Annotated in this window: 28 protein-coding genes; 22 read left to right on the forward strand and 6 right to left on the reverse strand. The window is 71.3% G+C overall.

Translation table 11 applies throughout. From position 1 onward, the window contains the following. On the reverse strand, nt 1-976 hold a 976-nt coding region (locus ABT116_RS10040), incomplete at its 3' end, for a methionyl-tRNA formyltransferase (protein WP_351630414.1). Between the two features lie 250 nt (nt 977-1,226). Here ABT116_RS10040 and ABT116_RS10045 point away from each other — a divergent pair. The 8 genes from ABT116_RS10045 (at nt 1,227) to ABT116_RS10080 (ending at nt 21,351) form a co-directional block, all read left to right on the forward strand. Then, complete coding sequence (locus ABT116_RS10045) at nt 1,227-2,582, forward strand: lysine N(6)-hydroxylase/L-ornithine N(5)-oxygenase family protein (protein WP_351630417.1); 1,356 nt, start codon at nt 1,227-1,229, stop codon at nt 2,580-2,582. Nucleotides 2,583-2,746: 164 nt separating this feature from the next. Next, a complete protein-coding gene (locus tag ABT116_RS10050; protein ID WP_351630419.1) occupies nt 2,747-3,808 on the forward strand; it encodes a FecCD family ABC transporter permease in 1,062 nt (353 codons plus the stop codon). Next, the gene (locus tag ABT116_RS10055; protein WP_351630422.1) at nt 3,805-4,866 is read left to right on the forward strand and encodes a FecCD family ABC transporter permease; all 1,062 of its coding nucleotides are present in this window, start codon (nt 3,805-3,807) and stop codon (nt 4,864-4,866) included. The genes ABT116_RS10050 and ABT116_RS10055 overlap by 4 nt, the downstream gene beginning before the upstream one ends. 39 nt (nt 4,867-4,905) lie before the next feature. Continuing rightward, complete coding sequence (locus tag ABT116_RS10060) at nt 4,906-5,760, forward strand: ABC transporter ATP-binding protein (protein ID WP_351630424.1); 855 nt, start codon at nt 4,906-4,908, stop codon at nt 5,758-5,760. A gap of 91 nt (nt 5,761-5,851) precedes the next feature. Further along, the gene (locus ABT116_RS10065; protein WP_351630427.1) at nt 5,852-6,910 is read left to right on the forward strand and encodes an iron-siderophore ABC transporter substrate-binding protein; all 1,059 of its coding nucleotides are present in this window, start codon (nt 5,852-5,854) and stop codon (nt 6,908-6,910) included. Nucleotides 6,911-6,914: 4 nt separating this feature from the next. Next, entirely contained in the window at nt 6,915-8,702 is a 1,788-nt protein-coding gene (locus ABT116_RS10070; protein ID WP_351630430.1) for an ABC transporter ATP-binding protein, read from the forward strand. A gap of 57 nt (nt 8,703-8,759) precedes the next feature. Further along, a complete protein-coding gene (locus ABT116_RS10075; protein WP_351630432.1) occupies nt 8,760-19,661 on the forward strand; it encodes a non-ribosomal peptide synthetase in 10,902 nt (3,633 codons plus the stop codon). Continuing rightward, nucleotides 19,651-21,351, forward strand: coding sequence for an ABC transporter ATP-binding protein (locus ABT116_RS10080; RefSeq protein WP_351630435.1), 1,701 nt, complete (start codon nt 19,651-19,653; stop codon nt 21,349-21,351). The genes ABT116_RS10075 and ABT116_RS10080 overlap by 11 nt, the downstream gene beginning before the upstream one ends. Nucleotides 21,352-21,489: 138 nt before the next feature. On the opposite strand, the gene ABT116_RS10085 is transcribed toward ABT116_RS10080, so the two are convergent. Then, nucleotides 21,490-22,596, reverse strand: coding sequence for an alpha/beta hydrolase-fold protein (locus tag ABT116_RS10085; protein ID WP_351630437.1), 1,107 nt, complete (start codon nt 22,594-22,596; stop codon nt 21,490-21,492). A 93-nt stretch (nt 22,597-22,689) separates the two neighbouring features. On the opposite strand from ABT116_RS10085, the gene ABT116_RS10090 reads away from it, so the two are divergent. From ABT116_RS10090 to ABT116_RS10100, 3 genes are read left to right on the forward strand one after another with little or no spacing between them, the layout of a single operon-like run. After that, nucleotides 22,690-22,902, forward strand: a complete 213-nt coding sequence (locus ABT116_RS10090) for an MbtH family protein (protein WP_104780493.1) — start codon at nt 22,690-22,692, stop codon at nt 22,900-22,902. Between the two features lie 8 nt (nt 22,903-22,910). Further along, nucleotides 22,911-24,485, forward strand: coding sequence for an amidohydrolase (locus tag ABT116_RS10095; RefSeq protein ID WP_351630441.1), 1,575 nt, complete (start codon nt 22,911-22,913; stop codon nt 24,483-24,485). Nucleotides 24,486-24,515: 30 nt separating this feature from the next. Continuing rightward, a complete protein-coding gene (locus tag ABT116_RS10100; protein WP_502983846.1) occupies nt 24,516-25,037 on the forward strand; it encodes a GNAT family N-acetyltransferase in 522 nt (173 codons plus the stop codon). Here ABT116_RS10100 and argB read toward each other — a convergent pair. Continuing rightward, a complete protein-coding gene (argB, locus tag ABT116_RS10105; RefSeq protein WP_351630482.1) occupies nt 25,024-25,866 on the reverse strand; it encodes an acetylglutamate kinase in 843 nt (280 codons plus the stop codon). The two genes, ABT116_RS10100 and argB, sit on opposite strands and share 14 nt — an antisense overlap. 186 nt (nt 25,867-26,052) lie before the next feature. On the opposite strand from argB, the gene ABT116_RS10110 reads away from it, so the two are divergent. Next, a complete protein-coding gene (locus ABT116_RS10110; protein ID WP_351630443.1) occupies nt 26,053-26,478 on the forward strand; it encodes a hypothetical protein in 426 nt (141 codons plus the stop codon). A 30-nt stretch (nt 26,479-26,508) separates the two neighbouring features. Here ABT116_RS10110 and ABT116_RS10115 read toward each other — a convergent pair whose 3' ends face one another. Genes ABT116_RS10115 through ABT116_RS10125 form a run of 3 tightly spaced genes read right to left on the reverse strand, consistent with a single transcriptional unit; the run spans nt 26,509 to nt 28,802 of the window. Continuing rightward, entirely contained in the window at nt 26,509-27,684 is a 1,176-nt protein-coding gene (locus ABT116_RS10115) for a threonine aldolase family protein (RefSeq protein ID WP_351630446.1), read from the reverse strand. 9 nt (nt 27,685-27,693) lie between these two features. Further along, entirely contained in the window at nt 27,694-28,332 is a 639-nt protein-coding gene (locus tag ABT116_RS10120) for an ATP-grasp domain-containing protein (RefSeq protein WP_351630448.1), read from the reverse strand. Continuing rightward, a complete protein-coding gene (locus ABT116_RS10125) occupies nt 28,284-28,802 on the reverse strand; it encodes an ATP-grasp domain-containing protein (protein WP_351630451.1) in 519 nt (172 codons plus the stop codon). The genes ABT116_RS10120 and ABT116_RS10125 overlap by 49 nt, the downstream gene beginning before the upstream one ends. A 396-nt stretch (nt 28,803-29,198) precedes the next feature. Between ABT116_RS10125 and ABT116_RS10135 the strand changes: the two genes are divergently transcribed. The 10 genes from ABT116_RS10135 to ABT116_RS10180 all read left to right on the forward strand — a co-directional run. After that, nucleotides 29,199-31,229: an extracellular solute-binding protein gene (locus ABT116_RS10135; protein WP_502983847.1), complete on the forward strand. Its 2,031-nt coding sequence runs from the start codon at nt 29,199-29,201 to the stop codon at nt 31,227-31,229. Nucleotides 31,230-31,291: 62 nt separating this feature from the next. Continuing rightward, nucleotides 31,292-32,251 (forward strand): carbohydrate ABC transporter permease, encoded by a 960-nt coding sequence (locus ABT116_RS10140; RefSeq protein ID WP_351630454.1) that lies wholly within the window; start codon nt 31,292-31,294, stop codon nt 32,249-32,251. After that, entirely contained in the window at nt 32,251-33,129 is an 879-nt protein-coding gene (locus tag ABT116_RS10145) for a carbohydrate ABC transporter permease (protein WP_351630457.1), read from the forward strand. Before ABT116_RS10140 ends, ABT116_RS10145 begins: the two co-directional genes overlap by 1 nt. A gap of 17 nt (nt 33,130-33,146) precedes the next feature. Further along, nucleotides 33,147-34,118 carry a glycoside hydrolase family 1 protein gene (locus ABT116_RS10150; RefSeq protein ID WP_351630459.1) on the forward strand — a complete coding sequence of 324 codons (972 nt, stop codon included), beginning with the start codon at nt 33,147-33,149 and terminating at the stop codon, nt 34,116-34,118. Between the two features lie 58 nt (nt 34,119-34,176). Beyond that, nucleotides 34,177-36,102, forward strand: a complete 1,926-nt coding sequence (locus ABT116_RS10155) for a glycoside hydrolase family 2 protein (protein WP_351630465.1) — start codon at nt 34,177-34,179, stop codon at nt 36,100-36,102. Between the two features lie 88 nt (nt 36,103-36,190). Next, a complete protein-coding gene (locus ABT116_RS10160) occupies nt 36,191-37,216 on the forward strand; it encodes a LacI family DNA-binding transcriptional regulator (RefSeq protein WP_351630467.1) in 1,026 nt (341 codons plus the stop codon). Between the two features lie 227 nt (nt 37,217-37,443). Further along, the gene (locus ABT116_RS10165; protein ID WP_351630470.1) at nt 37,444-37,773 is read left to right on the forward strand and encodes a hypothetical protein; all 330 of its coding nucleotides are present in this window, start codon (nt 37,444-37,446) and stop codon (nt 37,771-37,773) included. A gap of 407 nt (nt 37,774-38,180) precedes the next feature. Beyond that, nucleotides 38,181-39,770, forward strand: coding sequence for a TIGR02677 family protein (locus ABT116_RS10170; RefSeq protein WP_351630472.1), 1,590 nt, complete (start codon nt 38,181-38,183; stop codon nt 39,768-39,770). Further along, a complete protein-coding gene (locus ABT116_RS10175) occupies nt 39,770-41,107 on the forward strand; it encodes a TIGR02678 family protein (RefSeq protein WP_351630474.1) in 1,338 nt (445 codons plus the stop codon). The genes ABT116_RS10170 and ABT116_RS10175 overlap by 1 nt, the downstream gene beginning before the upstream one ends. Continuing rightward, nucleotides 41,104-44,947 (forward strand): TIGR02680 family protein (locus ABT116_RS10180; protein ID WP_351630477.1); only part of this gene is annotated, 3,844 nt, incomplete at its 3' end. The genes ABT116_RS10175 and ABT116_RS10180, both read left to right, overlap by 4 nt.

A 44,947-nucleotide genomic window follows, 5' to 3' on the forward strand; every position in this document is an offset into this window, starting at 1 on the left:
CCTGCTCGCGGGAACCTCGCCGAAGCAGGCGCGCACCGAGCGCGAGGCGCTGCTGGCCGAGCTGGGCCTGACGGGCAAGGAGCGCAGCATGCCGGTCCTCGGTGCGTACGCGCGTGATGGCCAGGCCGCGGTTGCGTCCGGTGCGGGCGTCGGCACCGGCGACGATCACCACGCCGTCGCCCTCGCGGTAGAAGATCCGGCCGGGAGTGCCGCCGTAGCGGCCCTCGGAGACGAACGCGGCCAGGACGTCGAGCCGCTTGCCCCGGTGGAAGGTGTAGGCACTGGGGTACGGCTCCGACTGGGCACGCACCAGGCGCTCCAGGTCCTCCGCGGGCCAGCTCCAGTCGATGCGGCTGTCCTCGTCGGCCCGCTTGTGGAAGAAGGACGCCTGGGAGCGGTCCTGTCGGGTGAACTCGGTCTGCCCCGAGGCGATCAGGCCGAGCGCGCCGATGGTGACCGGGGCGATGAGGTCGACGGTCTTGTGGAAGAGGTCGGTCGCGGTGTCCGTCGGGCCGACCGGCACCGCCTCCTGCCGGACGATGTCGCCGGCGTCGAGTTCGTCGTTCATCATGTGCGCCGTGACGCCCACTTCGGGCTCGCCGTTGATGAGCGCCCAGATCAGCGGGGAGAAGCCGGCGTACTTCGGCAGCAGCGAGTCGTGCACGTTCAGCGTGCCGTGGCGGGGCAGTCCGAAGATGCGCGGGGGGATCCAGGTGCGCCAGTTGTTGGCCACGATGATGTCCGGGTCGGCCTCCTTGAGGCGCTCGAACAGCTCCTCGTCGTCGGGGCGGTTGCGGATCAGCACCGGGACGCCGTGCTCCTCGGCGAGGTCGGCGACCGAGTCGCTCCAGATCTTCTCGTAGGCGTGCTCGCTCTTGGGGTGGGTCACGACCAGCACCACGTCGTGCTCGGACTCCAGGAGGGCTTGCAGGGTGCGGTGCCCCCAGGTCTGGTAACCGAACATGACGACCCGCATGGGGTTCCTCCTCAGAGCAAGGTGTTGGCCGATGCAAGTAAAGCAAGGCTTACCTTAGTGTGCAACGGGTGGGCGGGGCGGGTCAGTTGACGGAGCCCGCCGCCGAGGGCTGTCCGTTTTGCCCTGTCGACACCTCAACGGGTTTAGCTTAGGCTCACCTAAGTTCGTTGGCCTGCCGCGTCGTCGGCATGCCCGTCTCCCGTTCCCTCCACACCTGACACGCGCGGCTGCCCCGCACGATGGGAGTGACATGTCGCAGGTTCTTCCTGGTGACGCATCACCGGTCCACGACCTGATCGGTATCGGCTTCGGGCCGTCCAACGTGGCCATGGCGATCGCGCTCCGCGAGCACAACGACCGCGTCGGAGGGCAGGAGGCGATCACCGCTCACTTCTTCGAGCAGCAAGCCCGCTTCGGCTGGCACCGCGGCATGCTCATCGACGACGCCACCATGCAGGTCTCCTTCCTCAAGGACCTGGTGACGCTGCGGAACCCGGCCAGCGAGTACAGCTTCCTCTGTTACCTGCAGAGCAAGGGCCGGCTGATCGACTTCATCAACCACAAGAACCTGTTCCCGCTGCGCGTGGAGTTCCACGACTACTTCGAGTGGGCCGCCGCCCGGGTCGAGGACATGGTCTCCTACGGCCACGAGGTCGTCGGCGTCGCGCCCGTGACCCGGGACGGCGTCGTGGACCACCTGGAGGTGACCGTCCGGTCGGGCGGCGGCCTCGAGGTCCACCGGGCCCGCAACCTCGTCATCGGCACCGGCCTGCGCCCCCTCATGCCCGAGGGTGTGGAGCGCGGCGAACGCGTCTGGCACAACTCCGAACTGCTGGCGAAGGTCGACGAGTTGGAGGGAACCTCGCCCTCCCGGTTCGTCGTCGTGGGCGCCGGCCAGAGCGCCGCCGAGAACGTCGCCTACCTGCACCGCCGCTTCCCCGACGCCGAGGTCTGCGCCGTCTTCTCCCGCTACGGCTACAGCCCGGCCGACGACAGCAGCTTCGCCAACCGGATCTTCGACCCGCAGGCCGTCGACGAGTACTTCGCCGCGCCCGAGGACGTCAAGCGCCGGCTGATGGACTACCACGGCAACACCAACTACTCCGTGGTGGACATCGACCTCATCGACGATCTCTACCGGCAGTCGTACCAGGAGAAGGTGCTCGGCACCGAGCGGCTGCGGTTCCTCAACGTCTCCCGGCTCACCGGCGTCAAGGAGACCCCGTCGAGCGTCCGCGCCACGGTGACGTCCCTGGTCACCGGCGAGGAGACCGATCTGGACGCGGACGTCGTGGTCTTCGCCACCGGCTACAGCCCCGTCGACCCCACGAGCCTGCTCGGGGAGGTCGCCGACCGCTGCCTGCGCGACGACGAGGGCCGCGTCCGCGTCGAGCGCGACTGGCGCATCGCGGCCGACCCCTCCCTGCGCTGCGGCATCTACCTGCAGGGTGGCACGGAGCACACACACGGCATCACCTCGTCGCTGCTCTCCAACACCGCCATCAGGGTGGGCGAGATCCTGGACTCCCTCCTCGGCCGCGGCGCCGAGCCCGCCGCCGACCGGACGCGCGCGGTCGCCGACGGTACGGGCAGCGCCGCCCGCTAGGTGTTCCGCCGAGGGCGCCGGGGGTGGCGGTCGGCCCCGGCGCGCCCGGGATTCCCATCGGCCACAACCGTCGTGGCCGGTCGCGCCGTTCCCCGAGCCCCTTCGGGCGTCGCAGGCACCGTCCGGTCAACTCGCCCACCGCGCAAGGGATAACGTACGTCGACATGGGCACGACTGCTGCAGTGGAGCGCCCCCCGGTCAAGGGCTCGACACCGACCCGCCGACGGCGGGTCGTGGGTCTGGGCACCCTTCTGGCGGTCCTCGTGATCGCCGCGGTCCTGTCGCTGGCCGTCGGCGCACGCGCCCTGAGCCCCGCCGAGGTGTGGCACGGACTGTTCGGCGCCCCGGACACCGACCGGCGGCTCACGGAGATCAGACTCATCGTCGAGACCGTACGGGTGCCCCGCACGGTCCTCGGGATCGTCGCGGGCATCGCCCTCGGCGTCGGCGGGGCGCTGATCCAAGGGTTCACCCGCAACCCGATCGCCGACACCGGCCTGCTGGGCGTGAACTCCGGTGCCTCGTTCGCGGTGGTGGTGGCGATCTCCGTGTTCGGGCTCGGCAACCCGTTCCAGTACGTCTGGTTCGCCTTCGCCGGTGCGGCCGTCGCCGGTGTCGTGGTGTTCGGTCTGGCGAGCATCGGACGCGGGGCCGGCAACCCGCTGACCCTCGCCCTGGCCGGCCAGGGCGTCACGGTCTTCCTCGCGGCGATGACCACCGCCGTCGCGCTGTCGGACCAGGCGGCGCTGAACGCCCTGCGGTTCTGGAACGCCGGCTCCCTCGCCGGTGCCGGATTCGACGTCATCTGGCCGGTGACCGCGTTCATCGGCGCCGGTCTCCTGCTGGCCCTGACCACGCTGCCCTCCCTCAACCTGCTCAACCTGGGCGACGACGTGGCCAGGGGTCTGGGCGTGAACATCGCGCTGAGCCGGACCGTCGGCATCACCGCCATCACCCTGCTGGCGGGCGCGGCGACGGCCGCGTGCGGCCCCATCGCCTTCCTCGGCCTCATGGTCGCCCACGTGGCCCGGTACCTGACCGGCCCGGACTACCGCTGGCTGGTGCCGTACGCCGGTCTGCTCGGGGCCGTCGTGCTGCTGCTGTGCGACATCGTCGGCCGACTGGTGGTGCGGCCGGGCGAGTTGGACGCCGGCGTCCTCGTGGCGCTACTCGGCGCCCCCTTCTTCGCGGTGCTCGTGTGGCGCGGAAAGTTCAGGAAAGCATGAACCTGACCGATGTGAAGCCGTCCCTGCCGCCGGGCGTGCGGCTCGGCCGGGTGTCGTTCGTCTGGCGGCCCTGGCTCCTGTGCGTCACGCTGCTGCTCGCGGCGGCGGCCTTCCTGGTGTTCTGCGTGTCCATCGGCGTCGGGGACTTCCCGATCGGCCTCCCGCAGGTGATCGCCACGCTCTTCGGGCGGGGTGAGCAGGTCGACGAGTTCGTCATCATGGACCTGCGGATGCCGCGCGCGCTGGCCGGACTCGTCGTGGGCGTCGCCCTCGGCGTGTCCGGGGCGCTCACGCAGGCCATCGCGCGCAATCCCCTGGCCAGTCCGGACGTCCTGGGGATCACCCTGGGGGCCAGCGCCGTCGCGGTGTTCCTGGTGACGGTCTCGGGCGGGACCGCCGCGGCGGTCGTCAACTCCGTGGGCCTGTCGGCCGCGGCGCTCGCGGGCGGGCTCGGCACGGGCCTGCTGGTGTACCTCCTGGCCTGGCGGCGCGGAGTGGACGGTTTCCGGCTCATCCTCATCGGCATCTCGGTGAGCGCCGTGATGGAGGCCATCACGACCTGGCTGCTCGTCACGGCCGACATCAGGGACGTCGCCCGGGCCCAGGCGTGGCTGGTCGGCTCCCTGGAGAACCGCTCCTGGGGCGAGGTCTCGACGGCTCTGTGGTGCGGACTCGCCCTCCTGGCCGTCGTGTCCTGCGTCGCCTTCCAGTTCAGGCCGATGCACTTCGGCGACGAGGTCGCCGCGGGCCTGGGCGTCCGGTACGCGAGGGTGCGGGCGGTCCTGCTGCTGTGCGCGGTGCTGCTGGCCGGTGTGGCGGTGAGCGCGGCGGGCCCGGTGCCGTTCGTCGCGCTGGTGGCACCGCAGGTGGCGATGCGTCTGGCGCGCTGCCCCACACCGCCGATGGTGGCCTCGGGGCTGACGGGCGCGTTGCTGCTGACCGGCTCGGACCTCGTCGCCCGCACGGCGCTGCCGGTCTCGCTCCCGGTCGGCGTGGTCACCGCCGCGATCGGCGGGCCCTTCCTCGTCTATCTGCTGGTACGGGCGAACGTGCGGTAGATGTACAAAAGTCAGCTGAACCTGAGCAAGGGGGGACCCGTGGTCGCACAGTCCGTCACCGAGGCCGCGGTCGGCGGCACTTCGCGGCTCGCAGCCCGAGGCGTCACGGTCGGCTACGGCGGCCGGGTCGTCATCGACGAGCTCGACGTGGCGATACCGCCCGGCGTGATCACCACGATCATCGGCCCCAACGGCTGCGGGAAGTCCACCCTGTTGCGCACGCTGTCGCGGCTGCTCAAGCCGACCAGTGGGACGGTCGTCCTGGACGGCGAGGACATCGGCAGGCTCCGGACCCGGGACGTGGCGAAGAAACTCGGACTGCTGCCGCAGGCGCCGGTCGCGCCGGAGGGGCTGACCGTGGCCGACCTGGTCGCCAGGGGACGTCACCCGCACCAGAGCTGGCTGCGGCAGTGGTCGTCCGACGACGCCGACGTGGTGGAACGCGCCCTGGCGATGACCGGGGTGTCCGACCTCGCCGACCGCCCGGTCGACGCGCTGTCCGGCGGGCAGCGCCAGCGCGTCTGGATCTCGATGACACTGGCTCAGGGCACCGACCTGCTGCTGCTGGACGAGCCGACGACCTATCTGGACCTGGCACACGCCCTCGACGTCCTCGACCTGGTCGACGATCTGCACGAGTCCGGGTGCACCGTTGTGATGGTGCTGCACGACCTCAACCTGGCCACGCGCTACAGCGACCACCTCGTCGTGATGCGGGAGGGCTCGATCCTGGCGCAGGGGCATCCTCGTGACGTCGTCACCGCCGAACTGCTGCACGAGGCCTTCGGGTTGCGCGCCCGGGTGATCGACGACCCGGTCGGCGACCGGCCGCTCATCGTGCCGATCGGGCGGGCCCATGTGCAGCCGGGACACCTTCCGCCACAGGACGATTAGTAAGGCTAGGCTAACCTCACCCTGGCACGGTAAGGTTTGGCTGCCCTTAGGCGAGGGTGCAGCGAACTGGCGCGAAAGCAAGGGGATTTGGATGCTCCTCCATCGAACGACGTCCGGAAGGCCATGGCGGCGGCTGACAGCGGTACTGTCCGCGGCCGCCCTCGGCGTCGGTCTCCTCGCGGGATGCGGTTCCGGCTCGTCGGACACCGCGGGCAACAAGGGCGAGGGCACTCAGGCCGCGGCCGCCGGCGACTTCCCGGTCACCGTGGAGCACGCGTTCGGATCCACGACGGTCGAGAAGGCGCCCCAGCGGGTCGTCTCCGTCGGCTACACCGACGACCAGACCGTCCTGGCCTTCGGCATCAAGCCCGTCGGCATGGTCGACCAGTACCCGAACCCGCCCGGCAAGAGCCCCGACATCAACACCCAGTGGCCCTGGGTGAAGGACAAGTGGGGCGACACCAAGCCCGAGGTCGTCATGGAGAACGGCGACTCCGGCCCCAACTACGAGAAGATCGCGGCCCTTCGCCCCGACCTGATCGTGGCGGTGTACTCCGAGATCGACCAGGCCGCCTACGACAAACTCTCCAAGATCGCCCCGACGGTGGCCCGCACCAAGGGCGAGAAGGAGCCCTTCAGCGCTCCGTGGCAGGACAACGCCCTGCACATCGCCAAGGCCCTCGGCAAGGCCGACGAGGGCCAGAAGATGGTCGACGACATCCAGGGCCAGCTGGACGCGGCCAAGAAGGCACACCCCGAGCTCGCCAAGGAGAGGGCCGTCGCGCTGTCCTGGTACAAGGACTCGGTGGCACCCTTCACCTCCACCGACGTGCGCGGCCGGCTCGTCACGGGCATCGGCTACAAGTACCAGACCGAGATCGACAAGGTCGCGGGCGGCAACTTCTACACCACGCTCTCGCCCGAGCGCATCGACCTCGTCGACGTCGACCACATCTTCGTCATCAACGACAAGGCCGACACCGACGCGTTGAAGAAGTTCAAGCTGTTCGCCAACCTCGACGCCGTGAAGAAGGGCAACGTGTCCTACCTGCTCGACAGCGAGGGACCGGCGGTCGGCGCGGCCATCTCCCAGGGCACCCTGCTGTCCATGCCGTACGCGATCGACGAGCTCGTCAAGTCGGTCGAGTAGGGAAGTGAGCACCACCGACACGCGCGTCGCCCCGGCGGCCCTGCGCACGACGACCGGACGCGAGGCCGCCCGCTGGGTCGCGGAGCACTGCCGCGCGATGCCCGGGCTGACGATCGCGACCGCGCTCACCACGGTCGCGGGGGCGGCGCTCCAGGTGCTCCCGGTGCTCCTGCTCGGCCGGGTGGTCGACGGGGTCGTCGGGGACGAGGACCGTTCGGTCCTGGTCACGATCGGGGTGCTCATCGGTGCCGCCGCGCTGCTCGGCGCGGCGGCCACCGCGGTCTCCACGTACCTGATCGGGCGGCTGGGCGCGGATCTGCTCGCGCGGCTGCGCGAAGGCGCCGTCCGCGCGGTGCTCGGCATGCCGAGCGCACGGATCGAGCAGGTCGGCCGGGGGGACGTGCTCTCCCGGGTCGGAGACGACGTGGCCGTCATCTCCAAGGGCATCCGCACGGCCGTCCCCACGGTGTTCTCGGCGGGCGTGCTGGTCGTCATCGCGACCCTCGGCATGTTCGGGCTCGACTGGCGGCTCGGCCTGGCCGGTGCGGGCGCGCTGCCCGCGTACGCGCTGGCGCTGCGCTGGTACCTGCCCCGGTCCGCCCCGCTCTACCGGAAGCAGCGCGTCGCCCAGGCCGACCGAGCCCAGGCGTTCATCAGCGGCCTGAACGGCATCGACACGGTCCGGGCCTACCGCCTGGAGGGCGCCTTCCGCGAGAAGGTCACCACCGAGTCGTGGCGGGTGCGCGAGCTCGGTATCGAGGTGTTCCGGTTCTTCGGCCGGTTCGTCGGCCGGGAGAACCGTGCCGAGTTCATCGGTCTGGTCCTGATCCTCGTGGTGGGGTACGCCCTGCTGGAGGCCGACGCGGCCACCCTGGGCGAGGTGTCGGCGGCTCCGCTGCTGTTCCACCGGCTGTTCACCCCGCTGGGCGCCATCATGTTCACCTTCGACGAGGCACAGAAGTCGGGCGCGAGCCTGACCCGCCTGGTCGGGGTGCTGGGGGAGTCCGCCGAGGAGCGGCTGGTCGGCGACGAGTCCGTGACGGCGGCCCGGGCGGGGGTGTACCCGGTGACGGTCGAGGGGCTCACGTTCCGCTACCCCGGCTCCGAGGAGCCGGTGCTGCGGGATGTGGACCTGTCGATCCCGGCCGGAGGCTCGCTCGCCCTGGTGGGCGCCACGGGCGCGGGCAAGACGACGCTTGCCGCGCTGATCGCCGGGATCGGCACCCCGCAGGCCGGGTCGGTGCGCGTCGGGACGACCGATCTGGCCGACCTGGACGAGGCCGGGGCGCGGGCCCTGGTCAGCATCCTGACGCAGGAGACGCACGTGTTCTCCGGCCCGCTCGCCGACGACCTGCGGCTGTCCGCGCCGGGGGCGACCGACGGGGAGCTGATGGACGCGTTGCGCACGGTCGGCGCGGAGGGCTGGGTCGCCGCGCTGCCCGACGGGCTGAACACCCCGGTCGGTGAAGGCGGTGAGCGCCTGGACGTCACCAAGGTCGCCCAGATCGCCCTGGCGCGGCTGGTGCTGGGCAGGGCGCCGGTGGTGGTGCTCGACGAGTCGACCGCGGAGGCCGGCAGCGAGGGCGCCGCCGAGCTGGAGCGGGCCGTACTGGCCGCGTGCGCGGGCCGCACCACGCTGTTCGTGGCGCACCGGCTGACCCAGGCGATGGCCGCGGACCGGATCGCCGTGCTCGACGCGGGACGGGTCGTGGAGCAGGGGACGCACGAGGAACTGGTGGCTCTGGGTGGCCGGTACGCACGACTGTGGCGGGCCTGGCGAGAGGGTAGTTAGGCAACCCTTATTTAGGTTAGCCTAACTCCACATTCTGGAAGGGACGCTGAGTCTTCGATGATGGAACCGCGCGCTCGTCTCGCACTGCTTTCCCCCACACGCCTGGCCGATGTGCGCCGGCGGATCGGCGACTACCCGGACCGGACCATCACCGAGGCCTGCGCCATCGGCCTGTCGTACTGGGCGACGGGCAGCAGCCCCGAGGGCATCGACCTCGCGCCCGGCACGCTCTTCGCCGACGTCCTCGGCTGGGTCGACAACGGCGGGACCGCGTCCGGCGGTTGGGACGTCACCCCGGACGGCCGCGGCATCACCGTCCCCGAGGGCGTCACCCCCGAGGACGCACAGCTGGCGCTGGACGACCTGGCCGACTTCCCGGACCGGCCGCTGGGCACCATCGGCCCGTCCAGCGTGGCGGCCAGACTCCGGGTTCTGGCCGAGTGGAACGACAACCGGGCCGACCGGGACCGCCCCACCATCGTGGAGATGTTCCACCGTCAGGCGAGCGCACGACCGGACGCCGTGGCCGTCGTCGACGAACACCGCACGCTGACCTACCGTGAAGCGGCCGAGCACGCCGCCCAGTTGGCCCATCACCTGCTCGCACGCGGACTCGGCTCCGAACAGGTCGTCGGCATCTCCCTGACCCGATCCGCCGACATGGTGATCGGGCTGCTCGCCGTGCTCCAGGCCGGCTGCGCCTTCGTACCGCTCGATCCGCAGTGGCCCGCCGCGCGCCGGGCCGTCGTCATCCAGGACGCCCGGGTCGTCGTCCAGCTCAACGCCTCCGGCGAGCACGACCCGGCCGAACCGGACGCCGTGGCCGTCGACCTGGGTGACTGGCGGTACGGCTCGTACCCGGCGGAGGGGCCCGGCGTCACCGTCCTCGGTGACGCGCTGGCCTATGTGATCTTCACGTCCGGCTCGACCGGGCGGCCCAAGGGCGCGATGATCCGGCACGAGGCGATCAGCGAGCGCCTGCTGTGGCAGGTGAACGAGATCCTCGGCTTCGGCCACGACGACGCCTCGCTGTTCAAGGCGCCGCTGTCCTTCGACATCTCCATCAACGAGATCTTCCTGCCGCTCGTCTCCGGCGGACGCCTCGTCGTCCTGCGGCCCGGCGGCGAACGCGACCCGCACCACCTCCTGAGCGTCATCGCCGAGCAGCGCGTCACCTTCACGTACCTGGTGTCGTCCATGCTGGACGTGCTGCTGGAGATGGCCGGCGACTCCGGCCGCCTGGACAGCCTGCGGCACGTGTGGTGCGGCGGCGAGGTCCTCACCCCCGAGCTGTACGAGCGCTTCCGCACCAGGCTCGACATCCCCATGTACCACGGCTACGGCCCCGCCGAGACCACCATCGGCGTCTCCCACGTCATCTACCGGGGCGCCGCGGAACGCCTGTCGACGTCCATCGGCAAGGCCAACCCCAACACCCAGCTCTACGTCCTGGACGACGAACTGCGCCCGGTCCCGGTCGGCGTCGGCGGTGAACTCTACGTCGGCGGCTTCCTCCTGGGCCGCGGCTACGTGGGCGCGCCCGGCCTGACCGCGTCCCGCTTCGTCGCCAACCCCTTCGCGAACGACGGCTCCCGTCTCTACCGCACCGGGGACCTCGCCCGCTTCGCCCCCGACGGATCGCTGGACTTCCTCGGCCGCGCCGACAACCAGATCAAGATCCGCGGCATGCGGCTGGAGATCGAGGACGTCGAGGTCGGCCTCGCCGAGCACCCCCGAGTCCGGCACACCTGCGTCGTCGCGAAGAAGAACACGGCCGGCGGCACCTACCTCATCGGCTACGTCATACCCACCGCCGGCAGCGAGGACCTACGGGCCGACGAGGTCAAGGCGTGGGCCGGCGCGCACATGGTCGAGTACATGGTGCCCCCCCACATCGTGGTGATGGAGGAGTTCCCGCTCACCGCCAACGGCAAGCTCGACCGCAACGCGCTCCCCGAGCCCACGATCGGCACGAGTTCCCTCGCCCGCCCCACCACCGACGACGAACGGGCGGTGTGCGCAGCGGTCGCGGAGGTGCTGCGCCTCGAAGAGGTCGGCGTCGATCAGGACTTCTTCCAGCTCGGCGGCGACAGCATCCTCGCGATCTCCCTGCTGAGCGCACTGCGCGAGCGGGGCCTGCACGTCACGGCACGGCAGATCTTCACCCACGGCACGGTGGGCGCGCTGGCAGCGGTCGCGAGCCGCGAGGACGTCTCCACCGTGGACCACGCCGATGTCGCCACCGGCACCGTCGTCGGCTCACCCATCGTGCAGTGGCTCGGCGAGACCACGGACGCCGTCGACGGCTTCGTCCAGTCGGTCGTCCTGAACACCCCCGCGGGCCTGACCGCCGACGCCCTCGACACGATCCTCACCGCGCTCGTCGCCCGACACGACATGCTCCGCGCCAGACTGGTGCGCGGCAGCCGCTGGAGCTTCGACATCCCCGAGGCGGACCGGGCCGAGCCCGGCTGGCAGCGCAGCGACCGGCCGCTCGACGAGTGCATCGCCCTCGCCACGGCCGGACTGGACCCGGCGAACGGCGTGATGCTCCGGGCCGTCTGGCGCCCCGAGGCACGCCAACTCGTCCTCGTCGCCCACCACGTGGTCGTCGACGGCGTCTCCTGGCGCATCCTCATGGAGGACCTGGCCACCGCCTGGCGGCAGTTCGGCTCGGGCGAGCCCGTCGAACTCCCCCCGACGGGAATGTCGTTCCGGCGCTGGACCCAGCTGCTGGAACGTGCCGCGTTCGACGCCGACAGCTCCTGCTACCGGCGCCCCCTGCCCGGCGAGGACCAGCCGCTGGCCCACCGCGCCCTGTCCGACACGGACACCGTCGCCGGCGAACGCCTGCGGACCGTCACGGTCGGCCCCGAGGTCACGGCCGCGCTGCTGGGTGAGATCCCCGCGAAGTTCCACGCCGGCGTCAACGACGTCCTCCTCACCGCCCTCGCCGTCGCCCTCGCCCGGCGGCGGCGCGACCTCGGCCAGGACCAGACCTTCGCCCACATCGAGCTCGAAGGCCACGGCCGCGAAGGACAGTTCGTGGCGGGCTCGGCCGGCTTCGAGCCGGAGCTGTCGCGGACCGTGGGCTGGTTCACCACCCTCTTCCCGGTGACCGTGGACCCCGGCACGGCAGCCGACCTCACCACCCCCGCGTACCTGACCGCCGCCCTCAAGGCGGTCAAGGAGGACCTCGCCCGGGTACCGGACAACGGCGTCTCCTACGGCGCCCTGCGCTACCTCACCCACAGCGAGTTCGACGCCCCCGCGCCCCAGGTGCTCTTCAACTACCTCGGCCGCTTCGCCGCAGGCGCACCCGGCGACTGGCAACTGGCCGGCACCACCGGCCAGCTGGGCGAGAAGCGCGACCCGCGGATGCGCCTGCCGCGCGCCCTGGAGTTCAACGCGATCGCCGAACCCGCCGCGTCCGGCGCGTACGAGCTGGTCACCACCATCTCCTGGCCCGACGGCCTGTTCACCGACGCCGACATCACGACACTCGCCGACTACTTCCGCACGGCCCTGACCGGACTCGCCGCACTCGACCAGGGCGGCCACTCGCCCAGCGACTTCCCCCTCGTACCGCTCACCCAGGCCGACGTCGACGCCCTGGACAGCCCGGGCCTGCGGGACATCCTGCCGCTGACCCCGCTCCAGGAAGGCCTCTACTTCCACTCGGTCTTCGACGACGACTCCGCGGGTGCCTACGTCGAGCAGCAACTGCTCACCCTCGACGGCGAGGTGGACGCCGGCCGGCTCGCGACGGCGGCCACCCGGCTGCTCACCCTGTTCCCGAACCTGGCCGCCCGCTTCACGGCACTCACCGACGGCCGCGTGGTCTCCGTCCTGGAGAACGGCCTCCAGGCCCCCTTCACCACCCTGGACCGCCCCGGCATCACCGACGAGGAGATACGCGACCTCGCCGAACGGGACCGCCGCACCGGCTTCGACCTGGCCACCGGCCCCCTCATGCGATACACGCTCGTTCGCGCCGGCTCCGGACGGAACGTCCTGGTGCAGACCGTGCACCACATCATCGCCGACGGCTGGTCGGTGCCGCCCATGCTCCGCGCGCTGCTCGCCGAGTACCACGCGCCGGGCACCGTCCACCCGCTGGGCGGCTTCGCCGACTACGTGCACTGGCTCGCCGGACGCGACGCCGACGAGAGCGACCGCGTCTGGCGCGAGGAGCTCGCCGGACTGCCCGGCCCCTCACTGATCGCCGAAGGACACACGCCCTCAGACCGGTTCGCCGACACCGCCATGGAACCCGAGGGCGACCTCGACGCCGCCGCCCGCGAGGCCGGCGTGCCGCTGAGCGTCGCCGTGCACAGCGCCTGGGCCGTCACCCTGGGCGGCATCCTCCAGGGCCGGGACGTCGTGTTCGGCTCCACGGTCTCCGGCCGCGACGCCGACGTGCCCGGCATCGGGGAGATGGTGGGCCTGTTCATCAACACCGTTCCCGTACGTGCCCGTTGGACCCCCGCGACCACCGCGGCCGACCTGCTCACCGCCGTACGCGACCACCAGAGCGCCGTCCTGCCGCACCAGCACGTCTCCCTGGCACGCATCGGCCGCCAGGCGGGCTCCGGCTCCCTCTGCGACACGCTCGTGGTGTTCGACGTGGCCACCGACGTGACCTCGCTCCGGCGCCCCGGCGACACGCTGGCCATCACCGCCCTCGTCAACGAGGGCGCTCCGCACTACCCGCTCACGCTCGTGGTCGAGCGCACTCCGGACGGCCGGCCGCGCTTCAACCTCATCCACGACAACGAACTGCTGAGCGAGTCGACCGCCCGGGCGGTCCTGCACACCTTCAGCGGGACCCTGACCCGCCTCCTCACCCGGCCCGACACCCCCGTCGACGACCTGACGCCCGACAGCGAGCGGCGCCCCGCACCGATCACCCCGACCACCCTGGGCGCACTGTTCGACACCGCCGCCCGCCGCGACCCGGCAGCCACCGCCGTCACCCAGTGCGGACTCGACGGCACCACCCGTTCCCTGACCTACGGCGAACTGTCCGACGCGAAGACCAGCCTGGCCTCGGCCCTGCGCGCGGCCGGAGCCGGCCCGGGCAAACGGGTCGCCGTGGCCGTCCCGCGCTCCCTGGAGCAGGTCGTCGCCCTGGTCGCGATCATCGGCGCGGGCGGCGCGTACGTCCCGCTGGACCTGGCGTACCCGGACGAACGGCTGGAGTACATCCTCGCCGACGCGGCCCCCCAGGTCGTCCTCGTGGACCGCGACCAGCGCGACCGCTTCACGCGACTCCTGGCCCGGGCCGGGGTGCCCGCACGCGTACTGGTGCAGGGCGAAGAGGCCTCGCCCGTCCTCACGGAGCCCGGCCCCGAGCCCGACTGGCACACCCCCGCCTACGTGATCTACACATCCGGCTCGACCGGCCGCCCCAAGGGTGTCGTCGTCCCGCACTCCAGTGTGGTGACCCTGCTCGCCAACACCCGACCCGCCATGGACTTCGGCCCCGACGACGTCTGGGTCCAGTTCCACTCCTTCTCCTTCGACTTCGCGGTCTGGGAGCTGTGGGGCGCGCTGGCGCACGGCGGTGAGCTGCTGGTGCCCGAGTACGGCCTGACGCGGTCCCCGGTCGACTTCCACCGGCTGGTCCGCGAGCACGGCGTCACCGTCCTCAACCAGACCCCTTCGGCCTTCTACCAGTTCATCGAGGCCGACCGGCTCACCGGCGAACCGCTGCCCGCCCTGCGCCGCATCATCTTCGGCGGCGAGGCACTGGACCTCGGGCGGCTGCGCGGCTGGGTCGAGCGGCACGGCACGGCCGCCCCCGAGCTGGTCAACATGTACGGCATCACCGAGACCACCGTCCACGTCACCCACCGGGTGCTGACCGACGAGGACTTCGCCCCCGGGGACGACGTCAGCCCCATCGGCGGCCCGATCCCCGGACTGGTCACCTACCTCCTCGACGACCGGCTGCGCCCGGTGCCGCCGGGCCGGGAGGGCGCCATCTACGTCGCCGGCGACCAGGTGTCGCTCGGCTACCTGGGCAGGCCCGGCCTCACCGCGGGCCGCTTCGTGGCCGACCCGTTCGCGGCCGACGGCTCCCGCATGTACCACACGGGCGACCTCGCCGTCCGCACCCTCGACGGCGAACTGCACTTCACCGGCCGCGCCGACGGTCAGGTCCAACTCAAGGGCTTCCGTATCGAGTCGGGCGAGGTGGAGTCGGCGATCAGGGCCTTGGACGGCGTGACCGACGTGGCGGTGACGGTGGCGGACACCGGGGACCATCTGGTGGCGCATGTGGTGGGCCGGGTGCCGGACGACTTCGAGAGCCGGCTGTCGGAGAAGCTGCCCGTACACATGGTCCCGGGCCGAGTGCTGCCGATCGACGCCCTACCGCTGACGGTGAACGGCAAGCTGGATCGAAAGGCTCTGGCTGAGCGCCCCTTCGAGGGCGCGGGGAACTGCGCGACCAGCCACAAGGCACCCGCAGAAGAAACCACCGCGGTCGCCGCACTCACCAAGATCTTCACCGAGACGCTGACCGATACGGAAGTGACCCCCGACACCGACTTCTTCCACGCCGGAGGCGACAGCATCATCGCCATCACGGTCGTGAACAGGGCCCGAACCCTGGGCCTGCCCCTCACCCCGAGGGACGTCTTCCTGCTCAAAACCCCCCGCGCACTGGCCGAACACCTGGAAACGAACACACCCCGGGCCACTCCGGAGACCACCCACCGCGAAGACGGCCCGCTGCCCCCCACCCCGATCATCCTCCGCCAACGCGAACTCGGCGGCTCCCTCACCCGCTTCGCCCAGGCCAGGACACTGAAGGCCCCCGAAGGCACCGGTTTCACGGACGCCGTGCGCGCCGCGACCGCCGTGGTCGCCGCACACCCCGCCCTCCGACTGAGGCTGGGTACCGGACACGGCGTGTGGACCCTCCGCACCGACCCCGCCCGCGAGATCACCGTCGTACGCCCGGACACCACCGACGCGACAGCCGTCGCGAACGAGGCCGCCGGACGGCTCGACCCCGAGTCCGGGGACGTCGTCGCGTTCGCGTGGCTGGAGGCGAGCAGGACCCTGGTCGTCACCGTGCACCACCTGGCCGTCGACTCGGTCTCCTGGCTGATCCTTCTGGACGACCTGGCGGCGGCCCTGCGCGGAGAGAACCTGGCCCCGCCGACCACGTCCTACGCCGAGTACGCCGAAGCCATGACGCTCCGGTCGGCACAAGCCGTCGACGACCTCGGCCGCTGGCTCACGACACTCCAGGCCCCCGAACTGCTGCCCGACCCCGGCCACTTGCGCGAGACGACGGTCGTACTCGCCCCCGACGTGAGCGACCGCCTCACCCGCACCGCGCCCGCCGCACTCGGCGTCGGTCTCACCGAGCTGCTCTGCGGCGCCCTGCGCACCGCGCTGACCAGGATCCAGCCGTCGCCCACCGACCTCGCGATCGACCTGGAGCGGCACGGCAGGGTCCCGGCACGCGAACAGCACGACTACACCCGTACCGTCGGCTGGTTCACCTCCATCGCACCCGTGCGGCTCACCCCGCACACCGACCCCGTCGCCGCCGCGCGCGAAGTCGTCGAGCGTCAGCCGGACGAGGACGGACACGTCGCCTACGGCCTGCTCCGGTACCTCAACCCGCAGACGGCCCCGCTGCTCACCGCCCGCCCGCAGGTGCTGTTCAACTACCTCGGCCGGGGCAGCGAGTCCCAGGCGCTGCACCTCACTCGCGGCGACCAGCGCAGCCCGTACGCCGTCGAGGTCAACGCGTGGACCGACGAGGTCACCGGAAGCCTGCTCGCCGAGTTCGTCCTCGCCGAGGGCGTCCCCGACGAGATCACCGAGCACTGGCGCAGCGCCCTGAAGCACCTCGCGGACGCCGCGACGACGGCCGAGCGCACCGCCCCGGTCACCCCGCTCCAGCGCGGCCTGTTCTTCCAGGCCCAGCTGGCGGGCTCGGCCGGGCACTACGTCGCACAGAACTGGTTCACCTTCGACCGGCGCCTGGACACCGGCGCGCTGGCCGAGGCGATGGCGCATGTGATCGCGCGCCACCCGGTCGTCGGCGCCGGCTTCACCACCGACGACGACGGCAACCCGGTACAGGTCCTCAAGGCCGGCCGGCGCGTCGACGTCCGCACGGTCGACCTGGCGACGGACGCGGAGATCGACGCCCTGCGCGCCGGGGACCGCGACACCGGGTTCGACCCGGGCGAGCCGCCGCTGATCCGGCTGACGGTCGTGCACCTGCCCGGCGGCCGGGACGGCCTGCTGCTCAGCTACCACCTGCTGCTGTGGGACGGCTGGTCCCGCGAGATCGTCCTGCGCGACCTGTTCGACGCCTACCGTGCCGTCCTCGCCGGCGAGCCACTCGACGACACACCGGCCACGCCGAGCTTCGAGGAGTACGCCCGGGCGCTCGCCGCCCAGGACTCCGCCGGATCGGAACGCTTCTGGGCGGACCGGCTGGCCGCCCTGCCCGGCCCCACCCTGCTCGCCGGGCCCGCGCCGGCCTTCTCGGACGACCTGCCGAAGGCCCTCGTGCACTCGCTGTCCGCCGAACAGTCCGACCTGGTGCGGGAAGCGGCCCGGGTGCACGGCGTCACCCTCAACTCGGTGCTGACCGGCGCGTTCGGCCTGCTGCTCGGCGCGCACACCGGCCGCGCCGACGCCGTGTTCGGCGTGACCGTCTCCGGCCGCGAGGGCGAGGGGCGCTCCGACATCGTGGGCGTGCTGCTCAACACCGTGCCGATGTGGACCCGGGCCCGCCCGGAGCAGTCGGTCCGCGCCTATCTGTCGGCCGTCCAGGCGACCCGGGTCGAGGCGATGGAGCACGAGCACCTCGGGCTCGGCGAGATCCAGCGGGCCAGCGGGCACGACACCCTGTTCGACAACCTGTTCGTGCTGCAGAACTTCCTGGACATGGACGCGTTCGCCGAGATGAACGCCCGGCACGGAATCACCTCGGTCAAGGCCGACGACTCCACTCACTATCCGTTCACCTGGGTCGTCACGCCCGGGGACCGGCTCACGGTCAAGCTGGAGTACCGCGACGGCGACACCGGCAACGCCCGCCGTCTCCTCGACGACTACCTGAGCGTGCTCGAGGACCTGTCCCGGGCGACCGGGCCGGTCGGCGCGCTGCGGGGGCTGGGCGCGGTGCCCGAGCCGGCCGTACGCACCGACGTCGGCACGGACACCGTCGTCGACCGGTTCGACCAGGCGGCGGACCGCGACCCGCAGCGCGTGGCGCTCGTCGCCCACGGCTCGACGATGACGTTCGCCGAACTCCGCGACCGGAGCAGGGCGGTGGCGGGCGTGCTCGCCGCGCGCGGCATCGGCCCGGAGACGACCGTGGGTCTCGCGATCCCGCGCTCCCTCGACTGGATCGCGGCGCTGTTCGCCGTCCTGCGGGTCGGCGCCGCGTATGTGCCGCTGGAGCTGGACCACCCGGACGAGCGGATCGCCGCCATCGTCGGCGACGCCCGCCCGGACGTGATCCTCACCGTGAGTGCGGTCTCGCCCCGGCTGACCGGCGACCTGATCGAACTGGACCGGCCGCTTCCCGACGCCGAGCCGTTCGTGACGTTCGCCCCGGACGACCCCGACCGCCTGCGCCACCCCGCGTACACGATCTACACCTCCGGCTCCACCGGAAAGCCCAAGGGCGTGGTGACCGAGTACGCCGGTCTCACCAACATGCTGATCAACCATCAGCGCCGGATCTTCGAGCCGGTGCTGGCCGAGCACGGCCACCGGGCCTTCAAGATCGCCCACACCGTGTCGTTCGCGTTCGACATGTCGTGGGAGGAGCTGCTGTGGCTCGCCGACGGCCATGAAGTGCACATCTGCGACGAGGAGTTGCGGCGGGACGCGCCCCGGCTGGTGGAGTACTGCCTGGAGCACGGGATCGACGTCGTCAACGTGACCCCGACCTACGCGCAGCAGCTGGTGGCCGAGGGCCTGCTGGACCAGCCCGAACGGCGGCCCGCGCTGGTGCTGCTGGGCGGCGAGGCCGTCACCCCGACGCTGTGGCAGCGGCTCGCCGAGACCGAGGGCACGGTCGGCTACAACCTGTACGGGCCCACCGAGTACACCATCAACACCCTCGGCGTCGGCACCTTCGACTGCCAGGACCCGGTGGTGGGCGTCGCCATCGACAACACGGACGTGTACGTCCTGGACCCCTGGCTGCGGCCGCTGCCGGACGGGGTGCCCGGCGAGCTGTACGTGTCGGGCATCGGCATCGCACGCGGCTACCTCGGGCAGCCCGCCCAGACGGCGCACCGCTTCGTCGCCTGCCCGTTCGGCGAGCCCGGCGAGCGCATGTACCGCACCGGCGACCTGGTGGTCCGCCGGCCGGACGGCAACCTGATGTACCTGGGCCGCACCGACCAGCAGGTCAAGATCCGCGGTCATCGGGTCGAACTCGGCGAGGTGGAGGCCGTGTTCGCGGCGCACCCGGCGGTGCGGTTCGTCGCCGCGGTCGCCCAGCCCGACCCCCAGGTCGACGGCGCCCACCGGCTGGCCGCCTACCTGGTGCTGGAGGGGGCGGAACTCGCGGCGGTCGCCGCCGAGGTGGGCGCCGGGCTGCCGGACTTCCTGCGGCCCACCCACTACGCGCAGGTCGACGGCATCCCGCTGACGGTGAACGGCAAGGCTGACACCAAGGCACTGCCCGAGGCCAAGCCGCTGGGCGCGCTGACCACGGCGGGGGAGCGGGCCCCGCGGACCGAGACCGAGACCGTGGTGTGCGAGTACTTCGCCGAGGCACTGGACCTGGACGACGACGAGGTGAGCGCGGTGAGCGACTTCGTGTCCCTGGGAGGACACTCCATGCTGGCGGTACGGCTCATCGGGCTGCTCCGCCGCGAGTACGGTCCTGTGATCACCATCCGCGATCTGTTCACCCTGCGAACCCCGGAAGCGATTGCCCGCCACCTCGATGAAAACTGACACGCAGCGGCCCCGCCACGGGGCCGCCATCCTGCGGACCGCCCTGCGCCGCAACATCGGCGCGATGGCCTGGGGCACCCTCCTCATGGGCCTCTACCAGGCCGGTGAGACGGCCTTTCCCATCGCACTCGGCCTGATCGTCGAACACACGATGCGGGACGGCCGCAGCCTCCAGGCGCTCGCCCTGTCGATCGGCGCCCTGGCCGTGATCATCACGACGGTCTCGCTGTCGTGGCGGTTCGGCATGCGGATCCTGCAGAAGGCCAACACGACCGAGGCGCACCGCTGGCGGGTGAAGGTCGCGGCCTGCGGCCTGCAGCCCGTGGCCCGGGACGTCGACCTCAAATCCGGCGAGGTGCTGACCATCGCCACCGAGGACGCCGACCAGACCGCCGACATCATCGAGGTGGTGCCGCTGCTGATCAGCTCGCTGGTGGCGGTGCTGGTCGCGGCGGTCGCGCTGGGCCTGGCCGACGTCCGGCTCGGCCTGCTGGTGATCGTGGGCACCGTCGCGATCCTGTCGGTCCTCAGCGTGATGTCGAAGCGGATCGGCAGCAGCACCCAGGAGCAGCAGGCGAGCGTGGCGCGGGCGGGTGCGAAGGTCGCCGACCTGATCACCGGCCTGCGCCCGCTGCACGGCTTCGGCGGCAACCACGCGGCGTTCCGGTCCTACCGGAAGGTCAGCACCGAGGCGAAGCACCAGTCGATCACCGTCGCCAAGGTGAACGGCGCCTATGCCGGCACCGCACTGGCCCTCAACGCCGTCCTCGCCGGCGCCGTGACCCTGACGGCGGGCTGGCTGGCGTTCGAGGGCCGCATCACCATCGGCGAACTCGTCATGGCGGTGGGCCTGGCGCAGTTCATCATGGAGCCGCTCAAGCTGTTCTCGGAGATGCCCAAGTACGTGATGATCGCGCGCGCGTCGGCCGAGCGGATGGCGCTGGTGCTGTCGGCCCCGCCGGTCATGACGCCGGGCTCCGAACGCCCGTCCCCGGGCGGCGACCTGGAGATCGACTGCGTCCGCCACGGCACTCTGACCGACCTGAAGTTCCGCGTGAAGGCGGGCGAGTTCGTCGCCATCGCCCCCTACCAGCCCCGCGCGGCGGCCGACCTCGCGGCCGTCCTGGCCGTGCGCGTCCCGCCCACCGCATACGCGGGAACGGTACGGATCGGCGGCCGGGACCTGGCCGACCTCTCCGTCGAGGCGGTCCGTGAGCACCTGCTGGTCAACCCGTACGACGGGGAGATCTTCGCGGGCACGCTCCGCACGAACATCGACCCGTCGGGCACCAGCCGGACCGTGCCCGACGCCGTCGAGGCCTCCATGCTGACCGATGTCGTGGCCCTGCACCGCGAGGGCCTCGACTACGGCGTCCGTGACCGGGGTGCCAACCTCTCCGGCGGCCAGCGCCAACGCCTGTCCCTGGCCCGCGCCCTGGCCGCCGACACCGACGTCCTGGTCCTGCACGACCCGACGACGGCGGTGGACGCGGTCACCGAACAGCTCATCGCCCGCAACGTGGCGAAGCTGCGCCGGGGCCGCACGACGATCGTGATCACCAGCAGCCCGGCGTTCCTGGACGCGGCGGACCGGGTGCTGGTCCTGGACGACGGAGTCATCGCCGCGGAGGATACTCACCGCAACCTGCTGGCGAGTGACCAGACCTACTGCTCGGCGGTGGCACGCTGACCTTCTTTTCCGGGGGCGCGGGGCTGAGTCGATGTGCGGCTCCGCCGTGTGGGCTCGACCAAGGGCCCTGGGGATACGCCTTCAGGGGCGCGGGGAACTGCGCGACCGGCCCCCACGCACCCGCACCCGACAACGGCGCTACGCGCGAAGCGCCCAGCCCACATCCCTGAGCAACGCATGGCGCCATCCGGCCCGGTCATGCCCCGACGCGGACCGGGACACCCGCACGGTCGCCCCGGCCCCTTCCACCAAGCCCTCGGTCACCTCACAGTGGGGCAGCATCCGGTCCTCGTGCTCCCCGACGTCGAACGCGACCCGCAGCCCCGACAGATCAACCCCCGCCCGCAGCCGCTCGGCGATCACACCGCCGACCGGGCCCCCCAACGGATCAGCCGCCCGCAGGGCATCCGGCGTCCACCAGAACGACCCCGACTGACACGCGACCCGCGACACCAGCCCGGGAAACTCCAGCGCCGCCCACACCGCACTCAACCCCCCGAGGCTCTGCCCGGCCACCACCAGCCGCTCCAGATCGGCGGGTGTCCCCGACTCCGCCACCAGCGGCAGCAGTTCGTCCCGCACGGCCTCCCACAGCTCTGGCCGGCACGCGAACTCACCGACACGGTCCTTGGCCGGCAGAAAGACCAGCGTGACCGGCGGCACCTCACCCGCAGCCACGGCCGAGTCGAACGCGGTCACAGCCGGATGCAGATACAGCCAGTCGTCCCCGTCGAGCAGCAGCACCATCGGCCCACCGCCCCCCGCCGGATGAAGCCGCACCGTACGCCGCCCGCCGAGGCGTTCACTCGCCCAGCGGATCCGGGCCCGCGGCACGGGCAGCACCGCATCGGCCCCCACGACCGGCCAGTGCGGCTGCTCCCCGGCATCCGGAGTCGCGACGATGGACCGGTCCCCGCCCGCCCCGGCCGGGTTGAACGGGTCGGCGTGGAAGGCGTCTTCCGTCACGAACCGATACGTCACCCGCAGCCGCGCGGGCATGCGCACCTCGGCGTACCAGCAGTCGGTGTGCTGCCAGCGGCGCAGGGCAACCGGCTCCGACCAGCTCTCGAACTCGATGGTCACCGGCGACGACCCGCGCCACAAGAACAGGGTCACCCAACCGCCGCCCTCGGCGGGCACCGATGAGGGTGCCCCCACAGCGGCCCAGAACGCGGCACTGCCGGGCGCGCCCGGCAGTCCGAACCCGGCGAACGCGTCCTGACCGTCGGCCGCCGCCACGCGCATGAACGTCTCCTTGTGAGAGGGAAGGGCCAAAGGCTAAGCTCCGTCAATTAGGCGAGCCTAACCTAATCTTGACCCTCCGAGGAGGCAGCGCGCATGAGCACCAACCCCTTCGACGACAACGAAGGCCGTTTCCTGGTCCTGGTGAACGACGAGGGGCAGCACTCCCTCTGGCCGTCCTTCGCCGAGGTGCCCGGGGGATGGACGATCGCCTTCGCCGAGAACACCCGCGAGGCCTGCCTGGAGTACGTCGAGACCCACTGGACTGACCTGCGTCCCACGTCCCTTGCCGCCTCCCAGGACGCCTGATCCCGCCGATGCTGTGCACCAGGCTGACCAACGCCCGTTTCCTCACCATGGATCCGGACCGTCCGGTCGCGCATGACCTGGGCATCTGGCAGGGCCGGATCGTGGGCCTCGACGAGGCGGTGACCTCCCTGCCCGCCCGGGAGGTCGTCGACCTGCAGGGCGCCACGGTACTGCCGGGGTTCATCGACGCCCACGTCCACCTCGCCTGGACCGGGTTCAAGCAGAACACCCCGAGCATCGCGGGCCGCACCCGCGTCGACGACGTGCTCGCGGCCGTGGCCGAGGCGGTCGCCCGCACCCGGGCACCCGGCGACTGGGTGAGCATCGCCGGCTACGACCAGCGGGCGCTCGGCCGTCACCTCACCGCCGCCGACCTCGACAAGGTCAGCGACGGACGCAAGCTCTACCTGCTGCACGACTCCGGACACGGCTGCGTGGTGAACACCGCCGTCCTGGACCTGCTGCCCGCCGGCATCCCGCACGAGAACGGCTTCCTCGCCGAACAGGCCATGGGCGCCGCCCGCGCCCTGCGCCTGCCGCACTCCCAGGAGGACCTGGCCGAGGCGATCGGCCGCGCGGCCCGCACCTGCCTGGCCGAGGGCGTCACCGCCTGCGCCGAAGCGGGCATCGGCGGCACCCTCTTCGGCCACAGCCCGGTCGAACTCGGTGCCTATCAACTCGCCCGCGACAAGGGTCTGTTGCCGCTGCGCGTCCAGCTCATGGTGTCCGCGGACCGGCTGCGCCCGGTCACCGCGCACGAGAGCGACGGCATCCCGCGCGCCCTCGACCTCGGCCTGCGCACCGGGTTCGGCGACGACCGGCTCTCCGTCGGGGCGCTGAAGGTGTGGACCGACGGCGGCATGATGGCCCGTACGGCCGCACTGACCAGCCCGTACGAAGGGCTCGACCACGCCGGGCAGTTGCAGGACGACCCTGAGGTCCTCACGAGCCTGATCGTGGACGGCCACCTCGCCGGCTGGCAGCTCGCCGTGCACGCGATCGGCGACCGCGCGGCCGACGTGGCCTTGGACGCCCTCGAACGCGCCCAGCGTCTGCGACCGCGCCCCGGGGCACGCCACCGCATCGAACACGCCGGGCTGATCCGGCCCGACCAGCTCCCGCGCTTGGCGCGACTGGGCGTCAGCGCGGTCGTCCAGCCCAACTTCCTGCGCTGCTTCGGCGACGACTACGCCTCGATCATGGGCGAGGAACGAGCACCCTGGATGTACCGGGGCCGGGCCTTCCTGGACCACGGCATCCCCCTCGTGGGCAGCTCCGACCGGCCGGTCGCCGACGGATCGCCCCTGCGCGCCGTCCAGTTCATGGTCGAACGCGCCTCGGCCTCCGGGCAGCCCATCGGCCCGGACGAAGCCATCACCGTCGACGAGGCCCTGCACGCCCACACCGTCGCCGGTGCCCGCGCCTGCCACTGGGACGACCGCCTGGGCAGCCTCACCCCCGGCAAACACGCCGACCTGGTCGTCCTCGGCGACGACCCCCGGCGCGTCGACACCTCCCGCATCGGCGACATCGAGGTGGTGGAGACGTACGTGGACGGCAGCCCGAGCCGCCCGCGCGACTGATCCCCGGTCCGGAACCGAGGAAGGAACCCCTTGACCACGGCCATGCCGCGCCCTGCCGCGCTGCCACGCGCCCTTGACGCACCGACGCCCGCTCTGCGCACCGCCCGCCCGGACGAGGCCGCCGCCCTCGCCGCCCTGTCCCGGCCCTTCGTGCGCTCGGGCGCGCTGCGCGAACGCCCCGTCTCCCTCTACGCCGCCCACGCGGCCGACTTCCTGGTCCTTCAGGCCCCTGACGGCACGCTCGACGGCTGCGTGGGCCTGCGCGCGTACCCCGCGGACGTGCGGGAGGAGGACGAACTCGCGGGTGTCGTCTACAACTTCTGCGTGGCAGCACACCGGCAGGGGAGCGGAGCGGGAGCCGGGCTCTTACGCGCGGTGCTCGTCACGGCGCGCGCCCGGTCGCTCGGCGCCCTGTTCACGGCGACCACCGGGAGCGCCGGACTGTTCCTCCGTCACGGCTTCACGCCCACGACCGCGCACCATGCGCCGCGGACCTGGGCGCAGTCCCTGGACCCGCGGCGTGACGCACGCGTCCTGATCAGGACCTGGTGACGGCGTCGGGCACCACGGTGGTGCCCGGGCTGGTCTCGGCGAGGACGCTGCGCAGCACCGCGTGCGGCACGCGCCCGTCCACCACGTGCGCCTTGCGCACCCCGCCGCGGACGGCCCGCAGACAGCCCTCCATCTTCGGCAGCATCCCGCTCGCCAGCCCGGGCAGCAGTCCGTCCAGCGCGCGGGCCGTCAGACGCCCGATGACCTCGGTGCTGTGCGGCCAGTCCGCGTACAGCCCCTCGACATCGGTGAGCATCACCAGCCGCTCCGCGTCGAGAGCGACGGCGAGGGCCGCCGCCGCGAGATCGGCGTTCACGTTGTAGACCTGCCCGTCCGCGCCGCGGGCCACGGGGGAGACGACGGGGATGTGGTCCTGCTCCAGCAGTGCGCGGACCATGGCCGGGTTGACGTCCACGACGTCGCCGACGAGGCCGATGTCCACGGTCTCACCGTCCACGCGGGCCTGGCGCCGCACGGCCGTCATCGTGTGCGCGTCCTCCCCGGTCAGACCCACCGCGAACGGACCGTGGGCGTTGATGTGACCGACCAGCTCCCGCTGTACGCGACCGGTCAGCACCATGCGCACCACGTCCATGGTCTCGGGTGTGGTCACCCGCAGTCCGGCCTCGAACCGGGTCTCCAGTCCGAGCCGGTCGAGCATCGCGCTGATCTGCGGCCCACCGCCATGCACGACGACGGGCCGAAGGCCCGCGTGCCACAACTCCACGATGTCCTGGGCGAAGGTCAGTTGAAGCTCCGCGTCCACCATGGCGTTGCCGCCGAACTTGACGACGACCACGCTGCCCCGCAACCCCTCGGGCCACGGCACCGCCCAGACGAACGGATCCCCTTCTCGGGCTGCTGTCACGCTCACGCGGTCACTCCGTTCCGGTCCGGCCGCCCGGGAGTTGGATTAACTTAGCCTAACCTAACTCGGAGAGGTGTATCCGGTCCAGATCAGGCAGAGCCGAGCGAAGTTCCTCGCCGCGCAGAAGGCGGAAAAGGGGTAACACACATGGTCCTGATGGGCGCGTTGCTCGCCGTCAGCACGGTCACCGCGGTGGTGGGCGTCGTGGTGATCCTCATCCTGCTGAGCCACCCGCCGCTGCCTCTGCCGAAGGTCTACGCGCTCATCGCCCTGATCCTGTTCTCCCTGGCGGTGGCGCTGTACTGCTACGGCTGGTTCTCCGTCAGCCTGGGAGGTCCCTTTCCCGAACTGTGCAAGAGCCAGAACGACGCCGGAGCCGAACTGGCGGCCGTCAAGCAGCAGTACTGGCCCCTTCGCAGCGCCTGCCTGTACTCCGACGGGTCCACCGTGGAGTACGTCTCGATGTCGATCAACGTGACCGTGTGCCTGCTGGCGGGTTCCGGCCTCGTCCCGGCCGGCACCTCCGTATTCCTGCGCCGGCGTGTCGGACAATCTCCTGGAGCCACTTCGTGAACGCCAAGTTCGGGGGCCTCCTGTGCCGCTCTAGGCGGGCTCTTTCCCCAGCGCTTCGATCGTCTCCTCCATTTCGCGGACCTTGCGGCGCAGTCGCACCAGTTCCTCGCGCTCGGCCGTAGTCAGCGCACCCGCCGGCCCTCGGCCTCGCTCCGCCGCCAGCTCCTCCGCGATCGCCGCCGCGAACGCGTCCACGTCGGCCTCGGTGGTGTCGAAGGAGGTCATCCAGCGGACCTCACCGGCCTGCTCGTCCCAGGTGTAGAAGCGGAAGCGCTTCTGGAGACGCTCGGTGACGGCCGGCGGCAGGACGGCGAAGATCTGGTTGGCCTGCACCGGGCGGGCGATCTCCAGGCCCGGCAGGTCGCGCACCGCCTCGTACAGCCGCTGGGTCATCGCGTTGGAGCGGGCCGCCGAGCGCAGCCAGAGGTCGCCGCCCAGCAGCGCCTCGAACTGCACCGACATGAAACGCATCTTGGAGCCCAGCTGCATGCTCGTCTTGCGCAGGTGGGCCATGCCGCGCACCGCGTCCTCGTTGAGCACGATCACCGCCTCACCGAAGAGCAGCCCGTTCTTGGTGCCGCCGAGCGAGAGGACGTCCACGCCGACGTCGGTGGTCATCTCACGCAGGGACACGCCGAGGGTGGCGGCGGCGTTGGCGAGCCGGGCGCCGTCCAGGTAGACGAGCATGCCGCGGTCGTGCGCGTGGTCGCAGATCGCACGGATCTCGTCCGGCGTGTAGCAAGTGCCGAGCTCCGTGGACTGGGCGATCGAGACGACCTTGGGCCGGGCCCGGTGCTCGTCCTCGAAGCCCCACGCCTGACGGTCGATCAGCTCAGGGGTGAGCTTGCCGTCCCACGCGGGCACCGTCAGGAGTTTGATCCCGGCGACCTTCTCGGGCGCCCCGCCCTCGTCGACGTTGATGTGGGCCGACTCGGCGCAGACCACGGCCTCCCAGCGGTCGAGCATGGTCTGCAGCGCCACCACGTTCGCGCCGGTGCCGTTGAAGACAGGGTACGTGTGCGCGGTGGGGCCGAAGTGGCCGCGCACCACTTCCTGGAGGCGCTCGGTGTAGACGTCGGCGCCGTAGCTGACCTGGTGGCCGCCGTTGGCCAGGGCGATCGCCGCGAGGATCTCGGGGTGCGCACCCGCGTAGTTGTCGCTGGCGAAGCCGCGCTCGTCCGGGTCGTGTCGTCGCTGTACGGTCATGGTGCTCGCCTACCTGTCTCGGTCGTAGGGGTGTGACACATGTGGTCCGGACGGGCGCCGGCCGGTCCGCTCAGGCCGGCGCCGGCTCCGTCCGCGCGCGGGCCTTCTCCAGGCCGCGCACCAACGGCGGCGCGGCGAGCCCGAGCAGGGCCCGGCGAACTGCTGGAGCCCGCGCTCCAGAGAGAACACCGCCTGGTACTCCCCCTGCCGGCCCGCCGGGACGAGCCCGAAGGACAGGCCCCAGCTCGCCGACGCCTGGTACAGCTCGCCGAGGACGAGCACCAGCGCACCGCCCAGCAGGGCCGCGCTGTCCAGGAGCGCGCCGTGCCCCCCGCTCACCGCGAAGACCAGGCAGGACGCCCCCAGCGCCCACCCCGCCCAGCGCAGCATACGTGCCGCTCCCGACGGAGTGACGGCCACCCTGGGCAGGCTGACGCCGGTCACGATCCGCAGCAGCTCCACGGTCCGGTCGCTCGGCAGCCGGGCACCGATCTCGATGAGCACCGGGCCGTCTGCGGTTAGGCGCAGTTCGCAGTGGAAGGGGCCGCTGGTGATGCCGACGGCGCGGACGACGTCGCCGACGTACGCCTCGACGTTCTTCAGGGTGGCGTCGTCGACGAGCGCCGGGGTGAGGTGGCCCAGCTCCACGAAGTCGGGCTCGGGGCCGAGCAGCGTGCGGCTGAGGGCGACGACGGTGACTCGCCGCTCTCCAGGACGTAGCCGTCGGCGCTGAACTCGGGGCCCTGGACGTACTCTTCGACGAGCACCGAGTGCTCGTGCAGCTTGCCCATGTCGGGCTCCGGGTCGGGCACGAGCCGCTGGAACGCGGCGGTGAGCTGGCCGAGGTCGTCGGCGCGGCTGACGTGGATGCTGCCGGAGCAGGCGACCGGCTTCAGCGCGCAGGGGAAGCCGACCCGTTCGGCCGCGGCGCGCAGTTCGGCGTCGGTGGTCGCCTGGGCGAAGCGCGGGGTGCGCAGCCCGGCCTCCGCCACGGCGGCTCGCATGACGCTCTTGTCCCGGACCCGGTCGACGGCCGCCACGGGCAGGCCGGGCAGGTCCAGCGCCGCGGCGACGTGCGCGGTCGCCGTCACGTAGATGTCGGAGCCCGGGAGCACCACCTCGAACGGCTCGGCCCGGTGCAGTTCCGCAAGCGCCTAATCGACTCCCGGAAGCGACCGAACGCCTTCGTGAGAATTCTCAGCGGAGAGACGTCCCACTCGGCCGGCTCCGGCCCGGGCGGACAGGGCATGCCGTCGCCGCCGGTCGCCTCGGGCGAGGTCGGCCGCGGGTGACTTCAGAGTCTCGGGCGGGTCACAGAAAGTAGAGCCGGCTCAGTGGCGTGCTCTCCGTCGGCGGCGAGCTGATGGGGTCGCCGTCCGGCGTCACGGCTCCGCCGTCGGGCCGGTTGCGCACCATCCCGGCCCTCCGAGGCCGACGATGTCGCAACGCCCGCTTCGCACCCCCGCTGCGAGGTCACGGTCACCTCGCTGCACCGGGCGGAGGGCAGGCGTGCGATGGACGTCCTGCTGGACGCACCACAACGGCCGGATGCCGTCTTCTGCTTCAGCGACGAGCCGGCGCTCGGCGCCCTGCGGGCCATCCTCCAAAGGGGCCTGCGGGTCCCCCAGGAGATCGCCGTGGTCGGCTTCGACGACATCGAGACGGCGCGTTCACCACCCCTTCCCTCACCACGGTCTTCCCCGACAAGCACCAGATCGCCACCAGCGCCCTGCAATGCCTGGCCGACCGCGTGTACGGCCGCCTGCGGCATCTGTCGGCGCGCCAGGTCATCGCGGCACATCGCCTGGTCATCCGTCGGCGAGGCGAGGACGCAGCCGGACGGACGCCCGGTCAGCAGGCCGACGGGGTCACGGGAGGATGGCCCCACAGGGGCAGTGCTCACGTTGAAGGAAGCTTTACCCGAACCCCATTCAGCATCAGCCACCTGCCGTGACCGCAGCGGTTCGCCCTCCCCTCAACCCGCCATTGATCGCGCTTCGCCGCAGCTCAGCAAGGTGCCTCGCCGAGCGGACGGCGAAAAGCGCACCAAGGGCGCCCATCTGCCCCCTTCTCCGTCTTTGCCAATCGTGGATTTACAACGTTTACCGAGCGGCAGTATCAATACGTCCGACGCCCAGCCAGTGTCCGGCGGCGTCTCTCCAATCAGCCTCGACGGCATGTGGCGGCAAGGGACGGCCGCACTCGACAGAGGAGAAGTCGTGGATTCGACCTACTCGACCCTGCGCATGCGCAGGACCAGGCGGCTCGCCTGCGCCACCGCGGTACTCGGCCTGGCCCTGAGCGCCTGTGCGGGGCAGGGAGCCGCACAGAACACCGGCGGCTCGGCCAAGGCGGGCGGCACGGTGACCCTGAAGTTCTGGAACGGCCTGACCGGCGGCGACCGCCCGACGGTCGACAAGCTGATCGCCGAGTTCAACGCCGCCCACAAGGACATCAAGGTCCAGTCGGACGCGATGCCCTGGGACGTCTTCTACCAGAAGCTGCTGACCAGCGTGAGCTCCGGCAACGGCCCGGACATCGTGGCCATGGACGCCGGTCAGATACCGAAATACGCCCACAGCGGTGTGCTGCAGCCGGTCGACGACTTCTACAACGCGGACAAGACCGTCGCCTCCAAGCTCGTACCGGCCGCCGTGCAGGCCTCGGAGTTCGACGGCAAGAACTACGGCGTGCCGACGGAGACCGCGCCGCTGCTGCTGTACTGGAACAAGACCCTGTTCAAGAAGGCGGGCCTGGACCCGAACAAGCCGCCGTCCACCTGGTCGGAGTTCGAGCAGGACGCGGCGAAGCTGACCAAGGACCGCAACGGCGACGGCAAGCCCGACACGTACGCGATCGCGCTGGCCGACCACGAGACCATCCCGATGTACCCGGTCCTGCTGTGGCAGGGCGGCGGCGGTGTCGTGAGCCAGGACGGCAAGCGGGCGATGCTGGACGACCCGGCGACGGTGGCGGCCGTCAAGCACTGGGTCGGCCTGGTGCGCGACCAGAAGATCTCCCCCGTCGGCCTCGGCGGCGCGGACGCGGACAAGCTCTTCCAGACCCAGAAGGCCGCGATGGAGATCGTGGGTCCCTGGGACACGACCACGTTCACCCAGTCCCACGTCGACTACGGGGTGACCATGCCCTTCGCCGGGCCGAAGGCACAGGTCACCTCCGCGGGCGTCACCTCGTTCGCCCTGACCTCCACCAACCCGGCGGTCAAGAAGGCGGCCCACACCTTCTTCTCCTGGTGGAACAGCAAGTCCTCGCAGATCACGCTGGCCAAGGGCACCGGGTTCCCGGTCAACCGAACCGATGTGACGGCGGCCGACCTCAAGGGCCACCCCTACCCGATCGCCTTCGGCTCCCCGCAGGTGCTCAAGAACTCCCAGCCGTTCCTGGCGGGTCTGATCAACGGTCCCGTGATCCAGGACCAGATCTTCTACCCCGCCCTGCAGCGCATCCTCAACGGCAAGGGCAGCGTCGAGTCGGTGCTGAAGCAGGCCAACGCCGCCGTGCAGAAGGAGCTTGCGACCAAGTGACCCGCCGGCGGAGCCGGGCACGGGCCCCGGCTCCGCCTGCCTCCGCGCCGATGAGGTGAACGATGTCCCTGCAGATCACGTCACAACCCCCCGTCACGCGCGCCGATCGCGCGTCGGCACGGAGGGGACGGCCGTCGGTCCGGCTGTCGTACCGCGGCCGTCAGGCCCGCGCGGCCTGGCTGTTCCTCACCCCGAGCCTGGCGGTCCTCGCCGTGTTCGTGGTGTGGCCGATGTTCCAGGCGGGCTACCTGTCCTTCACGAGCTACAACCTGGTACAGGCCGCACAGTGGGTGGGCCTCGGCAACTACCAGCACATGCTGCACGACCCGCAGGTGTGGAACGCGCTGGAGAACACCTTGGTCTACGCGGCGGTCAGCACGCCGGTCAGCGTCCTGCTGGCCCTGGCGCTGGCCCTGTTCCTCAACCGGGCCATGGCTCTGCGCGGTTTCCTGCGCTCGGCCGTCTTCCTGCCCTTCGTGGTGTCCCTCGGTGTCGTCTCCATAGCCTGGTCGTTCCTGCTCGACCCCAACATCGGCCTGCTGACCGACTGGCTGTCGCACCTGGGCGTCACCACCCAGCAGGGGTACCTCCAGGACCCGTCGACCGCCATGTACGCGGTCATCGCGGTCGGCATCTGGAAGAACGTCGGCTTCTACATGATCATGTACCTGGCCGGACTGCAGTCGATACCCGGCGAGTTGTACGACGCGGCGCGCGCCGACGGCGCGAACGCCTGGCAACGCCTGCGCAACGTCACCTGGCCCCTGCTGGCCAACCAGACGATGCTCATCACGATCATGGCGGCGATCGGCACCCTCCAGGCCTTCGACCAGATCTACGTCATGACCCACGGCGGTCCGTTCTTCCAGACCGAGACGCTGGTGATGTTCACCTACCGCGTCGGGTTCGAGAACAACCAGTTCGGCTACGCGGCGGCCGTCTCCTGGGTGCTGCTCCTGCTGGTCTTCGCGCTGTCGATGGTCCAGTTCACGTACTTCCGCAAGCGAGTGGTGACCTTCTGATGGCAACTGCCCTGCACACACCCGCACCCGCCCTTCGCCCTCACGACCAGGGCACCCGGACACTGGCCAGGATCTGGCGCGTGGCCACCGTCGTCGCGGCGGTCGCGATCGCCTTCGCCGTCCTGCTGCCCATCATCTGGATGCTCTTCGCCTCCTTCCGCCCCGAACAGGACATCGTCACCAATCCGCCGACGCTCCTACCGCGCGCGTTCACCCTGGCCAACTACCGGGAGATCTGGCACGCGCTTCCGTTCGCCGAGTTGTACCGCAACACGATCGTCTTCGCGGGATCGGTCACCGTGATCTCGCTGTGCTTCGACTCCATGGCCGCGTACGCGCTGGCCCGCCTGGAGTTCAAGGGACGCAACGCCGTCTTCGTCATCATCCTCGTGATGCTGATGCTGCCCTTCCAGATCACGCTGGTGCCGCTGTACGACCTGCTGAACAACCTGCACCTGGTCAACACCTTCACCGGCATGATCGTGCCGCGGGCGACCAACGCGTTCGGCATCTTCTTCATGCGGCAGTTCTTCCTCTCCCTGCCCAGGGACATGGAGGAGGCCGCCCGTATCGACGGCGCCTCGGAATGGCGCATCTACTGGCAGGTGATCCTGCCGCTGGCCCGTCCCGCGCTGCTGACCCTCGGTCTGTTCCACTTCCAGTACAACTGGAACGACCTGCTGTGGCCGCTGATCATGACGTCGGACAACAGCCACGCCACCATTCCGGCGGGCCTGTCCCTGTTCATGGGCCAGCACGTCACCCAGTACGGCATGTTGATGGCCGGTGCGGTGCTCTCCCTTGTCCCGGTGATCCTCATGTTCCTGCTCATCCAGCGCAGCTTTGTGCAGGGCATCGCCACCACCGGCATCAAATGACCCCTGAGGACACTGCCTTGACCCCCTGCTTTTACAACGGCCGGCTGCACTTCGCCGTCGGCATCGAGGACACCTTCGTTCCGCAGGAGGGCGTGGGCCGTCGCAAGCTCGACGACGCCGTCGCGGCCTACGCGGCCACGGTCGCCGAGCGCTACTCCGGCTCACTGGACATCTGGACGCCGCTCAACGAACCCGTCATCAACGCCGTCTACTGCGGGGAAAGGGGAACCTGGCCGCCGTACCTGCGCGGTGACGACGGTTTCGCCAAGGTCCTGACGCGACTGGCACGCGGCATGATTCTCACCCAGCGGCGCATCGCGGAGGTGCAACCGTCGGCCACCTTCGTCCACGTCGACGCCGGGTTCCGCTGGACCGGGGCGTGGCCGCCGGGAGAACGCGAACACCTCGAGGAACGCCGCTTCCTCGGTCTCGACCTCGTCCTCGGCCGCGTGGACGAGGCACACCCGATGCGGAACTACCTGACCAGGCACGGCGTCACCGACACCGAGCTCGACTGGTTCACCGCCAACGCCGTCACGCCGGACGTCATCGGCGTCAACTACTACCCCGCCTTCACCACCGCCGAGCGTGCTGCGGGGACCGGAACCGTGCGACCCGTCGAGGCGGGAACCGCGGGCCTGACCGACCTGCTGCACCGCTACGCCGACCGCTACGAACAGCCGCTCTTCCTGACCGAGACCAGCCGCGGCGGACCGGTGGACGAACGCCTCGCCTGGCTCGAGGAAAGCGTCGAAACCGTCCGGCGGTTGCGGGCCGACGGCATGCGGCTGGTCGGCTACACATGGTTCCCGTTCTTCGCCCTCGTCGACTGGCTCTACCGCGAGTCCAAGCAGCCGGTGGACCACTGGCTCGTACAGATGGGTCTGTACGACCTGGAGCGCGACGCGGGCTCAGTCCTTCCGCGCCGGGCCACCGGTCTGGTCGACCGCTTCCGGGCCCTCGCGGCACAGAACGCCGCGGAACGGTGAGCCGACGGGAACAGCAGACCCCGGCACACACGACACAGACATCTCAGGAGCGAGGACAGTGAGCACACAATCGGTGGCGGACGACGGCCTCTACCCCCGGCCCCAGTTGCGCAGGGCGGAGTGGACCGACCTCAGCGGGCCGTGGGGCTTCGCCCACGACGACACCGACGAGGGGAGGGACGCCGGCTGGCACCGCGATCCGGCCCCGTTCGACCGCACCATTACCGTCCCGTTTCCCCCGGAGTCCCCCGCGTCGGGCATCCGCGACACCGCGCACCACCCAGTCGTCTGGTACCGCCGGACGCTGCGGTCGCCGGTCGGCGAGGGCTCCGGTCGCCGTGTTCTGCTGCACTTCGGAGCCATCGACTACCGGGCGTCGGTGTGGGTGGACGGCACCCACGTGGGCGATCACGAAGGCGGCATGACGCCCTTCTCCTTCGACGTGACCGCCGCGCTGACGGCGGGCGCGGACGAGCACACCGTCGTCGTCCGCGCCGAGGACCTGCCGTCGGACGCCGCGCAGCCGCGCGGCAAGCAGGACTGGCAGGAAAGCCCGCACGTCATCTGGTACCACCGCACGACGGGCATCTGGCAGCCCGTGTGGCTGGAGGCCGTCTCCGACACGCACGTCGCGGAGCTGTGCTGGACCTCCGACATCGCCGACGCCTCGGTCCGGCTCGAAGCCGTTCTCCGCCGCCCCGCCACCAGGACCGACGGTTCACTGGTGATGCGGGTCCGCCTGCGTCTGGGGGCGGAGTTGCTCGCCGAGCAGTCCGTCGTCGTCACGGACGACACCGTCATCATGGACATCGCCGTTCCGGCCCTGCGCAACGGTCAGGACCGCGACCGGCTGCTGTGGTCACCGCAGTCTCCCACCCTGGTAGACGCCGACATCACCCTTGTGACCCGCGACGGGCAGGGGGCGGAACGCCCTGTGGACGAGGTGGCCGGCTATCTCGGCATCCGCACGGCGGGGACCGCCGACGGCCGGTTCCTGCTCAACGGCCGCCCGTACTACCTGCGCATGGTCCTGGAACAGGGTTACTGGCCCGAATCCCACCTGGCCGCCCCCGGGCCCGAGGCGCTGCGCCGCGAAGTCGAACTGATCAAGGAACTCGGCTTCAACGGCGCCCGTCTCCACCAGAAGGTGGAGGACCCCCGCTTCCTGTACTGGTGCGACCGGCTCGGTCTGCTGGTCTGGGGCGAGATGGCCGGCGCGTTCGCGTTCGGCCCGGAGGCGGTGCGCCGGCTGACGACCGAGTGGATGGACGTCGTCCGCCGGGACCGCGGCCACCCCTCGGTGGTGACCTGGGTGCCGTTCAACGAGAGCTGGGGCGTTCAGGACATCGCGCACTCGCCCGCCCAGCGCGCCTTCGTCGAGGGAGTCGTCCGGCTGACCCGCGCACTCGACCCGTCCAGGCCCGTCATATCCAACGACGGCTGGGAGATGACCGACAGCGACATGTGGACCATCCACGACTACGCCGGCACCGGGGAGGAACTGCGGGCCCGCTACCACTCCGCGGCGGCGGTCGACGCGATGCTCACCGACGGCCGCCCGGGAGGCCGCAGGGTCGTCCTCAGCCCCGACCCCCGGGATGCGCGTGGCGGACGCCCGGTACTTCTCACCGAGTTCGGCGGTCTCAGCTACCGTCCTGAGGGCGGGGAGTGGTTCGGCTACTCGACGGTGACCTCGCCGTCCCAGCTGCGCAGCCGGCTCGACGAACTGTTCCGGGCGGTGACCGACTCCGCGCAGCTCGCCGGGTTCTGCTACACGCAGCTCACCGACACCGAGCAGGAGACCAACGGCCTGCTCACCGCCGAACGGCAGGCCAAACTGCCCGTCGAGGAGATCCGACGCATGGTGGAGCGCCCCTCGGCCGCCATGCCCACCGAGGCCCTCGAACAGCACCGTCAGGAGGTGGAGGAGGCCAACGCCGACGACGTCAGGCGCAGTCCCCAGCCCGACGCGTCAACGTTGTAGGCTGCTCTTCCTCCTCCGACGGGATCGACGGAGGGTGCGATGGGTCGGGGCAGCTGTGGCGATGCCCCTCTGGTAAGGAGAGCTGGCAATGGGGGTCCGCCTCAAGGACGTCGCCGAGCACGCGGGTGTGTCCATCAAGACGGTTTCCAACGTCGTACGGGGTGAAATCCACGTATCGGAAGCCACACGTGAACGCGTGCTCCGGTCCATCTCCGAGCTCGGCTACCGCCCCCACCCGTCCGCCCGGCACCTCAGGACAGGACGCAGCGGCATCCTGGCCCTGGCCGTGCCGGACCTGGTGGCTCCCTACTTCGCCGAGCTGGCCGCGGCGGTGATCGCCGCGGCCAAAAACCGCTCGTACACGGTGCTGATCGAGGAGACCGGTGGCGACCCCGAGGAGGAGCTGCGGATCGCCTGCGGTCTGGGTTCCTCACTCATCGACGGTGTGCTGCTCAGCCCGCTCCGCCTCGACCAGGCGGCCCTGGCCTCCCGCCGGCGCCGGATACCGCTGGTCCTCCTCGGCGAGCGTGACTACGACCTGCCGGTCGACCACGTGCTGATCGACAATGTCGCCGCCGCGCGGGAGGTCACCACTCATCTGCTGGCACTGGGGCACGGCCGCGTGGCGGCGATCGGCGCCCAGCGCGGCGCCGCCTCCGCCACCGCCCACCAGCGCGTGCGCGGTTACCAGGAGGCCCTGTACCAGGCCGGCGTCCCGTACGACCCCGCTCTGACGTGCGAGGTGCCGGCGTACCGGCTTGCCGATGGCGTACGTGCCATGCAGCGGCTGCTGCACCTGCCTCACCCACCGGAAGCGGTGTTCTGCTTCAACGACCTGCTGGCGGCCGGGGCCGTACGGGCCGCCGCCGACCGTGGCCTGCGCGTCCCGCAGGATGTGGCGATCGCCGGGTTCGACGACGTCGAGTTCTCGCAGTACCTGGTGCCTTCCCTGACCACGGTGGCACCCGACAAGACAGAACTCGCCCGGCTGGCCGTCAGCGCGCTGCTGCGACGGATAGACGGCGACGCGCAGGAACCCCCCGCCGTGCTCTACGCCGGTCACCGGCTCGTCGTTCGCGAGAGCAGCGGCGGGCGGGACGCCGACCGGAGCTGATCCCGAAGGCCCAGCCGGCCCGGCAGGAGGCGGTGTGGGTCGGGTTCTTCCTGAAACCGTCCAGGACGAAATCAGCGTGGCGTCGGACGACCGGCTCGGTGAACTGGACCGGCTGTGGTCCTCGGCCGGCGTCCACCACCTGCCCGACCGCGAACTGGTAAGCCGTCACTACGCGGTGTGCGGCGCTTGCGGGCGTTACAGGGAGGCCACCGGGCCGTGGATCCCACGTGCACCGCCTGCGCGCCGTGTCCACCGCCGCGCCGCGCCGGTACATCGAGCCCGCCTACGGCTTCGTGGCCGCACGCGGGCCCCAGCGCCGTCCGGGACAGGCCCCGCCGCGCCGGTCCTGGTACGGCGACGTCCGCATGTTCACCGCCACCGCCGACGGGATGGTTGTCGTCTCGGAGGGGCCGGGCGGCGCAGGCTACGAGATCCGCGACTGGTGCGGCTGGGGCCGTCGTCACGCCGAACTGTTGAGTCGTCGTGAGGCCATCCAGCTACGTGCCCGAGTTTTGGCATGGCGTGCTCACGTGACGGGCTCTCAGTGCGGTCCGTAGCGCCGTTCCGTACCCTGGTCCAGCCTCTTGGTAAACTCAGTAATCGGTCAGCATCGATGCCGCCGTACAGCAGGTGGTAAATCATCGTGAATCCGGCCGTTGTAGGGTGAAACCGCCTTTGACCTGCAACAACAGGCAGAGAGCCGATCAGCAGGAGCGCCCCAATCCTGCGTACTCTGTTCACGTCCAAGATCTAGCGTTTGGGTGTTTTTCGCAGGTCAGAGCCGTAATTGCCACGTCCCGGTCAGCAAGTGGTCAGCATCAGTGCTTGTTCGGTCTTGACGCCGACGGCCATCAGCCGTGGTGGGGTCGGTTGCTGATGCAGTGGCGCGGGATCGGTCGGCATGAGCGGCCGGATTTTCTAACTCTTCTCCGGAGTGTCAGTGGCCGTCCGTAGGCTCGACGACATGGAGGGGAACGAGGGCAAGGCCTCACACGGGGAGGAAGTCGGTGCCGACGCCTGGCAGCGACTGACTGCGTACGCCTACCTCAGCGCGCCCGAGCGCCTGGAGTACGTCGCCGTGATGCGGGTGTTCTGCGGCACGCTGCTCGCCGACCTGTCGGTACCCGACCTTCTCGCCAGGCTGGCTGAGACGGACGGCCCGGGGGCGGCGCTGGACGCCGAAACGCTCACCCGCAGGCTCGAAGAACTCGTGCGCTGGGGCAATCTCCTGCGCAGCACGCACACCGTCAGAGTGGCCAGCATCACCGAATACCAGCGCTCGCGTTCCCGCTACCAGCTGTCGAAGCTGGGCGAGCGCGTACAGCGGGACGCGGACGAGGTACTCGCCGGGGCCGACGCGGCACGCGAGGTCAGCAGCGAGCTGCTGGCCCTCGTCGACCGCGGCCTGCGGGAGATCGCCGCCATGGCCGCGGCGCCGGGCGGCGCCGATCCGCAGCAGGCGCTGGAGCGGATCAGCACGCTCTTCGTGCAGTTCGCCGAATTCGCCGAGTCTGTCCGGGACTTCTACGCCTACCTGGGCCAGGTGCTGGCGCGCTACGACCTCGACACGGTCGAGTACCAGGGGTTCAAGGACCTGCTGCTCGACTATGTGGAGGCCATCACCGAGGACGTCTCCTTCCGGGCCCCGCGCATCGCGGCCCACCTGGACTCCATCTGGCCGCACCTGCCCGCGCTGCTCGCCCGGATCGACGCGCACGCGGCGGGCATCGGCGCGCTCGCCGACGGACTGCCGGAGACGCGCGTGCAGCGCAGCCGCGGACGCGACCGCGCGGACTGGGAGGGGCTGCGTGAGTGGTTCACCGTCACCGGAGGGCACTCCAGCCAGGTGGATCAGCTGCGGGACGCCACCCTGCGTGCCCTGCAGTCGCTGCTCGCCAACGCCAAGCGGATGCTGCGTTCGGCCTCCGGTGAGATGTCCCGGCGCAAGGACCTGCTGCGGCTCGCGGCCTGGTTCGACGCCGCGGAGCCGGACGAGGCCCACGACCTGGCGGTCGCCGCCTTCGGGCTCTACGGCGCACGCCACCTGGGGGTGGCGCCGGATCCCGACCGGTCCGTGCCGGCGTATGTGAGCTGGTGGACGGGACCCGCCGTGGAGGTTCCGGTGGCGCTGCGCGAGCGCGGCAGCAGGGCACCGCGCGGACGCGCCGCGGCTGCCGAGGACCACTCCGCGCAGAAACGCCGCCTCGTGGAGCAGGCACGACAGCAGGCCGAGGCCCGCCAGGCGGCGGCGGACGAACTGCGCAGCGCCTCGGGCAGGTTCGAGCAGGTGCGCCTCAGCGCACCGGCGATGCGACTGCTGCTGGAGCTGCTGACGACCGCCCTCGGCAACGCCCAGCTGCACACGGACGCCCACGACTTCCTGCTCGAGGGCGCCCAGGCGGCCGACATGGACCTCGGCATCCGGCTCACCGCGTGGCGTACTCCCGGCAGGTCGACGGTTCTCAAGTCCGTGGACGGTGACCTGACGGCGGATGATCTCACCGTCGCCGTCGACAGCGCGTCCGGGCCCGCGGTGGGGGAGGCAAGCGCCTGATGCCCCTGCCGTCCGCGCATGACGTCGCCCTCGCGGCCGAGCGCCGCACCGCCGCCCGGCTCCTGCTGGCCCACCCCCTGGTCACCAGCTCCGGACCGCACAGCGACGCCTTCCCGCTCATCAGGCGCCATGCCGACTGGCTGGCCCAGCGCTTCCAGCAGGTCTTCGGATACCGCCTATTGGTGGAGGCGTCGTACGCCCGGCTGTTCAAAGCAGGTCTCGGCACGGGCTCGGGCCACCGCCTGGAACGTCCCTCGACCGGAACGCCGTTCAGCCCACGGACGTACGCCTACCTGGCCCTCGCCCTGTCGGTCCTCGTCACCGCCCCGGAACAGCTCCTGCTCTCCCAGCTCGTCGCCGACCTGCGGGCCGCGGCGGTCGACGCCGGCATCGAGATCGCCGACACGGGACGACAGGCCGAGCGGCGAACCCTCGCGGCCGCGCTGCGGCAACTCGTCGACTGGGGCGTTCTCACGGAGACGGACGGCCAGGTCGCGGCCGTCGCCGAGGAACGGGGCGGGGAGGCACTGCTGACCGTGGACCGCGAGATCGCGCGCGTCGTCGTCGCCGGCCCGCTCGCCCAGAGCCGCGACGGCGCGGACCTCGTACGCCGGGCCGCCGACCCCGGTTTCGGAGGGCCGCGCACCTACGTCCGTCGGCGTCTCGTCGAAACCCCCGTCGTCCACCTCGACGACCTCACCGACACCGAGCGCGAATGGCTGCGCACCCGGCAGCGGCGTGAGGCGCAGGCGTTCTCCGAACTGCTCGGCCTGGAAGCGGAGATCCGCGCCGAGGGCATCGCCCTGGTCGACACCGAGGACGAACTCACCGACCTGCACCTGCCGGGCACCGGGACGGTCGCACAAGCCGCGCTGCTCCTCCTGGAGCGGCTGGTCGACCGGCTGCGTCCCGAAGAAGCCGGGCATCCGGCGGTCGGCGGACAGCTGGTCATCGGCGTACCCGTTCCGGACGGGCTGCTGCCCGAACTGCTGGACGACCTGATCGAGGAGTACGGCAGGCGCAGCAGCTGGCAGCGCGGCCACCTGGAGAACCGGGACGGGTTCCTCGCGGCCGTACTCGACCTCCTCGCCCGGATGCGTCTGATGGCTCCGGCCGGGCCCGTGCGCGCGGAAGGCCACGGCCTGCCCGAGGGATACGAACAGACGGTGGCCGACGGCCGCTCCGTCACCGACGTCTCCCGGGCGCGCGGCCAAGGCGGTTCGGACGGAGGCTGGATCCTGCTCGCCGCGGCCGCCCGGTACGCCACCACCGTGGCGGTCAAGCCCCGTACCGACCGGTCCCCGGCGGACGACGACCCCGAGGAGCCCTCCCGATGAACCGCCCGCCGGCCCCGCACCGCTACCGACTGCACCGCGCGGGCATCCGCAACGTCTGGCAGTACGACGAGCAGGAGTTCACCTTCGGAGAGGGGCGCCTGCTGCTGCGCGGCAAGAACGGCGCCGGCAAGTCCAAGGCCCTGGAGATGCTGCTGCCCTACCTCCTCGACGGCGACGCCCGCGCGCTGGACGCCACGGGAACCGGACGCACCACCCTTCCCTGGCTGATGCTCGACGGCTTCGGGCAGACCAACCGGCTGGGCCACCTGTGGCTGGAGTTCGCGCGCACGGACGAGGAGGGCAACGACCACCACCTGACGATCGGCGCGGCCATCCGCGCCTCCCAGTCGACCAAGACCGCGAAACCGTTCTTCTTCACCACGCGGCTGCGGGTCGGAGAGCAACTGGACCTCGCCCCCGCCGGGCAGCCACTCCCCGTCGACCGGCTCAAGTCGCTCGTCGGCTCCGAGAACGTCACCGACCGCGCGGCCGAGCACCGGGCCAGGGTCGCCCGCGAACTGTTCGGCCTCACCGACCCGGCGCGCTACCGCAACCTGCTGCACCTGCTGCACCGGCTGCGACGCCCCACCATCGGCGACCGCATCGACTCCGGCGGACTGGTCTCGGTCCTCGCCGAGACCCTGCCCGCCCTCGACGACGAGGTCGTGGAGAAGGTGGCCCGCAGCCTGGACGACCTCGACTCGGTCAGGGCCTACCTCGGGCGTCTCGAACGCACCGACCAGGCGTTGCGCGCCTTCCTCACCGACTACCGCGGCTACCTGCACGGGGTGCTGCGCCGCCGCACGGGCCAGGCGAGCGGTGAGCTCGAGCAGCTGATGGCGCACCGCAGGTCCGCGGGCGACGCGGCGCGCAACGCCGACGGCCTCCGCGAACGCGAGCAGGAACTCGGCGCCCGCATCGAGGCACTCGAGGCCGAGTCGAACGCCGCCGCGACGGACCTGGCGGCGCTGCACGCGAGCGCCGGATACCGCGGCCTGACGGAGCTCGGGGAGAAGCGCGCCACCGTCACCGCCCTGCACAGCGCGGCCGCCGTCGCCTTCAAGGCCGTCCGGCAGGCGCACGGCAACCAGGAAGAGGCAGGACAGCGTCTCACCGCGGATGCCGGACGGCTCGGTGGAGAACTCGTCGAGCTGAACACCATGTACGGCGAACTGGTGCGGGAGGCAGAGCGATCCGGGCTTGACCCCGTGCACCTGGGGGAGCCCGTGGCGACCCCCGGCGCACCCGTCGCGCCCGCCACCACAGCCGAACTGACCGCACCCGACGGCGACTTCCACCTCGTACGGCACAGTGCGGTGCTGGCGGTCGACACAGAGACATGCGCGGCCGCGCTGCACGCCTGGGACGAACGGCTGGACGCCGCCCAGCCGGTGATCAGGAACCGTGCCCGGTTCGTCACCGAACTCGCCGCCCTCATCGAACAGTCGGACGAGGCCCGAAGGGAGGCCGCCGAGGCCGACGCGGCCCGGGAGCGCCTGGAGGAACAGGCGGAACACGCGCGCAGCCGGACCGAGCAGCGGCTACGGGAAACCGTGCACGAGTCCGAGGCGTACGCCCTCGCGGCTACAGCCTGGAGCGAGCGGCTGCGGGAATCCACCGGGGTGCCCCAGGACGCCCTGCTCGCCCTGGTCGCGCCGGAGCCGGCAGACGGCCCCCTGCCCGCGCAGACCCCCGAGGCCGTGGCCGAAGCGGCCCGTTCGGCCGTCGACCCCTGGCTGGCGGCACTGGGCGCGGAGCGCGACGACCTCTCCCTGGCCGTCCGCGAACGGGAGACGGAACAGGACCGCCTCCGGCGGCAGCGCGAGGACTGGGAACGCCACACCGACCCCGAGCCCCCGCCCCCGTCCCACCGCACGGCTCCCCGCACACCCGGCACCGGAGCCCCCCTGTACCGCCTGGTGGACTTCGCCCACGACGTGGGACCGGACGCGCGGGCAGGGCTGGAAGCCGCGCTGGAGGCGAGCGGCCTGCTCGACGCCTGGGTGCGCGCCGACGGCACCGTCCTCGACCCGGCCACGCGGGACACCCTTCTGGTCCCAGGAGCACCCGTGCCCGGGGAGACGCTCGCCCGGGTGCTGCGCCCGGTCGCCGCGCCGGGCAGTGGTGTGACGGCGGAGCAGGTCGAGCGGGTGCTGGAGGCGGTGGCTCTGGCCGGCGGCGGGACACTCACCGCCGAACCCGACACCGGAGGCGTGGGCGTGGGCGTGGGCGTGGCGGAGCCGCACACCGCGATCGGTACCGACGGCTCCTGGCGGCTCGGCATCGCCCACGGCCGCCACACCAAGGAGGCCGCCGAGTACGTGGGCGCCGAGGTGCGTGCCGAGACCCGCCGCCGTGCCCTGGCGGATCTCGACCGCCGACTGCTGGACCTGGAGGAGGAGCTGGCGGAACGCAGGCGCGGTCTGCGGATCGTCACCGAGCACCGCGAACTGGTCGCGGACACCCTGCGCCGCCCGCCCCCGGCCCGTGGACTGACGGACGCCTGGGCTCGTACCGCCGAGGCCGAGCGTGCCGCCGAGACCCTCGCCTCACAGGCGTACACCGCAGCCCGCGAGGCGGAACAGGCACGAGCCCGGGCAGTCGTCGCCCGGCGCGAGGCCGAGGCCACGGCAAGTGCCCACGACCTCCCGACGGACCCGGTCGCGCTCCAGACGGTCCGGCTGGCCCTGGACCGCCTCGGACAGGGGGCGCAGCGGCTGCGCCGACGGGTCGGCGCGGTCCTCTCCGCCGCCGACGGCCACCGCGCAGGCCGCACGGACTACGAGCGGGCCGAGTCGGCGCGCCGGGAAGCCGAGTCCGACTACGCGGAGCCCCTGGCTCGCCTGGAAGCCGCCCGCCGCACCGTCCGTGCCCTGGAAGAGGCTCTCGGCGCCACGGAGCAGGAGGTCCTGGCCCGCGAGGCCGAGACGAAACGCCGCCTGGACGCCGTCGGACGCCAGCTCCCGGGCGCGCGAAGGGACATGGCCGACGTACACGACCGGAGAGTACGTGCGGAAGAGGACGAGCGGACGCGCCGCGAGGCACTCGCCACGCAGGAGGCCGAGGTGCTGGCCTGCGGCAGGAGACTGCGGACGGCTCTTTCCCTGCCGGGCGTGCTGAGGGGAGCGGGCCTCGACGCCGGTGCCCACGCGGAGCCTGGCGGCGATGCCGATGCCGACGCGGACCGAGGGGCGCTGAAGTCCCTGGACCCCGTCCACCACGATGTGCGGGAGCGCATCGCGGCGATGCGCCGGCTGGTCGACGCAGTGCGCCGCGGCTTGGATGCCGAACGCCGGGACATCTCGGACACCACCCTCCTCAACCGTCACACCGAACTGCGCGACCAGCTCTCCGGCGGCTACGACGCGACGATGGAGGAATGCGAGGGCATCAAACTGTGCCGCCTCGTCGACGACCACGGCCCGCACGACATCGCCGCGGTCGGCGAGCGCATCGCGGCCGAGGCCGCCGAGGCCCGTGACCGTCTGACGGAGCGCGAACGGGACGTCTTCCAGCGCTTCCTGACCGGAGAGCTGGGCGACCACCTGTCCTCGCAGGTGCTGGCCGCGAGCACCCTGATCGCCGCTCTCAACACCACCCTCGCCACCATCCGCACGTCACACGGCCTCGGCGTCACCCTCGACTGGAGCCTTGCCGACGGCGTGGAAGCGGACGTCAAGGCAGCCGTGGACCTCCTGCGCAGCCCCTCCGGCCTGCGCACCCGCGAACAGTCCGAGCAACTCCGCGACGTCCTCCAGCGCCGTATCGAAGACGCCCGCCGCGCCGACCCGGCCGCCGGCTACGCGGCCCACCTGAGGACCGCCCTGGACTACCGCGACT

The sequence above is a fragment of the Streptomyces sp. NPDC002130 genome, from assembly GCF_040296465.1.
Classification (GTDB): domain Bacteria; phylum Actinomycetota; class Actinomycetes; order Streptomycetales; family Streptomycetaceae; genus Streptomyces.

What these genes read in the sequence shown, in the direction of transcription:
- ABT116_RS10045 (WP_351630417.1), top strand. Translation starts at nt 1,227, where the DNA reads ATGTCGCAGGTTCTTCCTGGTGACGCATCACCGGTCCACGACCTGATC.
- ABT116_RS10050 (WP_351630419.1), top strand. Translation starts at nt 2,747, where the DNA reads ATGGGCACGACTGCTGCAGTGGAGCGCCCCCCGGTCAAGGGCTCGACA.
- ABT116_RS10055 (WP_351630422.1), top strand. Translation starts at nt 3,805, where the DNA reads ATGAACCTGACCGATGTGAAGCCGTCCCTGCCGCCGGGCGTGCGGCTC.
- ABT116_RS10065 (WP_351630427.1), top strand. Translation starts at nt 5,852, where the DNA reads ATGCTCCTCCATCGAACGACGTCCGGAAGGCCATGGCGGCGGCTGACA.
- ABT116_RS10075 (WP_351630432.1), top strand. Translation starts at nt 8,760, where the DNA reads ATGATGGAACCGCGCGCTCGTCTCGCACTGCTTTCCCCCACACGCCTG.
- ABT116_RS10080 (WP_351630435.1), top strand. Translation starts at nt 19,651, where the DNA reads ATGAAAACTGACACGCAGCGGCCCCGCCACGGGGCCGCCATCCTGCGG.
- ABT116_RS10085 (WP_351630437.1), bottom strand. Translation starts at nt 22,596, where the DNA reads ATGCGCGTGGCGGCGGCCGACGGTCAGGACGCGTTCGCCGGGTTCGGA.
- ABT116_RS10090 (WP_104780493.1), top strand. Translation starts at nt 22,690, where the DNA reads ATGAGCACCAACCCCTTCGACGACAACGAAGGCCGTTTCCTGGTCCTG.
- ABT116_RS10095 (WP_351630441.1), top strand. Translation starts at nt 22,911, where the DNA reads ATGCTGTGCACCAGGCTGACCAACGCCCGTTTCCTCACCATGGATCCG.
- ABT116_RS10110 (WP_351630443.1), top strand. Translation starts at nt 26,053, where the DNA reads ATGGTCCTGATGGGCGCGTTGCTCGCCGTCAGCACGGTCACCGCGGTG.
- ABT116_RS10115 (WP_351630446.1), bottom strand. Translation starts at nt 27,684, where the DNA reads ATGACCGTACAGCGACGACACGACCCGGACGAGCGCGGCTTCGCCAGC.
- ABT116_RS10135 (WP_502983847.1), top strand. Translation starts at nt 29,199, where the DNA reads ATGGACGTCCTGCTGGACGCACCACAACGGCCGGATGCCGTCTTCTGC.
- ABT116_RS10140 (WP_351630454.1), top strand. Translation starts at nt 31,292, where the DNA reads ATGTCCCTGCAGATCACGTCACAACCCCCCGTCACGCGCGCCGATCGC.
- ABT116_RS10145 (WP_351630457.1), top strand. Translation starts at nt 32,251, where the DNA reads ATGGCAACTGCCCTGCACACACCCGCACCCGCCCTTCGCCCTCACGAC.
- ABT116_RS10160 (WP_351630467.1), top strand. Translation starts at nt 36,191, where the DNA reads ATGGGGGTCCGCCTCAAGGACGTCGCCGAGCACGCGGGTGTGTCCATC.
- ABT116_RS10170 (WP_351630472.1), top strand. Translation starts at nt 38,181, where the DNA reads ATGGAGGGGAACGAGGGCAAGGCCTCACACGGGGAGGAAGTCGGTGCC.
- ABT116_RS10175 (WP_351630474.1), top strand. Translation starts at nt 39,770, where the DNA reads ATGCCCCTGCCGTCCGCGCATGACGTCGCCCTCGCGGCCGAGCGCCGC.